The organism is Arthrobacter sp. Soil763, assembly GCF_001428365.1.
Lineage (GTDB): Bacteria > Actinomycetota > Actinomycetes > Actinomycetales > Micrococcaceae > Arthrobacter.
The window spans coordinates 1-57446 of record NZ_LMSH01000005.1 but is presented as its reverse complement, the minus strand read 5'-3'; the positions used below and the strand labels follow the sequence as shown (position 1 = coordinate 57446).

51 protein-coding genes and 1 tRNA gene are annotated in these 57446 nt (G+C 69.4%); 17 read left to right on the top strand and 35 right to left on the bottom strand.

All coding sequences use genetic code 11. The features are described 5' to 3' along the window. The first annotated feature begins 97 nt into the window (after positions 1 to 97). Together ASG71_RS15360 and ASG71_RS15355 are read left to right on the top strand one after the other, a co-directional pair. On the top strand, positions 98 to 622 hold the full coding sequence (locus tag ASG71_RS15360) for a hypothetical protein (protein WP_056740911.1): 525 nt from the start codon (positions 98 to 100) through the stop codon (positions 620 to 622). Further along, positions 619 to 1713: a polyprenyl synthetase family protein gene (locus ASG71_RS15355; protein WP_056740909.1), complete on the top strand. Its 1095-nt coding sequence runs from the start codon at positions 619 to 621 to the stop codon at positions 1711 to 1713. Before ASG71_RS15360 ends, ASG71_RS15355 begins: the two co-directional genes overlap by 4 nt. Before the next feature lie 118 nt (positions 1714 to 1831). Here ASG71_RS15355 and ASG71_RS15350 read toward each other — a convergent pair whose 3' ends face one another. Continuing rightward, the gene (locus tag ASG71_RS15350; RefSeq protein WP_056740908.1) at positions 1832 to 2185 is read right to left on the bottom strand and encodes an Rv2175c family DNA-binding protein; all 354 of its coding nucleotides are present in this window, start codon (positions 2183 to 2185) and stop codon (positions 1832 to 1834) included. A gap of 297 nt (positions 2186 to 2482) precedes the next feature. Here ASG71_RS15350 and ASG71_RS15345 point away from each other — a divergent pair, with 297 nt between their 5' ends. Together ASG71_RS15345 and ASG71_RS15340 are read left to right on the top strand one after the other, a co-directional pair. Beyond that, a complete protein-coding gene (locus ASG71_RS15345) occupies positions 2483 to 3880 on the top strand; it encodes a lytic transglycosylase domain-containing protein (protein WP_056740906.1) in 1398 nt (465 codons plus the stop codon). A gap of 100 nt (positions 3881 to 3980) precedes the next feature. Further along, entirely contained in the window at positions 3981 to 6068 is a 2088-nt protein-coding gene (locus ASG71_RS15340) for a Stk1 family PASTA domain-containing Ser/Thr kinase (RefSeq protein ID WP_056740904.1), read from the top strand. 113 nt (positions 6069 to 6181) lie between these two features. Here ASG71_RS15340 and ASG71_RS15335 read toward each other — a convergent pair whose 3' ends face one another. Both ASG71_RS15335 and ASG71_RS15330 read right to left on the bottom strand, forming a co-directional pair. Beyond that, positions 6182 to 7633, bottom strand: coding sequence for a class II 3-deoxy-7-phosphoheptulonate synthase (locus ASG71_RS15335; RefSeq protein WP_235564150.1), 1452 nt, complete (start codon positions 7631 to 7633; stop codon positions 6182 to 6184). A gap of 65 nt (positions 7634 to 7698) precedes the next feature. Then, positions 7699 to 8439: a lysophospholipid acyltransferase family protein gene (locus ASG71_RS15330; protein WP_056740901.1), complete on the bottom strand. Its 741-nt coding sequence runs from the start codon at positions 8437 to 8439 to the stop codon at positions 7699 to 7701. A gap of 110 nt (positions 8440 to 8549) precedes the next feature. Between ASG71_RS15330 and ASG71_RS15325 the strand changes: the two genes are divergently transcribed. The 3 genes from ASG71_RS15325 to ASG71_RS15315 are packed head-to-tail and all read left to right on the top strand — an operon-like array spanning position 8550 to position 10760. After that, positions 8550 to 9398: an alpha/beta hydrolase gene (locus ASG71_RS15325; protein ID WP_056740899.1), complete on the top strand. Its 849-nt coding sequence runs from the start codon at positions 8550 to 8552 to the stop codon at positions 9396 to 9398. Then, a complete protein-coding gene (locus ASG71_RS15320) occupies positions 9395 to 10198 on the top strand; it encodes an alpha/beta hydrolase (protein WP_056740898.1) in 804 nt (267 codons plus the stop codon). Before ASG71_RS15325 ends, ASG71_RS15320 begins: the two co-directional genes overlap by 4 nt. Then, on the top strand, positions 10191 to 10760 hold the full coding sequence (locus ASG71_RS15315; RefSeq protein WP_056740896.1) for a hypothetical protein: 570 nt from the start codon (positions 10191 to 10193) through the stop codon (positions 10758 to 10760). The genes ASG71_RS15320 and ASG71_RS15315 overlap by 8 nt, the downstream gene beginning before the upstream one ends. Positions 10761 to 10785: 25 nt before the next feature. Here ASG71_RS15315 and ASG71_RS15310 read toward each other — a convergent pair whose 3' ends face one another. Further along, positions 10786 to 11874 (bottom strand): ROK family glucokinase, encoded by a 1089-nt coding sequence (locus tag ASG71_RS15310; RefSeq protein WP_056740895.1) that lies wholly within the window; start codon positions 11872 to 11874, stop codon positions 10786 to 10788. Between the two features lie 212 nt (positions 11875 to 12086). Here ASG71_RS15310 and ASG71_RS15305 point away from each other — a divergent pair, with 212 nt between their 5' ends. Then, on the top strand, positions 12087 to 13907 hold the full coding sequence (locus ASG71_RS15305; RefSeq protein WP_056740893.1) for an AMP-dependent synthetase/ligase: 1821 nt from the start codon (positions 12087 to 12089) through the stop codon (positions 13905 to 13907). Between the two features lie 78 nt (positions 13908 to 13985). Here ASG71_RS15305 and ASG71_RS15300 read toward each other — a convergent pair whose 3' ends face one another. Beyond that, on the bottom strand, positions 13986 to 17384 hold the full coding sequence (locus ASG71_RS15300) for a pyruvate carboxylase (protein WP_056740891.1): 3399 nt from the start codon (positions 17382 to 17384) through the stop codon (positions 13986 to 13988). A 304-nt stretch (positions 17385 to 17688) separates the two neighbouring features. On the opposite strand from ASG71_RS15300, the gene ASG71_RS15295 reads away from it, so the two are divergent. After that, positions 17689 to 18531, top strand: coding sequence for a ParA family protein (locus ASG71_RS15295; protein ID WP_056740889.1), 843 nt, complete (start codon positions 17689 to 17691; stop codon positions 18529 to 18531). 108 nt (positions 18532 to 18639) lie between these two features. Here ASG71_RS15295 and ASG71_RS15290 read toward each other — a convergent pair whose 3' ends face one another. From ASG71_RS15290 to gcvH, 5 genes are all read right to left on the bottom strand, one after another. Then, on the bottom strand, positions 18640 to 19236 hold the full coding sequence (locus ASG71_RS15290) for a MerR family transcriptional regulator (RefSeq protein WP_056740887.1): 597 nt from the start codon (positions 19234 to 19236) through the stop codon (positions 18640 to 18642). 286 nt (positions 19237 to 19522) lie between these two features. Continuing rightward, positions 19523 to 20026, bottom strand: coding sequence for a bifunctional nuclease family protein (locus tag ASG71_RS15285; protein WP_056740885.1), 504 nt, complete (start codon positions 20024 to 20026; stop codon positions 19523 to 19525). Beyond that, complete coding sequence (locus ASG71_RS15280) at positions 20026 to 20742, bottom strand: MerR family transcriptional regulator (protein ID WP_056740884.1); 717 nt, start codon at positions 20740 to 20742, stop codon at positions 20026 to 20028. Before ASG71_RS15280 ends, ASG71_RS15285 begins: the two co-directional genes overlap by 1 nt. Positions 20743 to 20765: 23 nt before the next feature. Further along, a complete protein-coding gene (locus ASG71_RS15275) occupies positions 20766 to 21239 on the bottom strand; it encodes an FHA domain-containing protein (protein WP_056740882.1) in 474 nt (157 codons plus the stop codon). Positions 21240 to 21446: 207 nt separating this feature from the next. Then, the gene (gene gcvH / locus ASG71_RS15270; RefSeq protein WP_056740880.1) at positions 21447 to 21833 is read right to left on the bottom strand and encodes a glycine cleavage system protein GcvH; all 387 of its coding nucleotides are present in this window, start codon (positions 21831 to 21833) and stop codon (positions 21447 to 21449) included. Between the two features lie 153 nt (positions 21834 to 21986). Here gcvH and ASG71_RS15265 point away from each other — a divergent pair, with 153 nt between their 5' ends. Beyond that, on the top strand, positions 21987 to 22856 hold the full coding sequence (locus ASG71_RS15265; protein WP_056740878.1) for an Fpg/Nei family DNA glycosylase: 870 nt from the start codon (positions 21987 to 21989) through the stop codon (positions 22854 to 22856). A gap of 75 nt (positions 22857 to 22931) precedes the next feature. Here the strand turns inward: ASG71_RS15265 and ASG71_RS15260 are convergent. From ASG71_RS15260 to ASG71_RS15215, 10 genes are all read right to left on the bottom strand, one after another. Then, positions 22932 to 23008, bottom strand: a tRNA-Pro gene (locus tag ASG71_RS15260). A gap of 161 nt (positions 23009 to 23169) precedes the next feature. Then, the gene (gene der, locus ASG71_RS15255) at positions 23170 to 24720 is read right to left on the bottom strand and encodes a ribosome biogenesis GTPase Der (protein ID WP_056740876.1); all 1551 of its coding nucleotides are present in this window, start codon (positions 24718 to 24720) and stop codon (positions 23170 to 23172) included. Continuing rightward, positions 24717 to 25415 (bottom strand): lysophospholipid acyltransferase family protein, encoded by a 699-nt coding sequence (locus ASG71_RS15250; RefSeq protein ID WP_056740986.1) that lies wholly within the window; start codon positions 25413 to 25415, stop codon positions 24717 to 24719. The genes der and ASG71_RS15250 overlap by 4 nt, the downstream gene beginning before the upstream one ends. 49 nt (positions 25416 to 25464) lie before the next feature. Then, positions 25465 to 26202, bottom strand: a complete 738-nt coding sequence (gene cmk / locus ASG71_RS15245) for a (d)CMP kinase (protein ID WP_056740873.1) — start codon at positions 26200 to 26202, stop codon at positions 25465 to 25467. Beyond that, positions 26202 to 27311, bottom strand: a complete 1110-nt coding sequence (locus ASG71_RS15240; RefSeq protein ID WP_056740871.1) for a prephenate dehydrogenase — start codon at positions 27309 to 27311, stop codon at positions 26202 to 26204. The genes cmk and ASG71_RS15240 overlap by 1 nt, the downstream gene beginning before the upstream one ends. Before the next feature lie 3 nt (positions 27312 to 27314). Continuing rightward, entirely contained in the window at positions 27315 to 28499 is a 1185-nt protein-coding gene (locus ASG71_RS15235) for a pseudouridine synthase (RefSeq protein WP_056740869.1), read from the bottom strand. 49 nt (positions 28500 to 28548) lie between these two features. After that, positions 28549 to 29187 carry an SMC-Scp complex subunit ScpB gene (scpB, locus tag ASG71_RS15230; RefSeq protein WP_056740866.1) on the bottom strand — a complete coding sequence of 213 codons (639 nt, stop codon included), beginning with the start codon at positions 29185 to 29187 and terminating at the stop codon, positions 28549 to 28551. Then, complete coding sequence (locus ASG71_RS15225) at positions 29184 to 30032, bottom strand: segregation and condensation protein A (protein ID WP_056740864.1); 849 nt, start codon at positions 30030 to 30032, stop codon at positions 29184 to 29186. Before ASG71_RS15225 ends, scpB begins: the two co-directional genes overlap by 4 nt. Before the next feature lie 8 nt (positions 30033 to 30040). Further along, positions 30041 to 30940: a ParA family protein gene (locus ASG71_RS15220; RefSeq protein WP_056740860.1), complete on the bottom strand. Its 900-nt coding sequence runs from the start codon at positions 30938 to 30940 to the stop codon at positions 30041 to 30043. 340 nt (positions 30941 to 31280) lie between these two features. Then, the gene (locus ASG71_RS15215; RefSeq protein ID WP_056740858.1) at positions 31281 to 32642 is read right to left on the bottom strand and encodes a cation:dicarboxylate symporter family transporter; all 1362 of its coding nucleotides are present in this window, start codon (positions 32640 to 32642) and stop codon (positions 31281 to 31283) included. 134 nt (positions 32643 to 32776) lie between these two features. Here ASG71_RS15215 and ASG71_RS15210 point away from each other — a divergent pair, with 134 nt between their 5' ends. After that, positions 32777 to 34465, top strand: a complete 1689-nt coding sequence (locus ASG71_RS15210; RefSeq protein ID WP_056740856.1) for a sensor histidine kinase — start codon at positions 32777 to 32779, stop codon at positions 34463 to 34465. After that, positions 34462 to 35181, top strand: a complete 720-nt coding sequence (locus ASG71_RS15205) for a response regulator (protein ID WP_056740854.1) — start codon at positions 34462 to 34464, stop codon at positions 35179 to 35181. The genes ASG71_RS15210 and ASG71_RS15205 overlap by 4 nt, the downstream gene beginning before the upstream one ends. A gap of 104 nt (positions 35182 to 35285) precedes the next feature. On the opposite strand, the gene ASG71_RS15200 is transcribed toward ASG71_RS15205, so the two are convergent. Beyond that, positions 35286 to 37181, bottom strand: coding sequence for a propionyl-CoA synthetase (locus tag ASG71_RS15200; RefSeq protein ID WP_056740852.1), 1896 nt, complete (start codon positions 37179 to 37181; stop codon positions 35286 to 35288). 174 nt (positions 37182 to 37355) lie between these two features. On the opposite strand from ASG71_RS15200, the gene ASG71_RS15195 reads away from it, so the two are divergent. Genes ASG71_RS15195 through ASG71_RS15180 form a run of 4 tightly spaced genes read left to right on the top strand, consistent with a single transcriptional unit; the run spans position 37356 to position 41627 of the window. Continuing rightward, a complete protein-coding gene (locus tag ASG71_RS15195) occupies positions 37356 to 38012 on the top strand; it encodes a GntR family transcriptional regulator (RefSeq protein ID WP_056740850.1) in 657 nt (218 codons plus the stop codon). Beyond that, positions 38005 to 39525 (top strand): MmgE/PrpD family protein, encoded by a 1521-nt coding sequence (locus ASG71_RS15190; protein WP_056740848.1) that lies wholly within the window; start codon positions 38005 to 38007, stop codon positions 39523 to 39525. The genes ASG71_RS15195 and ASG71_RS15190 overlap by 8 nt, the downstream gene beginning before the upstream one ends. Then, a complete protein-coding gene (gene prpB / locus ASG71_RS15185) occupies positions 39525 to 40427 on the top strand; it encodes a methylisocitrate lyase (protein ID WP_056740846.1) in 903 nt (300 codons plus the stop codon). The genes ASG71_RS15190 and prpB overlap by 1 nt, the downstream gene beginning before the upstream one ends. 60 nt (positions 40428 to 40487) lie before the next feature. Then, positions 40488 to 41627, top strand: a complete 1140-nt coding sequence (locus ASG71_RS15180) for a bifunctional 2-methylcitrate synthase/citrate synthase (protein WP_056740843.1) — start codon at positions 40488 to 40490, stop codon at positions 41625 to 41627. A gap of 79 nt (positions 41628 to 41706) precedes the next feature. Here the strand turns inward: ASG71_RS15180 and ASG71_RS15175 are convergent, their stop codons facing one another. From ASG71_RS15175 to ASG71_RS17045, 14 genes are all read right to left on the bottom strand, one after another. Further along, positions 41707 to 42600, bottom strand: a complete 894-nt coding sequence (locus ASG71_RS15175; protein ID WP_056740841.1) for a hypothetical protein — start codon at positions 42598 to 42600, stop codon at positions 41707 to 41709. A 155-nt stretch (positions 42601 to 42755) separates the two neighbouring features. Next, complete coding sequence (locus ASG71_RS15170; RefSeq protein WP_056740839.1) at positions 42756 to 43244, bottom strand: 8-oxo-dGTP diphosphatase; 489 nt, start codon at positions 43242 to 43244, stop codon at positions 42756 to 42758. Between the two features lie 36 nt (positions 43245 to 43280). Beyond that, the gene (locus ASG71_RS15165) at positions 43281 to 44048 is read right to left on the bottom strand and encodes a hypothetical protein (protein WP_056740838.1); all 768 of its coding nucleotides are present in this window, start codon (positions 44046 to 44048) and stop codon (positions 43281 to 43283) included. A gap of 2 nt (positions 44049 to 44050) precedes the next feature. Beyond that, on the bottom strand, positions 44051 to 44554 hold the full coding sequence (locus ASG71_RS15160) for an RNA polymerase sigma factor (protein ID WP_056740984.1): 504 nt from the start codon (positions 44552 to 44554) through the stop codon (positions 44051 to 44053). 65 nt (positions 44555 to 44619) lie between these two features. Beyond that, entirely contained in the window at positions 44620 to 46392 is a 1773-nt protein-coding gene (locus tag ASG71_RS15155; RefSeq protein WP_082575234.1) for an HNH endonuclease signature motif containing protein, read from the bottom strand. A gap of 167 nt (positions 46393 to 46559) precedes the next feature. Further along, the gene (gene xerD, locus ASG71_RS15150; protein WP_056740982.1) at positions 46560 to 47486 is read right to left on the bottom strand and encodes a site-specific tyrosine recombinase XerD; all 927 of its coding nucleotides are present in this window, start codon (positions 47484 to 47486) and stop codon (positions 46560 to 46562) included. Between the two features lie 146 nt (positions 47487 to 47632). Next, positions 47633 to 48295: an NUDIX domain-containing protein gene (locus ASG71_RS15145; protein WP_056740836.1), complete on the bottom strand. Its 663-nt coding sequence runs from the start codon at positions 48293 to 48295 to the stop codon at positions 47633 to 47635. A gap of 27 nt (positions 48296 to 48322) precedes the next feature. Then, on the bottom strand, positions 48323 to 50083 hold the full coding sequence (locus tag ASG71_RS15140) for a CTP synthase (protein WP_056740834.1): 1761 nt from the start codon (positions 50081 to 50083) through the stop codon (positions 48323 to 48325). 76 nt (positions 50084 to 50159) lie between these two features. Further along, on the bottom strand, positions 50160 to 51893 hold the full coding sequence (gene recN, locus ASG71_RS15135) for a DNA repair protein RecN (protein ID WP_056740832.1): 1734 nt from the start codon (positions 51891 to 51893) through the stop codon (positions 50160 to 50162). Between the two features lie 3 nt (positions 51894 to 51896). Beyond that, complete coding sequence (locus tag ASG71_RS15130; RefSeq protein ID WP_056740830.1) at positions 51897 to 52922, bottom strand: NAD kinase; 1026 nt, start codon at positions 52920 to 52922, stop codon at positions 51897 to 51899. Positions 52923 to 52968: 46 nt separating this feature from the next. Next, positions 52969 to 53775 (bottom strand): TlyA family RNA methyltransferase, encoded by an 807-nt coding sequence (locus ASG71_RS15125; protein ID WP_056740828.1) that lies wholly within the window; start codon positions 53773 to 53775, stop codon positions 52969 to 52971. Further along, a complete protein-coding gene (locus ASG71_RS15120; RefSeq protein WP_056740826.1) occupies positions 53772 to 54014 on the bottom strand; it encodes a hypothetical protein in 243 nt (80 codons plus the stop codon). Before ASG71_RS15120 ends, ASG71_RS15125 begins: the two co-directional genes overlap by 4 nt. 10 nt (positions 54015 to 54024) lie before the next feature. Beyond that, positions 54025 to 55017, bottom strand: coding sequence for an HAD-IIA family hydrolase (locus tag ASG71_RS15115; RefSeq protein WP_056740823.1), 993 nt, complete (start codon positions 55015 to 55017; stop codon positions 54025 to 54027). Between the two features lie 5 nt (positions 55018 to 55022). Then, entirely contained in the window at positions 55023 to 55931 is a 909-nt protein-coding gene (locus tag ASG71_RS17045) for a hypothetical protein (RefSeq protein ID WP_235564147.1), read from the bottom strand. On the opposite strand from ASG71_RS17045, the gene ASG71_RS17040 reads away from it, so the two are divergent. Continuing rightward, positions 55920 to 56981 carry a hypothetical protein gene (locus tag ASG71_RS17040; protein WP_235564145.1) on the top strand — a complete coding sequence of 354 codons (1062 nt, stop codon included), beginning with the start codon at positions 55920 to 55922 and terminating at the stop codon, positions 56979 to 56981. The two genes, ASG71_RS17045 and ASG71_RS17040, sit on opposite strands and share 12 nt — an antisense overlap. The last annotated feature ends 465 nt before the right edge of the window (positions 56982 to 57446 follow it).

Genomic DNA, 57446 nt, shown 5'->3' with positions numbered 1-57446 from the left:
ACTGTCTTCACTCTCCGGCCGCACACACCAATCCTATGCGCAGCAACTGACTAAACTGGAGGCTGCATCCACCGTCGAGACCAGGAGGAACACCCCTGTGAAGGTTATTGGAGAGCGCGACCGCGCCATGGCAGTGACCGCCGCCGTCGCGCTGCTGGCGCTGGCAGCCTGCACCCCTGCCCCGGGCGCTGCGGCACCGGCGTCATCGGCGCCGGCAGCGCAGCCCACCGCCCTGGCCTCCACCACGGCTCCTCCCAGCCCCTCCGCGGAACCGGGCACGTCGGCCACGGTCGGCGCGCTTGTCGACGGTTTTCCGCAGAAGCTGCTGCCACTGATGCCGGGCGCCCGGGTCGAATCGAGCAGCTTCGATAAGACCGCGGTCCCCGCGACCATCGCGCTCGTGGGCAAGGTTTCCGCGCCGAAGGCCGGGGTGGTGGCGTTCTACAGCAAGAAGCTGGAGAGCCAGGGCTTCAAGGCGGTTCCCGGCGACAAGGTCGGCTCCGTCTCCTCCAAAGACTTCCTGCGCGGGACGAATGAGACGGTGAATCTCGCCGTCGTCGAGGCCTCCGGGGTGTCCACCTTCACGATCGGCGCCAACGTCGCCCCCGAGTCGGTCAAGTGAGCCTGGCAGAGGACCTCCGGACAGAGCAGGCAGACTTCGTCGCGGCCGTCGCGGGGAAGCTCACGGACTTCCTGACCTCCCGCGCGGCCCTGATGTCCGCCATCTCCCCGGACATTGACCCGCTTATGGGCTCGATCTCCAACCTCGTGACCGGCGGCAAGCGCCTCCGTGCGCTGATGTGCTACTGGGGCTGGCGGGGCGCCGGCGGCGCTGCCGGGGCCGGTGAGGTGGTCACGGCCGGCTCCGCCCTGGAGCTGTTCCAGGCGGCCGCGCTGATCCACGACGACATCATCGACCGGTCGGACACGCGCCGCGGCGGCCCCAGCGTGCACCGGCGCTTCAGCGAACTGCACGCCAGCCAGGGCTGGGCCCTGGACCCGGAGCGCTTCGGCCACGCCGCGGCGATCCTCACCGGCGACCTGTGCCTGTCCTTCAGCGAGGAATCCTTCACCGAGATCGGCGACAGCGCGTCGTCCGGCAGCCGGGCCCGGCTGATCTTCAACCTGATGCGGGCCGAGGTCATGGCCGGGCAGTACCTGGACATCCTCGAAGAGGTGGCCGGACCGCGCCGCGACCGGGCGGGAGCGGTCAGCCGCGCCCAGTCCATCATCCGGTTCAAGTCGGCCAAATACTCCACCGAGCATCCGCTCGCACTCGGCGGCGCGCTGGCCGGCGCCTCCGATGAGCTGCTGCGCGGCTACTCGGCCTTCGCGCTTCCCCTCGGCGAGGCCTTCCAGCTGCGGGACGACGTCCTGGGGGTCTTCGGCGACCCGGTCACCACGGGCAAACCGGCCGGCGATGACCTGCGGGAGGGCAAGCGCACGGTGCTGGTGGCATTCGCCCTGGACCTGGCCGCCCCGGAGGAATCCGCCTTCATCGACGGCCGGCTGGGCCGGCCGGACCTGGGCGAGGATGAGGTCGAGGAAATCCGGCGCATTATCGTCGACTGCGGCGCCCTTCAGGCAACCGAAGTTTTGATCGAGGAATTCGGCAAGGCGGCATTCGAGGCTTTGGAACTGCTGCCGCTGGAGGAACTGCCGAAGACGGCGCTGCGGAAGCTGGCCGAGGCCACCGTCAGCCGCACCGCCTAGCGTCAGGCCAGGGCCGGAGTTCCCGGCAAACAAGAGAGGCCGTGCCCGACGCAACGCCGGGCACGGCCTCTCTTGTATATATGGTCAACCGTCGGGCTGGTTAAGGCGGACCGCCGTGCTACCAGGCCATGGTCTGGGCGCGGCGCCGGATCTCCGTCTTGCGTCCTTCGCGGAGGGCATCGATCGGGCGGCCGCGCAGCGACTCGTCCGGAGTGAACAGCCAGGTGATGAGTTCTTCGTCCGAGTAACCGGCATCGGCGAGGACCACGATCGTGCCCTTGAGGCTTTCCACCGCGTGGCCGTCCTGGATGAACGCCGCCGGCACGGAGCGGATCCTGCGCTCACCGACCCGGACCGCCGCCAGCGCGCGCTCGTCCAGCAGCGCATGAACCTTCGTGATGGAAACGTTCAGCAGTTCTGCTACGTCGGGCAGGGGCAGCCATTCGCCTACAAGGCTTTCTACAGTACTCACGGATCAAGATTGCCATGCCGGGCCTGTATGCGCCTAGTCAGCCACGGCCTGTCCTGCGGTTCAACCCGGGCGGCCCGGAGCGCCCGCGGTGCCGCTGCCGCCGCATTCCCGGACTCTCCCGACACGCCCGGCGCGGGCCCGGGCTTGCATAATGTCAAACACTTCTTGTGCTATTTCGCAATTCATGAGAGATTCGCTTAGATCACATTTGTAACTGCAGTATCTCCAGTAACACTGTTAACAGCAGTAACACCGGCCTGAAATGCAGCGTTCGCCGCTGAGAAGAGGATTTACCGCATGACGACGACACGTTCGCCGAAGTCCACCCAGAGGTCCGGCCTCCCGCTGATTGCGGCGACGACGGCGGCGCTGCCTGCGGTCGTGCTCTCCTCGCTGGCAGTTGCACAGCCCGCTGCGGCCGAGTCCCGGCCCGCCACCATCCCGGCCACGCTCGCCGCGGCCATGAAGGCCCAGGCTCCGGCGCAGGCCGCCGTCATTCCCGCCGCTTCGGTTCCGGCCACGCTCCCCGCAACGCTGCGCCCGGGGAAGGTCGCCGTTCCCGCGCAGCACACCATCGCCCGGGGCGACACGATCAGCGCCATCGCCCACCGCTACGGCCTGAGCACGCAGTCCGTGCTCTCCCTGAACAGGTTGCGGGCCAACACTGTCATCTACCCGGGCCAGAAGATCCGGCTCACCGGAGCCGCAGCGGCGCCCGCCGCCCGCGCAGCCGCCCTCCGGCCGGTTGCCAAGGCAGCCGCCAAACCCGCCGCAAAGCCGGCGGCCGCGGCCACCGGCAGCCTCTACACGGTCAAGTCCGGCGACACCCTGAGCGGGATCGCTGCCCGCCACGGCGTCAAGCTCTCCGACCTCCTCAACCGCAACGGCCTGACCATGCGTTCGGTGATCTACCCGGGCCAGCGGATCAAGACCGGCACCGGCGCAACAGCTCCCGCCCGGCCCGCGGCACCGAAGCCCGCCGCCCCGGCGGCCAAGCCGGCCGCCCCGGCCAGCTCCGGCTCCTACACGATCAAGTCCGGCGACACGCTCTCCGGCATCGCGGCACGCCACGGGGTCAAGCTCTCCGCCATGCTCTCGGCAAACCGGCTGACCATGAGCAGCATCATCTACCCCGGCAACAAGCTCGTCATCCCGGGCGCCAGCACCATCAAGCCGGCGTCGAGCCAGAAGCCGGCCGCCGTGACCCCGCTGGTCCCGAGCTCTTTCCTGGGGTTCAGCTACCCCAAGGCCGTTGTCAGCTCCGCCAACCAGAACAAGGCGCTGCTCAACGCCTCACCGGTGCCCAGCAACGAGCAGATGAAGCAGATCGTCGCGGATACCGCGCGCCGCATGGGCGTGGCTCCCTCCCTGGCCATGGCCTTCGCCTACCAGGAGTCCGGCTTCAACCACCGCTCGGTCTCCCCCGCGAACGCCATCGGCACCATGCAGGTCATCCCGTCCTCCGGCCAGTGGGCCTCGGAGCTGGTCGGCCGCAAGCTGAACCTGCTCGACCCGTATGACAACGCCACGGCCGGCGTCGCGATCATCCGCCAGCTGGTCAGCACCAGCAAGAACCTGGACTACGCGATCGCCGGCTATTACCAGGGCCAGTACTCGGTCAACACCCGGGGCATGTACGAGGACACGAAGGCCTACGTCGCTTCGATCAAGGCACTGCAGAAGAAGTTCAGCTAACCATCACCACAGGGCGCGGCGGTCGCCGCGCCGGCACGGCAACGGGCCCGGATTGCATGTCAATCCGGGCCCGTTTCCGTGCAGAGCTTAGGATCAAAGGGTGCAGGAATACTCATCGGACGCTCTCGTCGGGACCCTGGTGGACAACCGGTACCTGATTCGGTCACGACTGGCCCGCGGCGGCATGTCGACCGTCTATCTCGCCACCGACCGCCGGCTGGAGCGGGATGTGGCGCTTAAGGTCCTGCATCCCCACATGGCCGGCGACCCCCAGTTCCTGGACCGGCTGGGCCGCGAAGCCAAGGCCGCTGCCAGGCTGTCGCACCCGCATGTGGTGGGAGTCCTGGACCAGGGCGAGGACGGGCCGCTGGCCTACCTCGTCATGGAGTACATCAAGGGCCACACGCTCCGGGACGTGATCAAGGAAAAGGGCGCCCTGACGCCGCGGCTGGCCCTGGCGCTGATCGACCCCGTCGTCGAGGGCCTGGGCGCCGCCCACGACGCCGGCTTGATCCACCGGGACGTCAAACCGGAAAACGTCCTGATCGCCGACGACGGGCGGATCAAGATCGGAGACTTCGGCCTGGCTCGGGCGGTCACGACGACGACCAGCACCGGGGCGCTGATCGGCACCGTAGCCTACCTCTCCCCCGAACTGGTGATGGGCCGCCAGGCCGACGCCCGCAGCGACCTCTATTCGCTGGGCATCATGCTCTACGAGATGCTCACCGGCCGGCAGCCGTTTGAGGGCGACGTCCCCATCCAGGTCGCCTACCAGCACGTGAATTCGACCGTGGGTCCGCCGTCGGAACTGGTTCCCGGACTGGCCGGGGAACTCGACGAACTGGTCCAGTGGTGCACCGCGAACGACCCGGAGAAGCGCCCGGTCGACGGCTACTCGCTGCTCTCGGAGCTACGCCACATCCGGACCAACCTCACCGACGCGGAACTGGACCTCCGCCCCCCGGCCGCGGCGGCAGCCGGCGCCGCGGCGTCCACACCTCCGGCGGCGTCGTCCGCGGACGCACACACGGAACTGCTCGGCGGCGCCCAGCTTCCCACCGAAGTCATCCGGCGCGGCAGCAACCCCACCACCGTCCTCTCCGGCCGGGCACGGCCGGGCGGCTACGGCCCGCTCGCCACCCCGGCTGAGCCCGAAGCCTACGGCTACCCGGACGACGACGGCGGCGAACATGCGGAGCCGGCGAGCAAGCGCGCGCTGCGCAAGCAGGACCGGGACGCGGAGAAGGCCCGGCAGCGGGCCGCCGCAACGCCCAGCCGGAGCCTGCGTCCGGGGAACCCGCGGCGCCGCGGACTGGTCTGGATCCTCGTGCTGGTGGTGGCGGCCCTGCTCGCGGCCGGCGCCGGCTGGTTCTTCGGGATGGGCCCGGGATCCCAGGGCACCATCCCGCAGCTGGCGAACAAGACCGTTGCCGAGGCGCAGCAGCTGCTGCGCACGGCCGGCTTCGACTCCACCACCCGGGACGTCTTTGACGACGACGTCGCCCCCGGGCTCGTGGTCGGCTCCGAACCGCAGGCAGGGCAGGTGGTGCGCAAATTCCAGCCGGTCTCGCTGGCCGTGTCCAAGGGCCCGCAGCTGTTCCCGCTGCCGGAGCTCACCGGCAAGCCGCTGGATGCGGCCAAGACGGCCCTGAACGGCGCCGGCATGGCGCTGGGTCCCGTCGCGGAGACCTACAACGAGGACGCCAAGGCCGGGACCGTGCTGGCCCAGAAGCCCGCCAAGGGAACTCCCGCCAAGCACGGGACGCCGGTCGCCCTCACGGTATCCAAGGGGCCGCGGCCCCTCCCGGTGCCCGACGTGCGGGGCAAGGAGCAGGGGGCGGCCGTCGCCGCCGTGGAGGCCGCCGGGCTCAAGGCCGTCGTCGCCCCGGAACCCGTCTTCGACCGGAACGTCCCCAAGGGCTCGGTTGTCGGCCAGGACCCCGCGACCGGGAACCTTACCCGCGGCGGCACGGTCACGCTGACGATTTCCAAGGGCCCGAAGCTGGTGGAGGTTCCCAGCTTCATTGGCAAGCAGGTCAGCGACGCCCGGCGGCAGCTTGAGGCGCTCGGCTTCGAAGTCCGGATCGAGAACATCTTCGGCGGCTTCTTCGGCACCGTCCGCGAACAGGACCCGAAGGACACCGAGGCGCCCGAAGGGTCCGTGGTCACCCTCAAGGTCGTTTAGCCGTCCTGAACCGGGACGACGCCCCGGCGGTACCCGCGTCACGACAAAGCTCCGCCCCGGCTGGAACCAGCCGGGGCGGAGCTTTGTGCCTGGGGGCTATTCGTCCCCGCCGGCTAGCGCTTGGCGAGGGCCCCCGCCACCAGGAAGGCCATCTCGAGGGACTGCATGTGGTTCAGCCGCGGGTCGCAGACCGACTCGTAGCGGTCCAGGAAGGCGTCCTGGTCGATCGGGTCGGCGCCGCCGAGGCATTCGGCCACGTCGTCGCCGGTCATTTCCACGTGCAGGCCGCCCGGGACGGTGCCCAGGCCGTGGTGGACCTCGAAGAATCCGCGCACCTCGTCGATGACGTCGTCGAAGTTGCGGGTCTTGTAGCCGTTCGGGGAGGTGACGGTGTTGCCGTGCATCGGGTCGGTGACCCAGAGGACCTGGGCGCCGGAGGCCGTCACCCGCTCCACGATGGGCGGCAGTTTCTCCCGGATGTTGCCGGCGCCCATGCGGGTGATGAAGGTCAGCCGGCCCGGTTCCCGGTTGGGGTCCAGCTTGTCGATCAGCCGCAGCGCGTCATCGCCCGTGGTGGAGGGGCCCAGCTTGACCCCGATCGGGTTGCGGACGCGGGAGAGGAAGTCGACGTGCGCGTGGTCCAGCTCGCGGGTGCGCTCCCCGATCCAGAGGAAGTGCGCCGATGTGTCGTAGGGCAGGCCGGTGCGCGAGTCGATGCGGGTGAGCGCCCGCTCGTAGTCGAGCAGCAGGGCCTCGTGGCTGGCGTAGAACTCCACCCGCTTGAGCGCCTCGAAGTCCGCCCCGCAGGAGGACATGAACTGGATGGCCCGGTCGATGTCGCGGGCCAGGGACTCGTAGCGGGCGTGCGCCGGGTTTTCCGTGAAGCCCTTGTTCCACTGGTGCACCAGCCGCAGGTCGGCGAACCCGCCCTGGGTGAAGGCGCGGATCAGGTTCAGGGTCGACGCCGAGGTGTGGTACGCCTTGAGCATCCGGCCGGCGTCGTGCGCCCGGGACTCCGGGGTGAAGTCGTAGCCGTTGACGATGTCGCCGCGGTAGGCCGGCAGCGTGACGCCGTCGCGCGTTTCGTCGTTGGAGGAGCGCGGCTTGGCGAACTGGCCGGCCATCCGGCCCATCTTGATCACGGGCATCGCCGCACCGTAGGTGAGGACGACAGCCATCTGCAGGATCGTCTTGACCCGCGCGCTGATCTTGTCCGCGGTGGCAGCCTCGAAGGTTTCCGCGCAGTCGCCTCCCTGCAGCAGGAACGCCTTGCCCTGGGCCGCGGCCGCGAGCCGTTCACGGAGGATGTCCACCTCGCCGGCGAAGACGAGCGGGGGCAGGACGGAGAGCTCCTTGACCGAGGCTTCGAAGACCGCCGGGTCCGACCAGCTCGGCTGCTGCGAGGCGGGCAACTCCCGCCAGTGGTCCAGGCCCGGATAGTTCGCTGCCCCGCTCTGGGCGGTGCTGGCAAACGCGGTGCTCGGGAAGGACGAGGCGCCGGCAGCGGCGGTCTTCGCGGGGGCGGAGTTATGGGTGGACGTTGAAGGCGCAGATAGCTCAGTCACCCTCTAAGGATAGTAGCCCCGGCCCTGATCGGGGGCGCCCGGCGTCATCGACGGCGGCCGCCCCGTCACACAGTTCCGGGCGTTTCCGGGCCGGGCCCGGCATCGGCGCCGGGCACCTCGGTGGCTTTTCCGGCCAGCCGCAGCTTCACGACGGCGGCGTATTCGTCGACGTATTCCTGGCCGGAGAGCCGCATGAGTTCATACATGATCTCGTCGGTCACAGAGCGCTGGATGAGCCGGTCGTCCTCCATGCCGTAGTAGCGGCTGAAATCCAGGGGTTCGCCGAAGACCATGCCGATCCGGCGGATGTTGGGCATCCGCTTGCCGATGGGCTGGACCTTGTCGGTGCCGATCATGGCCACCGGGATCACCGGGACCCTGGCCTGCAGCGCGAGCCGCGCCACCCCGACCTTGCCGCGGTAGAGCCGGGAGTCCGGGCTGCGGGTGCCTTCCGGGTAAATGCCCAGGAGCGAGCCGTTCTTCAGGACGTCCATGCCTGCCTCCAGGGACCGGGCGGACGCCGCTCCCCCGGACCGGTCCATCGGCAGCTGGTTGGTCAGGCGGAAGAAGGCGGCGGTCAACTTGCCCTTGATTCCCTTGCCGGTGAAGTACTCGGACTTGGCCAGGAACACCACGGGCCGGGGCACCATGAGGGGCATGAAGATCGAATCGGAGAACGAAAGATGGTTCGAAGCCAGGATCGCTGCGCCGCTGGCGGGGACGTTGTCCAGCCCCTTGACCCACGGCCGGAAGAGCGTCTTCAGGACCGGTCCAAGGACGAAGGTCTTCATGAACCAATAAAACACGTGGTGTACCTCTCCGGCAGGCGTCTGGCGGGTCCTTCCTCGGGCCCGGCAGGACTTCAGTGACACCCTACTCTAGTGAGTTTTGTCGCGAACAGTGACACGATGGGCTCATGAGCGAAAGCAGCACCCCCATGGCGCCTGCCGCTTTCCGCTACCCCGGCCACGGGGCCAATGCCGGCACCGGCGTGGCCATCTGCCACGGCTTCACCGGCAGCCCGCTGAGCGTCCTGCCGTGGGCCGAGCATCTTGCCTCGCTGGGCTTCGCCGTCTCGGTGCCGCTGCTGCCCGGCCACGGCACCGACTGGCGCGACCTCGCCCGGCACCGCTGGCAGGACTGGTACGGGGCGTTCGAGTCCGCCTACCTGGAGCTGGCCGCCGGGACCCGAGACTGCTTCGTGGCCGGACTGTCCATGGGCGGGACCATCGCCCTGCGCACGGCGGCCCGGCACCCGGTGGCCGGCGTCGCCGTGGTCAACCCCGGCCTCAGCTTCTATGACCGCCGGGTGCGTTACATCGGGGTGCTGAAGTACCTGCAGCGCACCACCGTCCCCCTCCGGGAGGCGGAGTCGACGGCTGCCGCCACCGAGGACGGCGACTACTCGCTGACCCCGCTGGCGGCCGTGCACGAGCTGCGCAAGCTCTTTACGGCCACGCTGCGCGAGCTGCCCGCCGTCGACGTCCCGGCCCTGGTGTTCAAGTCCGACACGGACGCGGTGGTGCCGGCGTCCTCCCTCGACCTGCTCCGGGCCCGGATCGGCTCGCGGGACCTGTCCGTCGTGCCGCTGCCGGGCAGCGGCCACGTCGCCACGCTCGATGTCGACGCCCCCCTGATCTTCTCCCGGTCCGCTGGGTTCTTCGCCCGCGCCGCAGCCCCGGCCGGTCAGCCCCTGCCGGCGCAGGAACCGGCCCCGGTGCGGCCCCCTATCCCAGTGCAGCCAGCAACGACGGAGCAGCCATGAGCACAGCGCCCGACCATTCCCCCTTCAGCAGCCCGTTCACCGGGGACGGCCCCCGGACCGGCGTCGTGGTCTCGCACGGATTCACCGGCAGCCCGCACGGGGTGCGGGCGTGGGCCGAGTCGCTGGCCGCCGCCGGCTACGCGGTCCGGATGCCGCTGCTCGCCGGCCACGGCACGAGCTGGCAGGAACTGGCCCGGACCCGGTGGCAGGACTGGCACGCCGGACTGGATGCCGCGTACCAGGAGCTGGCCGCGGAGTGTGACCACGTCGTGGTGGCCGGGCTCTCCATGGGCGGGGCCCTGGCGCTGCGGCTGGCCGCCACCCGACCGGTCGCCGGGGCGGTGCTGGTCAACCCCGGCCTGGTCATCGACGACCCCCGGGCGCCGCTGGCAGGCATCCTCAGGTTCGTGCTCAAGAGCACCCCGGCAATCGCCAACGACATTCTCAAGGCCGGCGTGGACGAGGGCGCCTATCCGCGCACCCCTGTCGCGGCGGCCCACGAACTGAACAAGATGTTCAAGGACACTCTGCGCCTGCTGCCTAAGGTCACCGCGCCGGTCCGGGTCTACCGCTCCACCGTGGACCACGTGGTCTCCGATGCCAGCCTGGCCGCCCTCCGTCGCGGCCTGGTCAACGCCCCGCTGGAAGTCATCCGGCTGGAGAACAGCTACCACGTGGCTACGATGGACAACGACGCACCCCGGATCTTCAGCGGCACGGCCGAGTTCATCAACGCCGTCGTCCACGGACAGGCTCCGGGCGCTGCCAGCACCAGCCAGAAAGAAACGGCAGATGACTAGATCCGATCCCGGCGCCCCCGAACCCGAGCTTCCCGACCACGACGCAGACCGCCCCGGTCCCGGACGCCCCGACGTCCCGCAGCCCGGTGCTGCCGGGCCCGGCAGCGACGACGCCGTCTGGCTCGACCTGGTGGCCCGGCTCGAAGGCACGGCCTCCGGGCAGCCGGACGACGGCGCGGCCGTCCCGGCTGCCGGAACCACGGCCGGCGGCGCCCCCGGCGCCCGGCCGTTCAAGGATTTCGACCCGCTGGGCCTCTCGGCCCCGGCGGCCGCGCCGCAGGTGCCGGCAGGACCGCGGGACTACGCGGTGGACGACGACGATGACGGGGCCTTCGTGCCGGAGGAGCCGCCCAGCCTGGCCGGCACGGACCCGCTGACCATGCTCGCCTGGCTCGGCGCCGTCGGCGGCCCGATCGCCCTGCTGCTCTCGGCCATGTTCTGGCGCAGCGCCCCGCTGCTGGCGGTGGTCGGGATGGTCGCGGCCTTTGCGGTCTCGGTGGTGTTCCTGATCATGAAGCTGCCGCACGAAAAAGACGAATACGACGACGGCGCCCGCCTCTAGCGGGCCCGACGCGCGCTCACCCCGGCTAGCCGGGCAGCATGCTGCCGGCCCGCGACAGGTCCGCGGCGCCGATCAGTCCGGCGCTGGGTCCCAGGGCGGCCAGCTCGATCCGGGCCGCCGGCCGGAAGCCGCGGCCCGTGAGGTTGCGGGCGAAGGCCCGCCGGGCCGGAGCCACGAGGAGTTCGCCGGCGTCGCACAGTCCGCCGCCGATCACGAAGGTGCCCGGGTCCAGGGCCGCCGCGAGGTTTGCCAGGCCCAGCCCCAGCCATTCCCCCACGTCTTCGATCAGCTCCCGGGCGGTGGGGTCGCCGGCCTTGGCGAGGTCGGTCACCACCACCCCGGTGAGCTCCTCGGCATGGCCGTTAACTGCCGCCAGCAGGGCGTGCGCGATCGGCGAGTTGGCGGCTGCCAGTTCCCGCGCCTCCCGGCCCAGCGCATTGCCGGAGGCGTACTGTTCCCAGCAGCCGCGGTTGCCGCACTCGCAGCGGTGGCCGCCGGGCATGATGATCTGGTGGCCGAATTCGCCGGCGACGCCGAAGCGGCCGCGTTCCAGCCGGCCGTCCATCACCATGGCCCCGCCGATCCCGGTGCCCAGGGTGATGCAGACCAGCCGGTTCTCGCCCCGGCCCGCGCCGAAGCGCCATTCGGCCCACGCCGCGGCGTCGGCGTCGTTGGTGAGCAGCACGGGACGGCGGAGCAGGCGCTGCAGGTTGTCCCGCAGCGGCTCGTTTCGCCAGGCCAGGTGCGGACTGAACAGCACCGTACCGCCGTCGAGGTCCATCCAGCCGGCAGCGCCGATGCCCACGGAGCGGATCCGGTGCCCTGCGCCGAGTTCCTCGACCAGATCGACGATCACCCGCTCGACGGCGCGCGGATCGGTGCCCGGGGTGGACCGCCGGGCCTGGCTGAGGATCCGGCCTTCGGCATCGACGACGCCGGCAGCGACCTTGGTCCCGCCGATGTCCACGCCGATCGCCAGGCCGCCGCCGCCGGGGCGCAGCCGGCGACGCAGGCCGCCTGATCCCGCGGCGCCGGGAAGACCCTGCGCCCTGCGCCGCCAGGCGGCCGTTCTGCGGTGCGGCCCGGGCTCCCGGCCGGCTGGTGGTGTATCCATCGGCTCCATTCTATGGCCGGGCTCCGCGGCCGGGCAGAAGACCGGGCAGAAGCCGGTCGGCAGGGGGCCGGGGGCGGCCCGCAGAGTGGCGGATCCGCGGCCTTCATCGTAAAGTTACTCGCCAGTAGGTGGTGTGGACCACATCCAGCGTGGGGCCGCGTACTACTGTTGGTCGTACCCCACGCGGGTCTATGGATATCAAAGGAGCTATCGTGCGAGAAATCAGTGTCCCGCCCCTGGTCACCGTCCCGCCGGAAACGAACGTAACGGACCTGGTCCTGCGCCAGGCCGCCAAGCCCTCGAACCCGGCCCTGTTTTCCCGGCTCGACGCCGCCGGCCAGTGGCAGGACGTGCGGGCCACCGACTTCCTCGCCGACGCCTCGGCGCTGGCCAAGGGCCTGATGGCCAGCGGCGTCGAGGCCGGCGACCGCGTCGGCATCATGTCCCGCACCCGGTATGAATGGGCGCTGATCGACTTCGCCATCTGGTTCGCCGGCGCCGTCTCCGTGCCGATCTACGAAACCTCCTCCCCCTCGCAGGTGGCCTGGAACCTCGGCGACTCGGGGGCCGTGGCAGCCTTCGGCGAATCCGCCCACCACGAGGACATCATCCGGCAGGCCGCGAACTCCGAAGGCCTGACCGCCCTGCGGCACGTCTGGCAGCTCGAGGGCGACGCACTGGACGAAGTCCGCGCCGCCGGCGCCTCCATCAGCGACGAGGACCTGGAAGCACGCCGCCGCCAGGCGGGCCTGCAGGACCTCGCCACCATCATCTACACCTCCGGCACCACCGGCCGGCCCAAGGGCTGCGAGCTGACGCACGGCAACTTCGTGGAGCTCTCGGACAACGTGCTGGCGACCTCGCTGGGCCAGATCGTCCATGAGCAGGCCCGGACCATCATGTTCCTCCCCCTGGCGCACGTCTTCGCCCGCTTCATCTCCGTGCTGGCCGTCGCCGCCGGGGTGACCGTGGCGCACACCCCGGACATCAAGAACCTGCTGCCGGACCTGCAAAGCTACAAGCCGACCTTCATCCTCGCCGTCCCCCGGGTCTTCGAGAAGGTCTACAACTCCGCCCTGACCAAGGCCGAGGACGGCGGCAAGGGCGCCATCTTCCACCGCGCCGCGGAGACGGCCATCGCCTGGTCCCGCGCCCGGCAGGCCGGCAAGGTGGGCCTGGCCCTTAAGCTCAAGCACGCCCTGTTCGACAAGCTGGTCTACGGCAAGCTGCGCGACGCCATGGGCGGGCAGGTGGCCCATGCGGTCTCCGGCGGCGGCCCGCTCGGCGAACGGCTCGGCCACTTCTTCCAGGGCATCGGGCTCCAGATCCTCGAGGGCTACGGCCTGACCGAGACCACCGCCCCGGTGACGGTCAACACGCCGTCGCTGATCAAGATCGGCACCGTCGGCGCCCCGATCCCCGGCAACGCCTTGAAGATCGCCGACGACGGCGAGATCCTCACCAAGGGCGTCAGCGTGATGCGCGGCTACTTCAACCGCGAGGACCTCACCGCCGAGGCCTTCGACGACGGCTGGTTCCGCACCGGCGACATCGGCCGGCTCGACGAGCAGGGCTTCCTGACCATCACCGGCCGGAAGAAGGAAATCATCGTCACCGCCGGCGGCAAGAACGTTGTACCGGCGCTGCTCGAAGACCAGATCCGGGCCGACGCCCTGGTCTCACAGGTCCTCGTGGTCGGCGACAACCGCCCCTTCATCGGCGCCCTGGTGACCCTCGATGAGGAGGCCCTGCCGGGCTGGCTGCAGCGCCACGGCCTGCCCGCGTCCACCACGCTGGCCGAGGCGGCCGAGCACCCGACCGTAAAGGCCGCCGTCCAGGAGCTGATCAGCCACGCGAACCAGTCCGTGTCGCAGGCCGAAGCGATCAAGTCCTTCCGGATCGTGCCCTCGGACTTCACCGAGGCGTCCGGCCACCTCACCCCGTCGATGAAGGTCAAGCGCGCCCAGGTGATGAAGGACTTCGAGACCGTGATCGAGGAAATGTACGCGGCCAAGCGCCCCACCCCCGCCTGACCCGCACCGCGCACGACAAAGGGCTCCTCCGGCCGCTGGATTCCAGCGGCCGGAGGAGCCCTTCTTGTTGCTGCGGACTTACTCCTCGATGACCAGCAGCAGGTCCCCGCCCTGGACCTGCTCGACGGCGCCGACGGCGAGCCGCGCCACGGTGCCGGCCACCGGCGTCGTGATGGACGCTTCCATCTTCATGGCCTCGATGGTGGCCACGGTGTCCCCGGCGCTGACCTTATCCCCGGCCTTGACGGTCAGGGTGACGGCCCCGGCGAAGGGCGCGGCAACCTGGCCCGGCTGCGAGGCGTCCGCCCGCTCCGCGGCCTTGACGTTGCTGACCACGGACCGGTCGCGGACCACCACAGGGCGGGACTGGCCGTTGAGCGTGCACATCACGGTGCGCATGCCCTTCTCGTCGGGTTCGGACACAGCTTCGAGCGAGGCGATCAGCCGGACGCCCTTTTCCAGTTCGATCTCGTGTTCGGCCCCGCGTTGCAGCCCGAAGAGGTAGTCGCGGGTGTCCAGCACCGAAAGGTTGCCGTAGGTCTCGACGCTCTTCTGGTAGTCCTTGGTGGGCCCGGCGAAGAGCAGCCGGTTCAGGGTTTCCTGAACGGTCTTCGAGTCTCCCTTGAGCGCGGCGCTGTCCTCGGCGCTGAGCTCGACGTCGCGGACCTTGACGCTGCGGCCCTGCAGGGCCTTGGTCCGGAACGGTTCGGGCCAGCCGCCCGGCGGGTCGCCGAGTTCGCCGGAGAGGAAGCCGATCACGGAGTCCGGGATGTCGTACTTCTGCGGGTTCTCGTTGAAGTCGGCCGGGTCCGCGTTCAAGCCCACCAGGTGCAGGGCGAGGTCGCCGACGACCTTCGAGGACGGGGTGACCTTGACCAGCCGGCCGAGGATGCGGTCCGCCGCGGTGTACATGTCCTCGATGGCCTCGAAGCGCTCACCCAGGCCCAGCGCCATGGCCTGCTGGCGCAGGTTGGAGAGCTGGCCGCCCGGGATTTCGTGCTGGTAGACCCGGCCGGTGGGGCCCGGAAGCCCGGACTCGAACGGTGCGTAGACGCGGCGCACAGCCTCCCAGTAGGGCTCCAGCGAGCACACGCTGTCCAGGTCCAGCCCCGTGTCGCGGGGAGTGTGGGCCAGGGCCGCGACGAGCGCCGACGCCGCAGGCTGGCTCGTGGTGCCAGCCAACGATGCCGAGGCGACGTCCACGGCGTCCACGCCGGCGTCCACGGCCGCGAGCAGGGTGGCCAGCTGGCCGCCCGCGGTGTCATGGGTGTGCAGGTGGACCGGCAGGTCAAACCGCTCGCGCAGCGCGGAGACAAGGCGAGCGGCGGCGGCCGGGCGGAGCAGCCCCGCCATGTCCTTGATCGCCAGGATGTGCGCGCCGGCGTCGACGATCTTCTGCGCCAGGTCCAGGTAATAGTCGAGGGTGTAGAGCTTCTCGTCCGGGTCGAGCATGTCCGAGGTGTAGCAGAGCGCCACCTCGGCAACGGCGGTGCCGGTGTCCCTGACCGCCCGGATGGCGGGCGCCATCTGGTTGACGTCGTTGAGGGCGTCGAAGATGCGGAAGATGTCGATGCCGGACTTGGCCGCCTCGTTGACGAACGCGACCGTCACCTCTTCCGGGTACGGGGTGTAGCCGACCGTGTTCCGTCCGCGCAGCAGCATCTGCAGGCAGACGTTCGGCAGGGCCTTGCGCAGCGCGGSGAGCCGGTCCCACGGGTCCTCACCGAGGAAGCGGAGGGCGACGTCGTAGGTGGCACCGCCCCAGGCCTCCACGGACAGCAGTTCGGGCAGGAGCTTGGACACGGCCGGGGCGGCCGCGACCAGGTCGCGGGTCCGGACCCGGGTCGCCAGCAGGGACTGGTGCGCGTCCCGGAACGTGGTGTCCGTGACGGCGACGGCGTCCTGGCTGCGGAGGGCGCGGGCGAACCCCTCCGGGCCCAGTTCAAGCAGCCGCTGGCGCGACCCTGCCGGGGCCTCCGCCTCGGGCAGGGCGGGCAGTTTGTCGGCCGGGTCGGTGTGTACCGTGAGCTCGCCGTTGGGCTTGTTGACGGTGACGTCCGCCAGCCAGGTCAGCAGCTTGGTGCCGCGGTCCGCGGAGACGCGGGCCTTGAGCAGCTCGGGACGCTCGTCGATGAAGGACGTGGCGACGTCCCCGGCGACGAAGTCCGGGTCGTCCAGGACCGCCTGCAGGAAGGAGATGTTGGTGGACACGCCGCGGATGCGGAACTCGGCCAGGGCCCGGCGGGCGCGGGCGACGGCGGTCGGGTAGTCGCGGCCGCGGCAGGTCAGTTTGACCAGCATGGAGTCGAAGTGCGGGCTGATCTCGGCGCCGGAGTACACGGTGCCGCCGTCGAGCCGGACGCCGGCGCCGCCGGCGGAGCGGTAGCCGGTGATCTTTCCGACGTCGGGCCGGAAGCCGTTGGCCGGGTCCTCGGTGGTGATGCGGGACTGCAGGGCGGCACCGCGCAGCCGGACGGTGTCCTGGGAGAGGCCAAGGTCCGCGAGGGTCTCGCCGGAGGCGATGCGCAGCTGGGCCTGGACCAGGTCGACGTCGGTGACCTCTTCGGTGACGGTGTGTTCGACCTGGATGCGCGGGTTCATCTCGATGAAGACGTGCTGGCCGGCGCGGTCACCGACGGTGTCGACCAGGAACTCGACGGTGCCGGCGTTGACGTAGTTCAGGGCCTTGGCGAACTTCACGGCGTCGCGGTAGAGGGCCTGGCGGATGCCCTCGTCCAGGTTGGGCGCCGGGGCGATTTCGATGACCTTCTGGTGGCGGCGCTGGATCGAGCAGTCGCGCTCGAAGAGGTGCATGACGTTGCCCTCGGCGTCGGCCAGGATCTGCACCTCGATGTGGCGGGGCCGCAGCACCGCCTGCTCCAGGAACATGGTGGGGTCCCCGAAAGCGGCGTCGGCTTCGCGCATGGCGGCCTGCAGCGCCTCGGGCAGGGCTTCGCGGGTGTCCACGCGGCGCATGCCGCGGCCGCCGCCGCCGGCGACCGCTTTGGCGAAGACGGGGAACCCGATCTCGTCCGCGGCGGCGATGAGCTCGTCAACGTCCTTGGACGGCTTGCTGGACTTCAGCACCGGGACGCCGGCCTGCCGGGCGGCTTCCAGCGCCGCGACCTTGTTGCCGGCCAGTTCCAGGACTTCCGCCGGCGGACCGACGAAGGTGATCCCGGCGTCCGCGGCGGCGCGCGCGAGGTTCGGGTTTTCGGAGAGGAAGCCGTAGCCCGGGTAAATCGCGTCGGCGCCGGCCTCCTTCGCCACCCGCACGACCTCGTCCACGTCCAGGTACGCCCGGACCGGATGGCCTTCCTCGCCGATCAGGTACGCCTCGTCGGCTTTCTGGCGGTGGATGGAGTTGCGGTCCTCGGTCGGGAACACGGCAACGGTCTTGGCTCCGAGCTCATAGCTGGCACGGAAGGCCCGGATCGCGATTTCGCCGCGGTTAGCCACCAGAATCTTCGAAAACATACTTCTCCTGCATCATCGCGGGTGGGTCGGTAAGTCGTCACAGTTTCTAAGACCTGTGCGCGCAAACACAAATCATTGTGGTAGCCGTCACATGATTATGCGTCATTTCCGCGGCGCCGGGCAGCCCGTCCCCGGCCGGCGGCGCTCCGGGGGCTTCCCGCGCCCGCCGGGCCGGAGAAGACGGGAATCGGCTGCCGGTCAACATATGATGAAGGGATGGGTGGCGCATGCTCGCCCCGGCCCCGGGAACGCAGGGGCCGGCAGGACCCCGTCCCGGCAACCGGCGTTAGGTATTGGTTTTCAAGTGCAAGTAGTGAGTATCAGCAGCCTCAAAGGCGGCGTCGGCAAGACGTCAGTGACCACCGGACTGGCTTCCGCCGCACTCGCAGCCGGGATTCCCACGCTCGTCGTCGACCTCGATCCGCACGCTGATGCCAGCACCGCCCTCGGCGTCCGGCCGGACGGCCAGCAGGACATCGGCCGGATGCTCAAGGCTCCCCGCCGGGCCCGCCTGGCCGAGAACGTCGTGCCCAGCGGCTGGGTCGAGCGCGGCACTGACACTGCCGGCCGCGCGCCCTCCGTGCTCGATGTCGCCGTCGGTTCCGCCTTCACCGGCATCTACGACCGCCCGGACCTGGGCCGCCGCGACCTGCGCCGGCTCTCCACCGTCCTGGCCGGCGCCGGGAGCTATGAACTGGTCCTCGTGGACTGCCCGCCCTCGCTGAACGGCCTGACCCGGATGGCGTGGTCGGCCAGCGACAAGGTCGCCCTGGTCGCCGAGCCGGGGCTCTTCTCGGTCGCGGGCACCGAGCGGACGCTGCGGGCCATCCAGCTGTTCCGGCAGGAGTTCGCTCCGGGCCTGTCCCCCGCCGGCATCGTGGCGAACCGGGTGCGCTCCGGTTCCTCCGAACACAGCTTCCGGCTGGCCGAGATGGAGTCGATGTTCGGCGAACTGCTGCTGACCCCGCATATCCCGGAACAGGCCAACTGGCAGCAGATCCAGGGCGCGGCGCATTCAGTCCATCACTGGCCCGGAGAATCGGCCAAGAACGCCGCCGGGCTGTTTGACCTGCTGCTGGCCAACCTGATGCGCACGGGCGGCGCACTGACCGCCGCCGGGTCGGTCCGGAGCCGCAGCCAGCGCTAGCCGGCCACGGCCGGCCCGCCACCCTTCCCGCACAGCAAAGAACGCGGGGCCACGATCGTGGCCCCGCGTTCTGCGTTAAGTATTGTGCGTGGAGGGTGTCCGTGCCGGTCAGCCGGTCTTGCGGGCCGCCCGGCGCTTGCTGAGCTCGTCGTCAGGGAACGACTGGTCCGCGGCGTGTTCGCTGGGCAGCGCGGCGAGGCTGCCCTCCACTTCGCGCCAGACCCGGCCGACGGCGATACCGAAGACGCCCTGCCCGCCCTGGACCAGGTCGATGACCTCGTCCGCGGACGTGCATTCGTAGACGCTGGCGCCGTCGCTCATGAGGGTGATCTGGGCCAGGTCCTCGACGCCCCGCTCGCGCAGGTGCTCGACCGCGGTGCGGATCTGCTGCAGCGAGACGCCGGTGTCCAGGAGCCGCTTGACGACTTTGAGGACCAGGATGTCGCGGAAACCGTAGAGCCGCTGGGAACCGGAGCCGGCGGCGCCGCGCACGGCGGGCTCGACAAGGCCGGTGCGGGCCCAGTAATCCAACTGGCGGTAGGTAATGCCGGCCGCTTTGCACGCGGTCGGGCCGCGGTAGCCGGCGCCTTCGTCCAGGACAGGAAGATCCTCGGTGAAGAGCAGGCCCTGGGCACCGCTTGCGGGTACGGCAACACCTGCTGCCGAGGCCTGCTTAAGCTCGCCGGCTTCGCCTTTCGGACTCACGTGGATCCTCCTTGTCATGAGCTCCCGCGGGAACTTGCCGCAACTCCGCGCTGCCCGTGTCCGGCGCCGGGGCGACGCGGCACGAAGAGCTTCGTGCCGGATCGGATCCGGCTGCACGTTCCAGTGTGACTTGCGCGGGTGTTGTATGCAATGGGAACTTGTATCTCCGACGTTAGGCCCGGCGGGGCCCAAGGTCAAAGACGTTGGGGCTATTGCCGGGGCGTGTCGAAACTTTCGACCACAACTTTAACGTTGGGGTCCTCCACCGGGGGTTCCGGGGACCGGTTCAGCCGGCGAAATCCTCGGGTTCGACGTCGTCGAGGAACTCGCGGAAGCGGCGCAGTTCGCCCTCCTCGTCGACGGCGGGTCCGGCCTTGGTTTCCTCGCCGTCGTCGTGCTCGGTGATCCGGACTCCGGCCTCGTCCATCACCGCGTCCGCGCACCAGATCCGGCACTGGGCCCGGAGAGCCAGGGCCAGAGCGTCCGAGGCGCGGGAGCTGACGGTGGTTCCGTCGTCGAACTGCAGCTGCCCGTAGAAGACGTTGTCCTCGACCGCGACGATGTTCACGCTGACGATCGCGTGGCCCAGCGCCTCGACGACGTCCACCAGGAGGTCGTGCGTCATGGGCCGGGGCGGCACGACACCCTGTTGGGCCAGGGCGATCGCGCTGGCCTCCGGGGTGCCGATCCAGATCGGGACGTGGCGTTCGCCGTGCATTTCCTTGAGCAGGACGAGCGGCTGGTTCGACGGCAGCTCGATCCGTACGCCTACGATTTCCACCTCAATCATCAGCTGTCCATCCTCGAGATGCGGTCCTGGACCAGAGCGCGGTGCAGCGACAGGCAGAGCTCGCTGATTTCCCGCGCCGTTTCCGCCGCCCGCGCGTGCGAGGCCGCGTCCTTGCGCGAGGTAAGTGTGGCCACCGCGCGTTCCACCAGCCCGAATTCACGGTCGGCGGCGGCCTGGAAGGGCCGCAGGTGCCGCGGCTCCAGGCCGTGCCCTTCAAGCTGGACGCAGGCGCGCGCCACCTGCAGGGCGTGTTCGTCGAAGGCGCCGTTGACGTGGTCGATCAGGCCGAAGCTCAGCAGCGATTCGAGCAGCGGCACGCTGGCGCCGGATTCGGTGCGGAGCTGTTCCTCGCTGAGCAGCCGGCCGCGGCTGTTCAGTTCGGCGGCGAGCTGGTCGGACACGGCCCGGGGCGAGACGGTGACCCCCGGCGGCAGGTTCTCCGGCCGTTCGCCGCGGTCGATCGCGTCAAGGTAGTCCTTGATCACTTTCAGCGGCAGGTACTGGTCGCGCTGGAGGGCGAGCACGAAGCGGAGCCGTTCGACGTCGCCCTCGGAGTACTGCCGGTACCCGGCCGGGGTGCGTTGCGGGTTGATCAGCCCCTTTTCCTCAAGGAACCGGATTTTCGACGCGGTCATGCCGGGGAAGTCGTCGCTCAGCTGAGCCAGGACCTCCCCGATGTTCAAAACCTGGGGTCCGCGCCGTTCGGCTTGTGCCATGGCCACAGCCAGTTACCCCGATATCAGGCGTGGCCTGCGGTGCGGGCAGGGCTGAGGTAGAAGGTGAGCCGGAATTTGCCGATCTGCACTTCGTTGCCCGACTTCAGCTCCACGCTGTCGACGCGGTCGTGGTTGACGTAGGTGCCGTTGAGGCTCCCGGTGTCGACGACCTCGAAGCTGCGCGGGGTGCGGCGGAACTCGACGTGGCGGCGGGAGACGGTCACGTCGTCGAGGAAGATGTCCGCGTCCGGGTGGCGGCCCGCCGTCGTGATGTCCGAGTCCAGCAGGAAGCGGGCGCCGGCGTTGGGGCCGCTGTGCGCAACCAGCAGGGCGGACCCGGCCGGCAGCGCCTCGATCGCGGAGCGTTCCTCGGCGGAGACTTTCGGGGTGAGGGTGGGCTCGTCGCGGATGGGCGTGAGATGGATGGAGGTGGTCTCCGAGGCTTTCACTCCACCCGTGCCGTATTCACCGGTGTCGTTCTGTCCGTGCCCAACCATTGAGTCCTCCTCATTCGTTGCAGGTGTCCGCCCTGCAAACAACGCATGCCGTCCGGAAAAGCCTGGCAGTCCCGGTAATCAGCCCCGGCCGGCCACTGTGCTGAATAACTGTGTCCAGATAACTGCTGTATCTGAATACTGCTGTATCTGAATACTGCTGTATCTGAATACTGCTGTGTCCAGCGACACGGCCCGGCGGCCTTCCCCTTAGCCTACCTGCTGTTCGTACTCCGATGCACTGAGCAGGGACTCCACGGCGTCAGCCTCGGCGAGCTTGATTTCGATCAGCCAGCCTTCGCCGTACGGATCGGAGTTAATCAGTGCCGAATCGGTGTCCAGCGCCTCGTTCCGGGCGACCACTTCACCGGTGACGGGAGCATAGATATCGCTGACGCTCTTGGTGGACTCGACCTCGCCCACGACGTCGTTGGCGGTGATGGTGGTGCCGACTTCGGGCATCTGGGCGTAGACGACGTCACCGAGGGCATCCTGGGCGAAATCGGTGATCCCCACGCGCACGACGCCGTCGGCATCCGGGGCGGAAACCCACTCGTGCTCGGCGGTGTAGGACAGCTCTTCGGGAATGTTGCTCATGGCGGGCCTTTCGTCGGGTCAATCACCAAGGTCGACGGCGGCCGGTGCAACGGGCCGCCGCAGAAAGTATAGGCACATCCGTCCGGGCCCCGGGAGGACTCTGGCATGATGGGCCCATGGCAGCAGCTGCACCCGGCCCGGAGGGGAACCCCCGTGCCTGAACTCCCGGAAGTGGCGGCCCTGGCGGACTTCCTGAACGCCCGGCTGAACGGAACCACGGTGGCGAAAATCCAGGTCGTCTCCTTCGCCGTGCTCAAGACGGCGGACCCGCCGATTTCCGCCCTGGAGGGCCTGACCGTCACGGGGGTCCGGCGGCACGGCAAGTTCGTCGACGTCGAGGCCGGCGGCCTGCACCTGGTGTTCCACCTGGCCCGGGCGGGCTGGGTGCGCGTCACCGACGCGCCGACGGGTGCGCTGCTCAAACGCGGCGGCGGGCACATCGCGGTCCGGCTGTCCTTTACCGGCGGCGCCGGCCCGCTGGACCTGGACCTCACTGAGGCGGGGACCAAGAAGAGCCTGGCGGTGTACCTGGTCCGCGATCCCGCGGAGGTCCCCGGCATCGCCGCGCTCGGGCCGGATCCCTTCGCCCCGGGCTTCGACGCCGACGCGCTGGCCGCGATCCTGGCCGCCAGTTCCCAGCAGGTCAAGGGTGTGTTGCGGAGCCAGAGCGTGGTCGCGGGCATCGGCAACGCCTACAGCGACGAAATCCTGCACGCGGCCCGGCTCTCCCCCTTCGCGATCGCCAGCTCGCTGGACCGGGACGCCGTCGAACGGCTCTACGCGGCTATCCACGAGGTGCTCGGCACCGCCGTGGCGGAGGCGCACGGAAAACCGCCCGCCGCGCTGAAGGATGCCAAACGCAGCCACCTGCGGGTGCACGGCCGCGCCGGCGAGGCCTGCCCGGTCTGCGGCGACACGGTGCGGGAGGTGTCCTTCGCGGACAGTGCGCTGCAGTATTGCCCGGGCTGCCAGACGAAAGGCAAGATCCTCGCCGACCGGCGGACCTCGCGGTTCCTGAAGTAGGTCCGGGCGTAACCGGCGGCGGAAAACAGAAAACCCCGCCAGCTCCGTTGCCGGAGATGGCGGGGTTTTTTCTGTTGGTCGGGCTGACAGGATTTGAACCTGCGACCCCTTGACCCCCAGTCAAGTGCGCTACCAAGCTGCGCTACAGCCCGCTGGTTCCGTCGTTCTCCGCCCCGTGCCTCCGCGGGAATTTCTCCCTGCGGTATTCACTGAGCAGTCCGGCCGAACCACCTTGAAAAGCTTACACGATCCCGGAGGGTGCCCGTGACATTACGCCGCCGCCACGGGCACTTTTCCCTCCGGTGTGGCCGAATTAACGCTTCCGGCTGCGCTTTTCACGCACCCGCATGCTGACCTCGATCGGCGTGCCCTCGAAACCGAAGGTCTCGCGCAGCCGGCGGGTGATGAAGCGGCGGTAGCCGGGGTCCAGGAAGCCGGTGGTGAAGAGCACGAACTTCGGCGGGCGGCTGGAGGCCTGGGTGCCGAAGAGGATGCGGGGCTGCTTGCCTCCGCGCACCGGGTGCGGGTGGGCCGCAACCAGCTCGCCGAGGAAGGCGTTGAGGCGCCCGGTGGGGATCCGCCTGTCCCAGCTCTCCAGCGCGGTGTCCAGGGCCGGGACGAGCCGGTCCTTGTGCCAGCCGGTCTTGGCGGAGATGTTCACCCGGGGGGCCCAGGCTACGTGGGCGAGGTCCCGTTCGATCTCCCGCTCCAGGTAGGTGCGGCGTTCGTCGTCGAGCAGGTCCCACTTGTTGAACGCGAGCACCAGCGCGCGGCCGGACTCGATCGCCAGCTGCAGGATGCGGACGTCCTGTTCGCTGAGCACCTCGTCCACGGCCAGGAGCACGACGGCGACCTCCGCCTTCTCGAGCGCGCTCTGGGTGCGCAGCGAGGCGTAGAAGTCGGCGCCCTGGGCCATGTGCTGGCGGCGCCGGATGCCGGCCGTATCCACGAAGCGCCAGGTGCGGCCGCCGAGTTCGATGAACTCGTCGACCGGGTCGCGGGTGGTCCCGGCGGTGTTGTCCACGACGACCCGCTCGGAGCCGGCGAGCTTGTTCAGCAGCGAGGACTTGCCGACGTTCGGCCGGCCGATCAGCGCGATCCGGCGGGGGCCGCCGCTGCGCTGGAGGCCCTCGATCGTGGAGAACTCGGGGAGGACGTCCATGACGTGGTCCAGCAGGTCGGCGACACCGCGGCCGTGCAGCGCGGACACCGGGTAGGGCTCGCCGAAGCCGAGGCCCCAGAGCGCGGCCGAGTCGGCCTCCTGGGCGAAGTCGTCGACCTTGTTGGCGACCATGATGACCGGCTTCTTGGACTTGCGGAGCATCTTCATGACGCTCTCGTCCGTGGCGGTGGCGCCGACGGCGGAGTCAACCACGAACAGCACGGCGTCGGCGAGTTCGACGGCCATCTCGGCCTGCTCGGCGACGCGGGCGTGGATGCCGCGGGCGTCGTGCTCCCAGCCGCCGGTGTCGACCACGGTGAAGTTGCGGCCGTTCCAGTGCGCCGAGTACATGACGCGGTCACGGGTGACGCCCGGGGTGTCCTCCACCACGGCCTCGCGGCGGCCCAGGATGCGGTTGACCAGGGTGGACTTGCCGACGTTCGGGCGGCCGATGATGGCCAGGACCGGGTCAAGCTTGACCGGGCCGTCGAAGTCCTCGTCCTCGAAGCGGCCGCTGAGCAGGGCCGCGTCTTCCTCGTCGAGCTCGTAGTCGTCCAGCCCGGCCCGGAGCGAGGCCGCGCGGAGGTCGGCTTCCTCGTCGTCCAGGGCGGCGAGGTTCTCCGCCACCTGGTCCGTGCCGGTGGGCGTGTATTCGTCTTCGCCGGCGCCGAAGTTGCCGGGGGTTTGAGTCGTATCGCTCATTGCACTTTCCTTAGGTGGTGATCTGCCGGCGTCCCGGCTACTGCTGTCTGGGGTGGGTTCGGGGCGTCCGCGTCGGGCAGCTGCTGCCCGCTGCTCCGGATGGTGTCCTGGACGTGCCGCGAGAGTGCGGCACGGATCTCGGTTCCCACCCTGTCCATTGAAGCACGCCCGGTCTCCCCGGGCCTGCGGCTGACGGTCAGGGCCCCGCCGAAGCTGACGTGCAGCCGCCGGCCGGGCCGGGGAACGGCGTTGAGGTGTTCGCCGCCGGTCCGGGTGCCGAGGATGGCCACCGGGATGACGGTGGCGCCCGAGTTCAGCGCGAGCCAGGCGACGCCGTTGTTGATCGAGGCCGCGTCCCCGCTCCCCCGGGTGCCTTCGGGAAGGATCCCGACGCAGTGGCCGGCGTCCAGGATGGACTTGGCCCGCTGCAGCGCGGCGCGGCCCCCGGACCGGTCGACGGCGAGCTGGCCGGAGGCGGTGAGGACCCGGCCCAGGACGCCGGTGAACATCTCCTGTTTGACCAGGATGTGCATCGGCCGCGGCGCGGCGCCGAACATGACCGGGCCGTCCAGGAAGCTGATGTGGTTGCCGGCAAAGATCACCGGACCCGCTGCCGGGACGTTGGACCGGCCGCGGACCGTGGTCCGGTACACGAGATGGTCCAGGATCCAGCCCACCGGCCGGCTCCAGGCCATGGTGCCGGCCAGGAACCAGCGGCCGGGCCGCGGCGCCGCGGCTGCGGCCTTAGTCACGGGCGGCGGGGTTGATGGCGGTGTGGCTGATGATCTTGTGCACGATCCCGAGGGCGGCGTCCACGGTCTGCTCGAAGTCCAGGTCCGAGGAGTCGAGGGTCACGACCCCGTCGGCGGCCTGGGTGAAGTTGACCACGGTGGAGTCCTTGGCGTCCCGCGCCGTGACCTGCGCCGCGAGCTGCTCGGCGTTCTGGCTGCCGCCGAGCTGGATGCCGCGCCGCCGCAGCCGGGCTTCCTCGCTGGCGGTCAGCAGCATCCGTACCTCGGCCGAGGGCGCGACGACGGTGGTGATGTCCCGGCCTTCGACCACCATGCGGCGGTGGTGCTTTTCGATCAGTTCGCGCTGCCGGCGGATCAGCTCGGTGCGCGCGCCGAGCGTCGTGGCGACGGCGCTCACCGCGGCGGAGATGGCCGGTTCACGGATCGCCTCGGTGACGTCGGTGCCGGCCACGCGGACGTAGTCCTCGCGCGGGCTGGTGCTGATCTCCAGCTCGAGGTTCTCCGCGGCGGCCTCGACCGCCGCGGCGTCGGCCAGGTCCGTGCCGTTGTGCAGGCAGGACCAGGTCAGGGCACGGTACATCGCACCGGTGTCGAGGTACGCCAGCTTCAGGCGGCGCGCCACTTCCTTGCTGACGCTGGACTTGCCGGAGCCGGAAGGCCCGTCGATGGCGACGACGAGGCTCTTGCCGGGGCGGACAACGTCCACTGTTTCAAGAAGTTCCTGGGTCATTACTGGAGTACCCGCCATCCACGGTCGTTAAGGGCTTCGATGAGCAGTTCGTGCTTGTTCGGCAGCACGGAGATTTCCACCATGCCGACGTTCTGTCCGGACGAGTGGTCCAGCCGGAGGTCCTCGAGGTTCACGCCGATTTCGCCGATCTCGGTCAGCAGCCGGGCGATCTGCCCCGGCGTGTCGTCGACCAGGACGGTCAGCCAGGAGTACGCCTGCGGCGGGCCGCCGTGCTTGCCCGGGATCCGGGACTGGCCGGCATTGCCCTCGCTGATCAGCTGGGCCAGGTCCAGGCGGGCGCCCGGCGCGGTCGGGTTCTCGAGGGTGCCGATCAGCCGGTTCAGGTCCTCGCGCACGCCGTGAAGGATGTCCACGACCTTGTCCGCGTTGGCACCGAGGATCTGTACCCACAGCGTGGGGTCGCTTGCGGCGATCCTGGTGACGTCGCGAAGTCCGTTTCCGGCCAGCGAGAGGGCGTGCAGCGGGGTTCCCTGCAGCCGGCTGGCCACGAGAGAGGACATCACCTGGGGCAGGTGCGAGACCAGCGCCACGGCTTCGTCGTGTTCCTCGGCGTCGAACTCGGAAACGACGGCGCCCAGGTCCCCGGCCAGCGCGCGCGCCGCCTGCAGGGCCTCGGGCCGGGTTTCCGGCGTCGGGCAGATCACCCAGGGCATCGAGGTGAACAGTTCGCCGCGGGCGGCGACCGGCCCGGACTTTTCCCGGCCCGCCATAGGGTGGGTGCCGACGTAACGGCCCAGGTCGGCGCCGCGGGCGCGCATCTCGGCCAGGATGCCGGCCTTGACGCTGGCGATATCGACGACGACGGCGTGTGGGTAGTCCGTGAGGGCCCGGGCGACGACGTCGGCGGTCACGTCCGGCGGTGCGGCGACCACGACGAGTTCCGGGGAGTCTCCGTCCATCCGCGCGGCCGGCAGGCCGGCGCCGATGTCCACCGCGACGGCCTGGTTGGTCGGCGACGGGTCCGAGAGGAACACGGCCACGCCGCGGCCCCGCAGCCCCAGCCCGATGCTGGTGCCCAGCAGCCCGGTCCCCAGGACGAGGACCGGACCGTTGAGGTGGCCGCGGCCGTGGGTGCGAAAAGCGGACATGCCTTACAGCCCCACGGATGCCAGCAGGTGGCCGACTTCCTGCTTGCCGAGGTTGCGGATGCTGCCCTGGCGCTGGTCACCCAGGCCAATCGGGCCGACCTTGACGCGGACCAGGCGCAGCACCGGGAAGCCGACGGCGTCGAAGAGGCGCCGGACGATCCGGTTCTTTCCCGAGTGCAGCACGACCTCGATCAGCACGTGGCCCGGGGTGGAGTCGACGAGGCGGAACGAGTCAACCGCGGCCATGCCGTCCTCAAGCTCGATGCCTGCCTTCAGCTGCGCGCCCACGCCCTGCGGGAACGGCCCGCGGACCTGGACGAGGTACGTCTTGGGCACCTCGTAGGAGGGGTGCGTCAAGCGGTTGGCGAGTTCGCCGTCGTTGGTCAGCAGCAGCAGGCCCTCCGTGGCGACGTCGAGCCGGCCGACGTGGAAGAGGCGTTCGCCGTGCTGGTGGCGGATGAAGTCGCTGATGCACGGGCGGCCGTCGGGGTCTTCCATGGTGGACACGACGCCCTTGGGCTTGTTGAAGACCAGGTAGACCATGTTCTCGTCCAGCTGGATGCGCAGGCCGTCGACGTGGATCACGGCGGTCTTGGGATCGACGCGGACACCGAGTTCGGTGACGACCTGGCCGTCGACCTCGACGCGGCCCTCGGCGATCATTTCCTCGCAGACGCGCCGTGAGGCAACGCCGGCCGAGGCCATGACCTTCTGCAGGCGGACGCCGTCGGCGTCGTGCAGCTCCGACTGGGGCACGTCCTGGCGCGGGCCGCGCTTGCGGGCCGGCTTGCGGACGGGGCCGAGGTTCTGGCCGAAGCGTTCGCTGCCGAACGCGCGGGAACCGGCGGCCTTCGCCGCTCCGGCGCCGACGCGCGGCTTGGCCTTGGGGGCTCCGGGGGTGCCGGGCACCTTGCCGGCGCCGGGCTTCCGGGCACCGGGCTTGCGCGCCGCCGGCTTGCCGCCCTTCCGCGGGTCCGGCTGCGGGGCGCCGCCGGGAGCGAGGTCCGGGTCGACGAATGCCTCTTCGCGCGGCTTGGGCCGCTTGAACGGACGGTCGCCGCCGCCCTTGGGGAAGTCGCGCTGGCCGCGGCCTGCGCCGCCCGCACCCTGGGTGCGTGCTGATTGGTGTCCGGTGCTGTTGCGTCCCGAACCGTTACGTGGTGAACCCTGGCGTCCCGCCTGTGTCATGACCCGTCCTTCGTTTGTTGGCTTTTCGTGCGCAGGCAGGGGGCACTGCCTACATTCTTCCCGCGTCGTAATACTCTGCGATGCCTTCGAGCCCGGGAAGATGGGGCGAAAGCTGCGGCAACTCAGCCACCGAGCCGATTCCCATGCGTTCGAGGAAATACGACGTCGTGCGGTACAGGATGGCCCCGGATTCAGGGTCGTGCCCCGAATCCTCGATCAGTCCGCGCTGGGTCAGCGTCCGCACCACGGAGTCGACGTTGACCCCCCGAATCGCGGAGACCCGCGCCCTGGAGACGGGTTGGCGGTAGGCGATCACGGCGAGCGTTTCGAGCGCCGCCTGCGTCAGCCTGGCCGTCTGGCCCTCCAGCACGAATTTCCCGACAATGTCGGCGAATTCGGCGCGGGAGTAGATCCGCCAGCCGCCGGCGATGTTCCGCAATTCAAAACCCCGGGGGGCGGTTTCCGCATCCGGGGCATTACCAGTATAGCCGTTATACTCCCGCTGCAGTTCGTCGAGCAGGTCCTCGACGGCGTCGACGGTCAGGTTCAGGCCGGCGGCCAGTTCCGTGGCCGTCGCCGGTTCGTCGATGACCATGAGCACGGCTTCGAGGGCGGCGCGGGGGCCGCCCGGCAGGGCGTCGAGGTCCGGGCCGGCCGTATCGGCCGTGTCGGGTGCGGTGTCGGTCACGGCTGTTCCTCGTATTCTTCGCTCAGGTTGGCGGTGGTCCAGTCGGCGCTGTCGGCAGTCCAGTGCACGGACAGTTCGCCGAGAGGCTGCAGCTGGTCGAAGCCGACCGCCTTGTCCCGGTACATCTCCAGCAGCGCCAGGAAGCGGGCGACGACGACGAGCGTGGATTCGGCGTCGGCGATCAGGGCGCGGAAGGTCAGGGCCTTGCCCAGCCTCAGCCTGAGTCCGATGATTTCGGCCTGCTCCTTGACGCTGACCGGGGACCCGTGCAGGTGCGCCAGGCCCACCTCGGCCGGCGCCGCTTCCCTGGGTTTGAGCGCAGTTTCGGCGAGGGCGGCGAACTGCTCCGGTGTGTGCTTCCAGACCAGCTCGGGCAGCAACGCGGCGAAGTGCTCCTCGAGGGCGACCTGCCGGGGGTAGCGCCGGGCCTCCAGTTCCAGGGTGGAGCCCAGAAGCCCGGCCACCTGCTTGAAGGCCTTGTACTGCAGCAGCCGGGCGAACAATAGGTCCCGGGCCTCGAGCAGGGCGATGTCCTCGTCGTCTTCGACCTCGCCGGCGGGCAGCAGGCGGGCGGCCTTGAGGTCCAGCAGGGTGGCCGCGATGACGAGGAACTCGCTGGCTTCATCCAGCGCCCAGTCCTCCCCCAGCTGCTGGAGTCCCTTGATGTACTTGATGAACTCGTCGGTGACCGTCGCCAGCGCCACCTCGGTGATGTCCAGCTGGTGCTTTGAAATCAGGCCCAGGAGCAGGTCGAAAGGCCCGGTGAAGTTGGCCAGGCGGACTTCGAAGCCCGGTTTCTTCCCGGCCGGCGACAGCTCCGCCGCCGGGGTGAGCGTCGCCGCCACGGTCCTGCCTAGGGCGCGCCGCCGCGCGAGATGAGCTCTTTGGCCAGGCGGCGGTAGGCGTCGGCACCGGCGTGGTTGCCGGCGTAGCTGGTGATCGGCTCGGCGGCGACGGTGGCGTCGGCGAACTTGATGGAGCGCTTGATGACCGTTTCGAAGACCTTGTCGCCGAACGCCTCCACCAACCGGGCGATGACCTCGCGGCCGTGCAGGGTGCGGGCGTCGTACATGGTGGCGAGCACGCCGTCGACCTGCAGGCGGGGGTTGAGCCGGTCCTGGACCTTGTCGATCGTCTCCACCAGCAGGGCCACCGCGCGCAGCGCAAAGAATTCGCAGATCAGCGGGATGATGACCCCGTGCGCCGCGGTCAGGGCGTTGACGGTGAGCAGGCCCAGGGAGGGCTGGCAGTCGATCAGGACCACGTCGTAGTCGTCCTCGACCTTCTTCAGGGCGCGGTCCAGGACCTGCTCGCGGGCCACCTCATTGACCAGCTGCACTTCGGCCGCTGAAAGGTCGATGTTGGCCGGCAGCAGGTCCACGTTCTCGACGCCGGTCTGCTGGATGGCGTCGCGGATGTCGACCTTGCGGTCCATCAGCACGTTGTAGACGGTCAGGTCCAGCTCGTGCGGGTTGGTGCCGAGCCCGGCGGAGAGGGCGCCCTGCGGGTCGAAGTCAACCAGCAGGACGCGGCGGCCGTATTCGGCCAGGGCCGCGGCCAGGTTGATCGTGGACGTCGTTTTGCCCACGCCGCCCTTCTGGTTGACCATGGCGATGACGCGGGCCGGGCCGTGGGATGACAGCGGCGCGGGCTCCGGGAAGTCGCGTTGGGGGCGTCCGGTGGGGCCCATGATGGCGTCGTCCAGGTCGAGTCCGGTGCCTTCCAGAGTGGCTGAACCCTGTTCGCTGCTCACGTATCTATCCACACTTTCGATGACGGTGATGTTCGTGCCCGATCCTGCCGGCCGTCTTATCTTGTTGAACGGCTGGTCGTGCTGACTGGCGTATCGTGCCGGCTGCCTTGCTGGCTGCCTTGCCTGCTGGCGGCCGCCCGGCGGATCGTTATTCCTCCCAAGGTTACAGCCCCCGACACGGGATTCGGCGGACCTTGACAACTGCCGGTCCGCGCGCCTTGACCCTCTGGTTGAGGTCGAAGGTTGCTGTCCGGGGGCTGGCGGCGGGACGCAAAACCGCCCGGACGCGGGGTGTGCGTCCGGGCGGTTTCATCGCGGTCTGGCCGGGGCGGCCGGATGCTCAGGCGTTGGCGGTGACGGGCTGGGGAGCCGGTTCCGCGGCCGCCGCATGGGCGCCGTGGCCGGCGATCATGGTCTGCTCGTCGAACGGTTCGGCGCCGGAGAGGACGCGCTCGACTTGTCCGCCGTCGATCTCCTTGACCCAGGTGCCGATCAGGACCGTGGCCACCGCATTGCCGGTGAAGTTGGTCAGGGCGCGGGCCTCGGACATGAAGCGGTCGATGCCGACGATCATGCCGACGCCGCCGAGCAGCTCCGGACGGTGTGCCTGCAGGCCGGCGGCCAGCGTGGCGAGGCCGGCGCCGGTGACGCCAGCGGCACCCTTGGAGGCGATGATCATGAAGATCAGCAGCGAGATCTGCGCGCCGAGGTCCAGCGGGGTGCCCATCGCGTTGGCGACGAACAGCGAGGCCATGGTCAGGTAGATGGCCGTGCCGTCGAGGTTGAAGGAGTAGCCGGTGGGGACGGTGACGCCGACGACCGGCTTGGACACGCCGAGGTGCTCCATCTTGGCGATCAGGCGGGGCAGCGCCGCCTCGGAGGAGGAGGTGGAGAAGATCAGCAGGTATTCGCGGCCCAGGTACTTCATCAGCCGGAAGATGTTCACGCCCGAGACGATCTGCAGCAGGCCGCCGAGGATGACCACGATGAACACGGCGCAGGTGATGTAGAAGGCAACCATGAGGGTGGCCATGCTGATGATGGCCTGGACGCCGGTGGCACCGACGACGGCGGCGATCGCACCGAACGCACCCACCGGGGCGAGCCACATGACCATGATCAGGATGCGGAAGACCAGCGCCTGGCCGTGGCCGATGGCGCTCAGGATCGGGGTGCCCTGCGGGCCCATCTTCTGCAGCGCGAAACCGACCAGGATGGCGGCGAGCAGGGTCGGCAGGACGGGGATGTCGCCGGGGATGATGCCGAGCAGGAAGTCGACGGTGCTGTCCGTGGCGGCCTTCTTGTTTGGGTCGTACGGGGCGAGCTTGAGGCCCTCGCCCGGGTGGATCAGGTTGCCGACGACCAGGCCGATGGCCAGCGCGAAGGTCGACATGACGATGAAGTAACCCAGGGCCAGGCCGCCGACCTTGCCGACGGTGGCGGCCTTGGCGATGGAGCCGATGCCGAGGACGATGGTGCAGAAGATGACCGGGGCGATCATCATCTTGATGAGCTTGATGAAGCCATCACCGAGCGGCTTGAGCGACTTGCCGAACTCGGGGAAGATCAGCCCGATCAGGGCGCCGAGGACGACGGCGACGATGACGGCGATGTAAAGGTAATGGGACTTGTCCAGCCCCTTGCGCTGCTTCGTAAGCGGCGCCGCGGCCTGGGCCGCCGACTCTCCTCGTTGAGAGGCCATGGTGTTCTCCTTGGATAGGCTGGACGGTGATGCGGACTGGGGCGCGCATCACGTCCGTTCTGCGTGTTCCTCCATCATTGGGGATTCAGTGACGCGCATCACCGTTGCGTTCATATTGGTCATGGAGGGTGCAGTTGATCCACCACTGGAGCATTGCCCGCCGCCTGTTCGTGGCCCACCTGCTGTTCATGCTGTCGCTGACGGCGCTGGTCGGCACGGCGACGTTCGTGGATGCCCGGGACCACGCGTACGAGGAGGCGGGCCGCCGGATGGCCGGTGTGGCCACCGCCGTCGCGGACAACCCGCTGGTGCTGCAGGCGGCGAGCGCCGCGGATCCTTCGGCGGCGCTGCAGCCCTATGCCCTCAAGGTGATGCGGGACGCCCGCGCCGATTTCATCACCATCATGGCGCCGGACCGGATTCGGTGGACGCATCCGCGCGACGAGGAGCTGGGCAAGCCGTACATCGGCTCCATCGACGCTGCGCTGCGCGGGGAGGTCTTCACCGAGATCATGGCCGGGACCCTGGGGCCGTCGGTGCGCACGATCGCCCCGGTCAAGGACGCGGACGGCAAGGTCAAGGCCCTCGTGGCGGCGGGCGTGACCGTGGGGACGGTGGATGTGGCGTTCTCCGGCCGGCTTCCCGCCCTGGTCGCCATTGCCGCCGCGCTGCTGGCGGGCGGCTCGGTGGCTTCCTGGTTGCTGGGCCGGTACCTGCGGAACGTCACGCGCGGCTGGGGCCCGGAGCAGCTGGCGCAGCTGTTCGCCTACTACGAGTCGGTGCTCCACTCGGTGCGCGAGGGCGTGATCCTCGTCGACCCCCGGGGCAAGGTGGTGATGTACAACGACCAGGCGGCCGCGCTGCTGGGCATCCCGCCGCGGGCCATCGACGGCGGCGCCTCAGGCCGCGCCCCAGGCCGCGCCGAGGGCCGTGCCCCGGGCCGCGCGCCGGAGGCGCCCTCGCTGGCGGAGCTGCCGCTGGCGCCGAGCCTCAAGGAGCTTTTCGAATCCGGCCGGAGCGCCAGCGACGAGATCCACCTGACCGGCGACCGGGTGCTGGTCGTGAACCAGGGACCGGCGGTGGGTCCGCGTTCCGCGGCGCGCCAGCGGCCGGTGTCCGGCAACCAGGTGTTCGGGACCGTCGCCACGATCCGGGACCGCACCGAAATCGAGTCGCTCGGCAGCGAGCTGGAAACGATGCGAACCCTTTCGGATGCCCTCCGCGCCCAGACCCATGAACACGCCAACCGGCTGCACACGATTGTGTCACTGCTGGAACTGGGCCGCGGCGGCGAGGCCCTGGACTTCGCCACCCGGGACCTGGAACTGAGCCAGCGGCTGACCGATGACCTGGTCGGCTCCATCGACGAGCCGGTACTCGCCGCCCTGATCATGGGCAAGGCCGCGGAAGCACACGAACGCGGCGTCGAACTCCTCCTCACCACGGAGGGCGCGACGGCGGTCACCGGGCCGGCCGTCCAGGACCTCGTGGCCATCCTCGGCAACCTGCTGGACAACGCGATCGACGCCGCCGCGGACGCCCCTCCCCCGCGGCTGGTGGAGCTGTCCGTGGCCGCCCGCGACGGCGGCCTGGAAATCACCGTGGAGGACAGCGGGCCGGGCATCGACCCGGATGCGGTCGAGGACGTGTTCCGGCACGGCTTCAGCACCAAGGCGCCGGGGCCGTTCGGCCGCGGGCTGGGCCTGGCCCTGGTCCGCCAGGCCGTTCGGCGCCTGGGCGGTAGCATGAGCATCACCAGCCCGGCCGGGGCGCTGTTCCGTGTCACATTGCCGGCGGCCGGGACAGCAGAGGAAAAGCAATGAGCGACATCCGCGTACTCGTCGTGGAGGACGAACCGATCGCCGCGGCGGCGCACGCCGCCTATGTCGGCCGGCTGGACGGTTTCACCGTGGCCGGGTCCGCGCCGGACGGGCAGTCCGCCCTGCGCCTGATGAGCGAGCTCTCCGCCGCGGGGCAGCCGGTGGAACTGGTCCTGCTGGATATGAACCTGCCGGACCTGCACGGCCTGGACATTGCCCGCCGGATGCGGGCCTCGGGGCTGTTTGCCGACATCATCGCGATCACGGCGGTGCGGGAGCTGGCCATCGTCCGCAGCGCCGTCGCGACCGGCGTCGTGCAGTACCTGATCAAGCCCTTTACCTATGCCACATTCGCGGACAAGCTCGGCAGCTACCGCCAGTTCCGGGAACAGCTGGCCTCCACCGGCCCGGGCGGGACCGGGGCCGGGGCGTCCCAGAGCGACGTCGACCAGGCGTTCGCCAGCCTGCGGGCGCCCTCGGAGCTGCCGCTGCCCAAGGGCCTGTCCGGTTCCACCCTCGACTCCGTGCAGGAGTTCATGCGGCAGCAGTCCGGGGCGGTCTCGGCCAGCGAGGTGATGGAGGCGCTCGGCATGTCCCGCGTGACGGCCCGCCGCTACCTTGAGTACCTGGCCGACGCCGGCACCGTCACCCGGACCGCCCGCTACGGCGCTCCGGGCCGGCCGGAGAACGAGTACCGCTGGAGCCGGCCCGGTTCCTAGCTGTACACATGGCCCGGCCACTCCCCCGCGGCGCGGCCCGGTCGAGGTGGCACTTCGGCGCGGGTCAGGACGGTCCCGCGCGGGTCAGGACGGTCCCGGGCAGGTCAGGACGGTCCCGGGCGGAGGACGCCCACCAGCTGGTCGATGACCCCGGCGTCCTCGATCGTCGAGGGCACCACATAGTCGTCGCCGTCGGCGATCTGCCGCATGGTCTTGCGCAGGATCTTCCCGGAGCGGGTCTTGGGCAGCGCCTCCACGACGGTGACGTGTTTGAAGTCCGCCACGGCGCCGATGTCGCGCCGGACCAGGGCGACCAGGTCCTTGACCAGGACGTCCTCCGGGACGTCGACGCCGGATTTCAGGACGACGTAGCCGCTGGGGCGTTGGCCCTTGAGCGGGTCCGCGAGGCCGATCACCGCGCATTCGGCGACCGCCGGGTGCTGGCCGATCACCTGTTCCATGGCGCCGGTGGAGAGCCGGTGGCCGGCGACGTTGATGATGTCGTCGGTGCGGCCCATGACGAAGAGGTAGCCGTCCTCGTCCCGGTAGCCGGAGTCGCCGGTGGCGTAGCAGCCCTCGAAGGCCTGCAGGTAGGAGGAGATGTACCGGTCGTCGTTGCGCCACAGCGTGGCCAGGGTGCCGGGGGGCAGCGGCAGGTCCAGGACGATGTTGCCTTCGGTGCCGGCCTCGACCTCGTCGCCTGCGCCGTCGAGGATCCGGAGCTTGAACCCGGGCATCGGCACGCTCGGCGAGCCGGCCTTGATCGGCAGCTGCTCCAGGCCGCGCGGGTTGGCGCAAATGGCCCAGCCGGTCTCGGTCTGCCACCAGTGGTCGACCACCGGGACGCCGAGGATCCGCGAGGCCCAGTGGAAGGTGTCGGTGTCGAGCCGCTCCCCGGCCGCGAAGAGGGTGCGCAGGCTGGAGATGTCGTATTTCTCGAGCAGTTTCGCCTCGGGGTCGGCTTTGCGGATGGCCCGCAGCGCCGTCGGGGCGGTGAACAGCACGTTGACCTTGTGCTCTTCGATGACGCGCCAGAACGCGCCGGCGTCGGGGGTTCCGACCGGTTTGCCCTCATAGAGCACGGTGGTGGCGCCGGCCAGCAGCGGCCCGTAGACGATGTAGGAGTGCCCCACCACCCAGCCGACGTCCGAGGCGGTCCACATCACGTCGCCGGGACGGACGTCGTAGATGTTGTCCAGCGTCCAGCGCAGGGCGACGGCGTGGCCGCCGTTGTCCCGCACCACGCCCTTGGGCGTCCCGGTGGTGCCCGAGGTGTAGAGGATGTAGAGGGGGTCGGTGGCGTTGACGTCCACCGGTGCGACCGGCTCGGTCGAGGCCAGCTCCGTGTCCCAGTCGAGCCAGCCGTCGTGGTCCGCGGCGGAGGCGGTAAATCCTTCGCGCGCCTTGACCAGCACCGGGATGTGCGGTGCGCCGGCCAGGTCGAGGGCCTCGGCGACCGCGGGAAGGTATTCGATCCGGCGGCTGGGCTCGATGCCGCCGGAGGCCGTCACCACCGCGGCGGGGGCGGCGTCCCGGATCCGGGCGGCGAGTTCCTTGGGAGCGAAGCCGCCGAAGACGACCGAGTGGATGGCCCCAAGCCGGGCCGTGGCCAGCATGGCGATCGCTGCCTCGGGGATCATGGGCATGTAGATCACCACCCGGTCCCCCTTGCCCACGCCGTGGCTGCGGAGCACGCCGGCAAAGCGGGCCACGAGGTCGGTGAGTTCGGCGTAGCTGTAGCGCTGTTTGGTCCCGAGCATGGCGGAGTCGTAGATCAGAGCGGTCTGGTCGCCGCGGCCTTCCGCGACGTGCCGGTCCAGGGCGTTGTAGCAGGTGTTGAGGACCCCGTCGGGAAACCACCCATACAGCGGGGCGCGGCTGGCGTCGAGGGCACGGCCCGGCGGCGTGCTCCAGGCGATCTTCGCGGCGGCCTCACGCCAGAAGTCCTCAGGCTGCTCCACGCTTCGCTGGTAGCTGTCCCGGTAGCTGTTGGTGAGCATCAAACCATCCCGTCCACGGCGTTGTGATGCAGCTCATGGTAGCGCCGGGGAGGACCCCACCACAAGAGCTATGTATACAGACTTAGGGTTTTCATCCAGCAAATGTCGCCCACACCTCGACTTGCGGGGATTTGTGTATACACTGAAGGAAGTCGACCAAGGAAGGAGACCGGCATGCGCGCCAGTGACAAGGCCTACGCGGCCCTGCGCGACGACATCATCGAATGGCGCCTGGCCCCCGGCACCGTCCTGACCGAGGTCGAACAGTCCGAGCGCCTCGGCATCTCCCGGACCCCGCTGCGCGAGGCGCTGGGCCGGCTGTCGGCCGAAGGCCTGACGGCGGCGGGCGGCCGCGGCGTCGTCGTGACCGACATTTCACTCGAGGACATCGATGAGCTCTTCGAACTGCGCGAAACCCTGGAGGGCAGGGCCGCCGCGCTGGCGGCCGAGCGCGGCGACGCCGCGACCTTCGAGCAGCTGCGGCGCGAGCTGCTGCACGCGCCCGAGCTGATCGGCGGCGCCGAACCGGCGCTGCAGGCCTACTACGACCTGGTGGGCCGGCTGGACGCCGCCATCGACGCCGCGATATCAAACGCCTACCTGGCCCAGGCCATGCGCAGCCTGCGGGTGCACCTGGTCCGGGTGCGCAGGCTCGCCGCGGACGACGCCGAACGCCTCACCGCAGCGGCCGCCGAACACGCCGCCATCGCCGAAGCGATCGCCGCCGGCAAGCCGCGGCTCGCCGAGGCCGCCACCACCGTGCACCTGCACCGCAGTCTTTCCCACGTCAAAGCCACCCACGTACCGCACCAGAAGGAGCACCATGGTTAAGGAACACCACGTCCGCGTCTACAAGAGCGAGGAAAACCTGGCCCGTGAGGACCAGCTCGCCTACAAGATCGCCAAGGTCGCCGCAGACCCCGTCGAGGTCTCTGCCGAGGTCACCGACATGGTGATCAACCGGGTCATCGACAACGCCTCGGTCGCCATCGCCTCGCTGAACCGCGCGCCGATCGTCGCCGCCCGCGCCCAGGCTCTCACCCACGGCCCCAGCACCGGCGGCAAGGGCTCCAAGGTCTTCGGCATCGAGGAACGGGTCGCACCCGAGTGGGCGGCCTGGGCCAACGGCGTCGCGGTCCGCGAACTGGACTACCACGACACGTTCCTGGCCGCGGACTACTCCCACCCGGGCGATAACATCCCGCCGATCCTCGCGGTCGCCCAGCACGTCGGCTCCAGCGGCAAGGACCTGATCCGCGGCATCGCCACCGGCTACGAGATCCAGGTCAACCTGGTCAAGGCCATCTGCCTGCACAAACACAAGATCGACCACGTCGCCCACCTGGGCCCGTCCGCCGCCGCCGGCATCGGCACCCTGCTGGGCCTCGACGTCGAGACCATCTTCCAGTCCGTGGGCCAGGCACTGCACACCACCACCGCCACCCGCCAGTCCCGCAAGGGCGAAATCTCCACCTGGAAGGCCCACGCCCCCGCCTTCGCCGGCAAGATGGCCGTCGAATCCGCCGACCGCGCCATGCGCGGCCAGACCTCCCCGGTGCCGATCTACGAAGGCGAAGACGGCGTCATCGCCTGGATGCTGGACGGCCCCAATGCCGAGTACACCGTGCCGCTGCCGGAGGACGGCGAAGCCAAGCGCGCCATCCTGGACACGTACACCAAGGAGCACTCCGCCGAGTACCAGGCGCAGGCGTGGATCGACCTGGCCCGCAAGCTGAACGGCGAACACCCCGAGGTCACCGACCCGGCCAACGTCGAATCCGTGCTGATCAAGACCAGCCACCACACGCACTACGTGATCGGTTCCGGCGCAAACGACCCGCAGAAGTACAGCCCCACCGCGAGCCGGGAAACCCTGGACCACTCCATCCCGTACATCTTCACCGTCGCGCTGCAGGACGGCGCCTGGCACCACGTCGATTCCTACGCGCCCGAGCGCGCCGCCCGGCCGGACACCGTGGAACTGTGGCACAAGGTCACCACGGTCGAGGACCCGGAGTGGACCCGCCGGTACCACTCCCTGGACATCGCGGAAAAGGCCTTCGGCGGCTCCGTGGAGATCACGCTCAAGGACGGCACCGTCATCACCGACCAGATCGCCGTGGCCGACGCGCACCCCCTGGGCGCCCGTCCGTTCGCCCGCGAGCAGTACGTCAACAAGTTCCGCACCCTCGCCGCCGGCCTGGTGGCCGAGGAAGAGATCGAGCGCTTCCTCGATGCCGCCGCCCGGCTGCCCGAGCTCGCCGCCGGCGAGCTCGACCAGCTCAACATCAAGGCCGCCGACGGCGTGATCGACCTCAACGCCGCACCGAAGGGACTCTTCTGATGCTGTATTCGAAGACCACGCCGGAGCAGAAGCGGATCCGCTTCCGCGAGCTGTTGTCCTCCGGGACCATCGCGCAGTTCCCGGGCGCATTCAACCCGCTCTCGGCCCGGCTGATCGAGGAGAAGGGCTTCGCCGGCGTGTACATCTCCGGCGCCGTCCTCGCCAACGACCTCGGCCTGCCGGACATCGGGCTGACCACGCTCACCGAGGTGGCCACCCGGGCCGGACAGATTGCCCGGATGACGGACCTGCCCTCGATCGTGGACGCCGACACCGGCTTCGGCGAGCCGATGAACGTGGCCCGCACGATCCAGGAACTCGAGAACGCAGGCCTCGCCGGCTGCCACATCGAGGACCAGTTCAATCCGAAGCGGTGCGGGCACCTCGACGGCAAGAACGTGGTGGACCTGGAGACGGCCACGAAGCGGATCCGCGCCGCGGCGGATGCGCGCCGGGATCCCAACTTCCTGATCATGGCCCGGACCGACATCCGGGCCACGGACGGGCTGGAGGCGGCGCAGCAGCGCGCCAAGGCCCTGGTGGAAGCCGGTGCGGACGCGATCTTCCCGGAAGCCATGAAGGACCTCGCCGAGTTCCAGGCGATCCGGGACGCCGTCGACGTGCCGATCCTGGCGAACATGACCGAGTTCGGCAAGAGCGCGCTGTTCACCGTGGACGAGCTGGCCGGCGTCGGCGTCAACATGGTCATTTACCCGGTGACGCTGCTCCGTAGTGCCATGGGCGCCGCGGAGCGTACTCTGGAATCGATCAAATCCGACGGCACCCAGGAGGCACAGGTCCCCAGCATGCTGACCCGTGCGCGGCTTTACGACCTCGTCGACTACGAGGCCTATAACCGCTTTGACACCGGGGTCTTCAATTTCCAGATCCCCGGCATCTGAGCCACCCCCGGACTGCCGGCTTTGGCCGGTCCACAGGCTTTAGGAACAAAGGAGTTCAGCATGGCTGAAAACGAGATCAAGAAGGGCCTTGCCGGCGTCGTGGTGGATTACACCGCGGTGTCCAAGGTCAACCCGGAGACCAACTCGCTGCTCTACCGCGGGTACCCCGTCCAGGAGCTGGCCGCCAAGTGCAGCTTCGAGGAAGTGGCCTACCTGCTGTGGAACGGCGAACTGCCCACCGAGGAACAGCTGGCGGAGTTCACCGCCGCCGAGCGCGCCGGCCGCGCACTGGATCCGGTGGTCAAGCAGGTCATCGATGCGCTGCCGCTCACCTCGCACCCGATGGACGTCTGCCGGACTGCGGCCTCGGTGATGGGGGCCCGGCACCCGCTGGCCGAGGACTCCTCGCGCGAGGCGAACATGGCCAAGGCCGTGGACCTCTTTGCCGCGATGCCTGCCGTGGTCGCCTACGACCAGCGCCGCCGGCACGGGCAGGACGCCGTGGAGCCCCGCGATGACCTGGGCTACTCCGCGAACTTCCTCTGGATGGCCTTCGGCGAAGAGCAGGTGCCGGAAGTCGTGGAGGCCTTCAACGTCTCGATGATCCTGTACGCCGAGCACTCCTTCAACGCCTCCACTTTTACCGCCCGGGTGATCACCTCGACGCTCTCGGACCTGCACTCGGCCGTGACCGGCGCTATTGGCGCCCTGAAGGGACCGCTGCACGGCGGCGCCAACGAGGCCGTCATGCACACCTTCGACGAGATCGGCATCCGGCAGGAGGAGTCCCTCGAGGAGGCGGCGGTCCGGGCGAAGGCCTGGATGGAAGATGCCCTGGCGAAGAAAAAGAAGGTCATGGGCTTCGGCCACCGCGTGTACAAGCACGGCGACTCGCGGGTCCCGACCATGAAGGCCGCGCTGGACAAAATGATCGCGCACTACGGCCGCCCAGAACTGCTGGGGCTCTACAACGGCCTGGAGACGGCCATGGACGAGGCGAAGGCCATCAAGCCCAACCTCGACTACCCGGCCGGACCCACCTACCACCTGATGGGCTTCGACACTCCGACCTTCACTCCCCTGTTCGTGGCCAGCCGGATCACCGGCTGGACCGCGCACATCATGGAGCAGCTGGACGCGAACTCGCTGATCCGCCCGCTGAGCGAATACAACGGCGTGGAAGAGCGCCACGTGCCGTAAGCCTTCCGGGGCAGTAAAAAGCGCGGGCCGGCCACCTTTTTTCAAGGTGGCCGGCCCGCGCTTTTTGTTACGGCCTGCCTCAGCCCTCGTTGATCTTCAGCGAGGAGATCATGCGCTTGGCGTTCAGGTACTCCGGGGTCTGCATATAGGCGCGGGCCGCGTCCATCGAGGGGAACGTCTTGACACCCTTGTGGTTCGGGGCAGCCTCCGTGCTCCCCACGGTGACCTGGAAGGCGTCGGCGAAGGAGAACAGCGGCGATTCCTCGGGGCCGGTGACGACGTTGTAGAACATGCAGGTCATGTTGTTGGTCGTGGCCAGGGTGTCCGTCAAGCCGAACGACGCCGTCACCTGGTTTGGTTCCTGGAGCGCACGGAAGGCGAACCGCGGCGTGACGGAGCCCTTGGCGGGCTGGTGCGGAAGGTCCACCTCTGCTGAGTCGAGCACGGTGTAGGGTACGGGACCCTCGCATGCGCCGCCGATGCCGCCGGACGGCCCGAAGGTCAGAGACGCGATCACCAGGCCGGATTCGTCGGCCACGTCGACATAAATCCCCTCGAAGCCTGCGCTTGCCGGCGGCCGCTGGGTAGCGCGCCACTCGGGCGGGTAGTCGAAGCTGACTTTCGCATTGGTGCTGGTGAAGGTCTGCCACGCCCCGGCGGCCGGCGCGGCGGAGGCGGCGGTCGAAGTGGACGGGGTCGCGGACGGCGACACCGTTTCCGAGGCCGCTTCGGACGGCGAGGGCGTCGTCGTAGCGGAGGCGGATTCTGTAGCGACGGGAGCCGTGGAGGCTGCAGCCGGGGCCGGGTCGGCGGGACGCATGGTGCTGGCGACGGCGACACCGCCGGCGACGACCCCCAGCGCAAGGACGACGACGGCGGCGGCGAGGGGCCAGCGCCTGCGCGCGGCAGAATCCTCTGCGGGAACCTCGTCGTAGTCCTCGCTGCCGGGAAGGTTGTTGTTCTGCGCGTCCATGCTGTTACCCCAAGTTGATCGTGTGCCGCTCGGCCGTAAGTGAGGCGGCGCCCGTTCGTCGGGCGCAGCGCTCGAGGCCAAGGCTACCGGCCAGCCGGCCGGTTTGATTGCTGCACAGCTTCGAACCACTGCAATTGTTGCCACGGCGTTATGGATCAGGCCGGGGTTGCGGGATAGCGGACGGACGCCACGGTCTCGTTGTCGTCGTTGAGCACGACGACGGCGTCGACGATTTCGCCCGCCAGAGCGGGCGGGAGCCAGTGTTCCGCGTCCTGCCACATGCGCTGCAGCGGGAGCGCCGCGGCGTCGAACCATTCGGGCGTGATCTCCGGGCTCTCGGCGGGATCGCCTTGCCAGCGGCGCGCGGTAAAGAGCCGGCAGCTCATGTTCCATTCGGGGCGGGCCGGGAAGATGAACTCGACGGCACCGGCGTGGGCCAGGTCGTCCTGGTCCACGACGACGCAGGCTTCTTCCCAGACCTCGCGGACCACGGCTTCGGCGTCGCTCTCCCCCGGCTCCACATGGCCGCCGATGCCGACGATCTTGCCGGTACCAAAACCCGTGCGCTTCAGGCCGAGCAGAACCTCGGTGCGGTCCTGGCGGTCCCGGAGCAGGAAGCAGAGGGTGACCGGTGTGTACGCCATGTGCACCAGCCTAGTAGCTGCCGTCCCGGGCTCCTGCTATTTGCTGGCCGGGCCCTCCCCTACCAACTTTGGCCGCAGCGCGACCGGAATCCCCTTCTCGGCGAACTCCTTGTCCATGGCCTGCTGCGCCGTCAGCCCCTGGTTGTTCGTCGCCTGGAATTCCCAGTCGAAGACGCTCGACCAGGCTTGCTGGTAGTCGACGAGAAAACGCCCGTTTTGCAGTTTGCCGATGTTAAACCAGGCGTTGCCCCCGTCGAGTTTCATGGCCTTCGCCCCCTCATCCGAGGTGGAGTACGCGAGCCAGCCGTCGGCGCAGCCCAGCACGGTGTAATACTGGCGCTCGTTGGGGGGCACCGGGATGATCGCCCGCACCTGGTCACTCCACTGCTGGTCAACGTAGGCCATGGTGCAGGGTACGCCACCGGTGGTCAGGGTAGCGGCGGTGGTACGTGTGGGCGTTGGGGTAGCGGCGGGGGCAGGGGTGTTCGAGGCGCTGGCCGACGGGCTGGGCGAGGGGCTGACGGAGGTGGGCGCCGTCGGGACGCCGGTCTGGGCGGGTCCGGGCGCCGGCTGGCTCGTGAGGTTGCCGCCGACCACTACCGCGGCGACGACGGCGGCCGCGGCCACCAGTGTGGCGGCCGCAGCCCGGATGGTGTTGCGTCGTGCCGGCGTGCGCCCTGCCAGCTGGACGACGTTGGGGTCCGTGGACGTCGCGATGGACCGGGCCGATTCGCGGCCGGGTACGACACCGGGTACCCCGACGCGCGGTTTGGCGTCCCTCATGAGCTCTTCGATGCGGTCCATGGCTAGTCCTTCCGTTCAGTCATGAGATGGGCGGGGGCGGCTTTCGCGAAGGCCCGGCGCGCCCGGTGCAGGCGGACCGCGGCGGCGGAAGGAGAACATCCCAGGGCCTCGCCCAGTTCGGCTCCGGTCAGGTCGTCCCAGTAGCTAAGCATGAGGACTTCACGATCCCGTTCCCTCAGTCGCGCCAGGACGTCCGCCACGGCGGACCGTTGCTCCGTGTCCGGCCCGGGGTCCTGGTTGCGTGCTTCATCCTTCAGCCGGTCGACGAGCTCCTGGCGGCGTCGACGACCTTTGTATTCGTTGCCGATGACGTTGCGCGCGGTCGCCAGCAGCCAGCCAATGCCGGGTGGCTCGGGCATCTGCTTCTCCCATGCGATCCGAAAGACATCCGCAGCGAGTTCTTCGGCCCGGTGCCTGTCGCTGATCCGGCAGGCGATATAGCCGAAGACCCGCGCGGAATGTTGCTCGTGCAGGTCGATGAACGCCTGTTCCTTGGCAGCCAACATGGTGTTTCCCCCGGACATCGGATGACGTGGTCTCGCCCCCTTAGTTTCCTGAACCCGGGCATTTCTTACACGGGGGCTCGCCGCCGTCGTCGGGAGTCGACCAGAGGCTCCCCCGTTAGAGACTGTGGAGTGGGATCCCGCCACGAGTCTGGTGGCGTGGGCCAGTCGGGTTCCGCTGATTCGCCCGGTTCGTCCGGTTCGGGGGCCGCGAAGCGGTACCAATCGGGGAAGGGGTCCGCGGGCAATTCCGGGTCTAGGTACGGTTCGGGGTCCGGTGGCGGGCAGTCGACGTCGGACAAGAATGGCCGCGTGTCCGACCAGTCGGCGTCGGACAAGAATGGCCTCGTGTCCGACCGGTCGGCGTCGGACGGTAGCGGCCAGGTGTCGGCCGAGCCGGCTTCGGGCACCACGGCATCGGGCCACTGAGGTGGTTCCCAGTCCTGCTGTTCGCTGCGGTACCGCCGGCCGGTGGGCGAGATCCAGCCCGGAGGTTTATGCCCGCTGGCCGACGTGGGAGTCCACGCGGTGGTGTGTCTGAGGCGGTGGTGTTTGCGGCAGGGCTGGCCCAGGTTGCTGATCCCGGTGGTCCCGCCGTTGGCCCAGGCCAGCAGGTGGTCGGCCTCGGTGTCCAGCGAAGAATTGTTGCAGGCAGGAAAGGTGCATTTGGCGTCCCGCAGCCGGAGCCAGTGCCGCATCGCCTTCGGAATCCGGTAGCTCGTGCGCCCGATCTCCAACGGAGCCCCGTCCCGCGGATCGGTCAGCACCCGGTAGAACGAATCCGCCCCGCCCGCCACCAGCTTCCTGGCCATCGACGGCGGGATCGGGCCATACCCATCCAGCATCGCCGGCTCGTCAGTCAATCCCAGCAGCGACAGCACCGGGACCGTGACCAAAACCCGCGCCCGCGGGACGGGCACATCAGCCACGTGGTTGCCGGCCAGCGTGGGCGATGCGGTGGCGTCCTCGCCTCCGGCAGCAATGCCGGCAGTGCCGCCGGAGCCGCCCGTAAGGAGTACGGTCGCCGCTACGTCCGCCCGTAGCTGGGCCAGGGTCAGCGCCTCGGCAGGGCGCTGCAACGCCCGCGACGCGGCTGTCAGCCTGTCGAAAATCCCCGCGGCCGTCGCCGCCGGCAGGTACGCGTTCAACCACGCCATCCCGTCCCGGTCCGGGACGAACTCCACCCGCCGGTCGGCGACGCTGCGGGTGTGCCGGACCTCCAGGCTGAGCGGATGGTGGCGCTCACGCCAGGTGCGGGCCTTCGCCCGGAACCGCCCCGGAACCAGCTCGCCTGCGAAACACCCGCGTGCCGGCGAAGGAGCATCAGGGTCAAGGAAATGGGCCTCCAGACAACCGGCCGCGGCAGGCGGGAGGCCTGCAGTCTCGTTGACCATGATGCGGGCGTGCTGCCAGGACACGCTCCCGGACCCCAGGGCGTCAAGCGTCAGGGGAAGCGACGTTGTCAGGGCCAGCGCATCGGAAATCAGCGCCGAGGCGGAGCGCTCACCGACCGTCAGCACACCCGCGACCTCCGCGACGGTGCTCATCTCCCGGGCCGTATAGTCCTGCGGCGTGGCAACGGGACCGGCAAGAACCTCGGCCAGATGAACGTACCCGGCAGTGAGATGGACCTTGAGCGCGGCGACCCGTGATTCCACCCGTGCCGCCTCGGACAAGCCGTCCAGGCAGGCGTCGGCAAGCAGCCGCACCGGGTCGGCGTTGGGGCTGGAACCCGGCGCGCTATCGGGACCACCGAGGAGAGCCTCCAACGCGGCGGCGGACTGCCTCAGGGCCGCTGCTGCCGCCCTGATCTCCGCTGTGAAAGCATCCCCGCTCTCCATGTCTTCACACTAGAAGGGACCACCGACATTATTAGTGCGAGTGGTTGTCTAGCGGCGGGACTCTGCCACAAATTGGCAGGAGACACAGTCCAGCCCGTACCGGCCAACGCCAAGCCCACCCGACGCGCCCTAGACGTCGTCCGAAGCCCGGGCTGAGCCGCGGGACCTTAGCCCAGCGCCCGGGGATGTGCCGCGGCGTAGATTTCGCGGAGGGTGTCCGCGGTGACGAGGGTATAGACCTGTGTCGTGGTCACGGAGGCGTGGCCCAGCAACTCCTGGACCACCCGGACGTCCGCGCCGCCTTCCAGCAGGTGCGTGGCAAAGGAGTGGCGCAGGGTGTGCGGCGAAACATCCTTGGTGATGTTGGCCTTCTCGGCGGCGGCCTTGAGGATGGTCCAGGCGCTCTGCCGGCTGATCCGTCCGCCCCTGGCATTGAGGAACAGCGCCGGTGTGCCTTTGCCCTTGGCTGCGAGGAGCGGGCGGCCGCGAACCAGGTAGGCGTCCAACGCGCGGGCACCGTAGGACCCCAGGGGCACGAGGCGTTCCTTGGAACCCTTGCCGAACAGCCTGACGATGGCCGGACCGCCGGCGCCGTGTGCATCGTCGCCCTGCAACGCGACGTCGTCGACGTCGAGGCCGACGGCCTCGCTGATCCGGGCCCCGGTGGAGTAGAGGAACTCCAGGAGCGCGCGGTCGCGCAGGCCGGTGGCCGTATCGGTGCCCGCCGCTTCCAGGATGCGCGTCACCTCGTCGACGGTGATGGCTTTGGGCAGCCGCTTCCCGGGCATCGGCGGATGGACATCGCTGGCGGGGTCGGCAGGCGTGACCCCTTCCAGCGCCCAGAATTTATGCAGGCCGCGGACCGCGACGACGGTCCGCGCGGCCGAGCGCACGCCAAGCGGCGACCCGCCGTCGGATCCGTCCGCGAGGGCCTGGACGAACGCGGTGACGTCGCGGCGGGTGATGTCTTCGGGACGTTGCCGTCCCGCCTGGGCCAGGTGACGGGCGTACCGTGCCAGGTCCCGCCGGTAGGCGGCCAGGGTGTTGGCGGCGAGTCCGCGCTCCACGCCCATGTGCTGGAGGTAGTCGGTCATGGCCCGCTCGACGGCGGTCGGCGGCTTCGGCGGGGCGGCAGAGGCGGCAGCCCCGGAAACAAGAGCGGCGGCCGCAACAGAAGTTCCCTGCCCAGCCGGGCCGGCCGGTTCAGCGGCCGGCGCCCCGGCCGCCAGCACCCCGGTCATCAGCGCTGGCTGGGGTGGGCGGGCCACTGCGCGTCGGCCGGCCGCAGGGTTGTGTAACCGTCGGCGCGGGCAGCGGCGGCGGCGAGGACCCCGACGACCGCCGAAGGATTATGCAGCCGCCCTTCGAGGACCGCGGTCACGGCGGCGTCGAGCGGGATCCAGTGCAGTTCGATTTCGGCTTCCTCGTCCGTGCGCACGTGGAGTTCGTGGCCAGGCACGTCGCTCAGACCGCGGGCCAGGTAGATGCGGATGGCTTCGCTGGAGGAGCCCGGCGAGTTGAAGAAGTCCGCCAGGACGTTCCATTGCGCGGCCACCAGGTCTGCTTCCTCGGCCAGCTCCCGGGCGGCACCGACGGCGAAGTCTTCGCCCTCGACGTCGAGCAGCCCGGCGGGGATCTCCCACAACGCCATGCCGACGGGGTGCCGGTACTGCTTGATCAGCAGCACCTCGCCGTCGTCGTTCATCGGCAGCACGGCCACCGCGCCGGGGTGGTCGATGTAGTCACGGACCAGGGCGTCCCCGTCGTCGCTCAGTTGGAAACTGTCGCTGACGACGTCCCAGATCCGGCCCTCGTAGACCTTCTCCGAAGACAAAAGACGGCGCGGGCTCGGCTCATCCGAAACCTGCCGTGCAGCATTGGGGGTCTCAGGTGTACCGGGCATCGCGCCGTCCTTTGATTCAGTTGGGAGTTACTTTGACTCTGCCGGAGTCGACTTCGCGGCAGCAGCCTTGCCCGCGACCGGCTGGCCTGCGCCATGCTGGTGGTCCAGGGCGGCCTTGACCAGCCCGGCGAACAGCGGGTGCGGACGGGTGGGCCGCGAGCTGAGCTCGGGGTGCGCCTGCGTCGCCACGTAGTACGGGTGGACTTCGCGGGGCAGCTCCACGTACTCGACCAGCTTGCCGTCCGGGGAGGTGCCGGAGAACACGAGGCCCTCGGCGGCGATCTGGTCACGGTACTTGTTGTTAACTTCGTACCGGTGCCGGTGGCGTTCGCTGACCGTGGTGGTGCCGTAGGTCTCGGCCACGACCGAGCCCTCGTCAAGCTTGGCTTCGTAGAGGCCCAGGCGCATGGTGCCGCCCAGGTCGCCCTTGCCCTCGACGATGTCGAGCTGCTCTTCCATGGTGGCGATGACCGGGTACTTCGAGTCCGGCTCGAACTCGGAGGAAGACGCACCTTCGAGGCCGACGACGTTGCGGGCGTATTCGATCACCATGCACTGCAGGCCAAGGCACAGGCCCAGCACCGGCAGCTTGGATTCGCGGGCGAACTTCAGCGCGCCGAGCTTGCCTTCGAGGCCGCGGATGCCGAAGCCGCCGGGAACGCAGATCGCGTCGACGCCGGCCAGGGACTTCTTCGCACCGGCTTCGGTGTCGCATTCGTCCGACGGCACCCAGCGGATCTTGACCTTGGTGTCGTTCGCGAAACCGCCGGCCCGCAGGGCCTCGGTCACGGACAGGTAAGCATCCGGCAGATCGATGTACTTGCCGACGAGGGCAATCTCCACCTCGTGCTTGGGGTTGTGCACGGCTTCGAGGAGCTTGTCCCAGCTGGTCCAGTCAACGTCCTTGAACGGCAGGTCCAGGGCGCGGACGATGTAGGAGTCCAGGCCCTGGGAGTGCAGCGTCTTGGGGATGTCGTAGATGCTGGGGGCGTCCGGGCAGCCGATGACGGCGTCGATGTCGACGTCGCACATGCGGCCGATTTTCTCGCGCATGGCCTGGGGCACGTCGCGGTCGGAGCGGATCACGATCGCCTCGGGCTGGATGCCGATGGAACGCAGCGCGGCAACCGAGTGCTGCGTCGGCTTGGTCTTGAGCTCCTGCGACGGGCCGATGTAGGGCACCAGGGAGACGTGCAGGAAGAACACGTTGTTCCGGCCGACGTCCTGGCGGACCTGGCGGGCCGATTCGAGGAACGGCTGGGACTCGATGTCGCCGACGGTGCCGCCGATTTCGGTGATGATCACGTCGGGAGCGTTCTTGCCCTCGGCGGGCAGCCGCATGCGGCGCTTGATCTCATCGGTGATGTGCGGGATGACCTGGACGGTGTCGCCGAGGTATTCGCCGCGGCGTTCCTTGGCGATGACTGTGGAGTACACCTGGCCGGTCGTGACGTTGGCCGAGCCTTCGAGGTTTTCGTCGAGGAAGCGCTCGTAGTGGCCGACGTCGAGGTCGGTCTCCGCGCCGTCGTCGGTGACGAAGACTTCGCCATGCTGGAAGGGGTTCATCGTGCCCGGATCCACGTTCAGATAGGGATCGAGCTTTTGCATAGTTACAGACAGGCCGCGCGCCCGCAGCAGGTGGCCGAGGCTCGAAGCCGTCAGCCCCTTACCGAGCGAGGACGCCACACCACCGGTTACGAAGATGTGTTTGGTCGTCTTGGACGAGCCCGGGAACCGGGAATTTACACGGGAATTTGTTCGCTGCACCACGGAGTTTGAGCCTATCATCAAATCGGGCTTCCTTGGGTCGATAAAACGCGTCTGTGATGGTCATCCCAGTCCCCCGCGGAGGGGGTTGCTGTGGCTACTGTGGCAGCAGCCGCGCGTCGTCCAGCAGTTCCTGGGCGTGGGCCTGCGCCGATTCCGAATCCTCCTGGCCCGCCAGCATCCGGGCCAGTTCACGGACCCTCTCGGCCTCGTCCAGCAGCTGCACGTCGCTGGAGGTGAAGCCCGTGGCGGTTCCGCCGTCCGCCCCGCGCACGGAGGTCTTGGTGACCCGGATGTGCTGGTTGGCGAACGCCGCGACCTGGGGCAGGTGGGTGACCACGAGGACCTGCACGTGCCGGGCCAGCATGGCGAGGCGCCGGCCGATCTCGACGGCGGCGCGGCCGCCCACACCGGCGTCGACCTCGTCGAACACGAAGGTCGGGACGGGGTCGACGGCGGCCAGCACCACCTCGATGGCGAGCATCACGCGGGACAGTTCACCGCCGGAGGCACCCTTGCCCAGGGGCCGGGCCGGCGCCCCGGAGTGCGGCTGGAGCAGGAAGGAAATCTCGTCGGCGCCAAACGGTCCCAGCTGCCCGGCCGGCTCGATGTTGATGACCAGGGTGGCGTCGGCCATGGCGAGGGCGGTGAGTTCGGCGCTGACCCGTGAAGACAGGTCCTTGGCGGCCTTTTTCCGGGCCTTGCTGATAGCGGCGGACTGCTTGCGCAGTTCCGCCTCGGCGCGCGCCACCTCGGCGTCGAGCGATTCGATCCGGGTGGAATCGTCCTGCAGTTCCTCGAACCGCGCCCGGGACTGCTCCGCCCAGACCAGCACCTCGTCGATGCTGGGCGCGTACTTGCGCACCAGCTTGGCCAGCGCGGCGCGGCGGTCCTCGATTTCGGCGAGCCGTTCGGGTCCTTCGGTGTCCAGCGAGGCCTGGTAGCTGGCAAGCTCACTGGCGATGTCGTTGAGCAGGAAACCGACCTCGGCGAGGCGGGCCGCCGCAGCGCCCAGTTCCGTATCGTGTTCGGCGACGTGCTCGAGGGTGCGTTTGGCGGCATCCACCAGCGTGGTCGCGTCGGCGTCCTCGCCGAAGTCCTCCGAGATGAGGGCCTGGTGGGCGGTGCTGGCGGCGATGCGGAGTTCTTCGACGTTTGCCAGCTTGACGGCCTCGGCCTTGAGCAGGTCGTCCTCCCCGGGCTGCGGGTCGATGGCGTCGATCTCGGCCAGCGCCGCTTCGAGGGATTCGGCCTCCCGGAGCCGCTCGCGGGCGGCGTTGCGGAGGCCGTCAAGCTCGGCCTGGCTGGCGTTCCAGTGCGCGTACAGCTCGCGGTAGGCGGCGAGGGCTCCGGCCAGCTGCTCCCCCGCAAATTTGTCCAGCGCCTCCCGCTGGGCCACCGGGCTCTTGAGCCGGATCTGGTCCGACTGGCCGTGGACAACCACCAGGGAGCCACCGATCTCGGCGAGGACACCGACCGGGGCCGCGCGTCCGCCCAGGTAGGCCCGGCTGCGGCCGTCGGCGCCGACGCTGCGGGCCAACAGCAGCTCCGCACCGCCGTCGAACTCCTCGAGATCCGCGCCGGCCTCCAGCGCGCGTTGGATCGCCGCGTGACCGGCGTCGAGCTTCAGCGCCGCCTCAGCGGAGGCGCTCTTCGCGCCGCTGCGGACGGCACCGGCGTCGGACCTGGCACCGAGCAGCAGTCCGACGGCGGTCACCACCATGGTCTTGCCGGCGCCGGTTTCGCCGGTCACCACGCTCAGGCCCGGGCCCAGCGGCAGGGTCGCGTCGGTGATGACGCCAAGGTCGCGGATTCTCAGTTCTTCAAGCATGGGTCACTTCGCAGTCGAGGGGTCGGTCGGTGCGTCCGGGCCCGCGTGGCGCGGGGCGGGCAGCGTTCGGCTTTGCCGCGGGGTGCGTACCACCGGGAGCGGCCCGGTGGGGATGGCGTCGGCCTGCGGCATGGGGCCGCGCCAGCCTTGGATGGGAAGTTCAAACTTGCGGACCAGGCGGCCGGAGAACGGGGTCTGGTGTGTGCGGGCGAGCCGGACCGGCGTCGCCGACCGGGTCACTTCCACCCGCGCCCCCGGCGGCAGGTCCACGGAGCGCCGGCCGTCGCACCACAGCACGCCCTGGGCGTCGGTGCGGTTCAGGATCTCGACGGCGAGCCGCGACCTGGGCGAGACGACCAGCGGCTTGGCGAACAGCGCATGCGCACTGATGGGCACGATCAGCAGGGCTTCCACCTCCGGCCACACCACGGGCCCGCCCGCCGAAAACGCGTAGGCGGTGGAGCCGGTGGGGGTGGCGAGGACGACGCCGTCGCAGCCGAAGGACGTCAGCGGGCGTTCATCGACCTCGGTGACGACCTCGAGCATCCGTTCCCGGTTGCCCTTCTCGATGGCGGCTTCGTTCAGCGCCCAGGTGTGCCAGATCTTCTGGCCTCGGACCCAGACCTGCACGTCGATGGTCATCCGCTCCTCCACCGTGTATTGGCGGCTGGCGATCCATTCAACGGTCTGGGCGAGGTCTGCGCGTTCGCTCTCGGCCAGGAAGCCGACGTGGCCGAGGTTGACGCCGAGCAGCGGCACGTCGACTTCACGGACGAGTTCGGCGGCGCGGAGGATGGTTCCGTCGCCGCCGAGCACCATGACGAGTTCGACGTCGGGCAGCCTGACGTGGTCGTGGAGCACCTCGACGGGCTGGTCCAGCCGGCCGTAATACCTGACCATGTCACCGAGCTCGGATTTCTGCATCACGGGCACAATGCCGGATTCGTGCAGCTGGGCGCACGCCTCCCACGCGGCCTTGAGGGACTCCTCCCGGCCGGTGTGGGCAAGGATCAGGACACGCCTGCTCATCGGGTTCCGCCTTCTAGTGCTTCTCGTGCTGCTTGTGCTTTCAGGGCTACGGCCAGATCGTTCCAAGTAGCGTGGCAACGGCCGCGTCCCGCTCCTCGATCTTAGGCAGGTCTTCGCCGTTACCGCGTGCTATCCACAGGAAGTACTCCACGTTTCCGTCCTGGCCGGGCAACGGGCTCTGCGCCAATCCCTTCAGTGCCAGTCCGGCATCGAACGCCGCGGCGGCGACCTTGCCGACCGCGAGGCGGCGCTCCCGGTCGGAGCCGACCACCCCGGTGCGTCCCAGGCGTTCCTTGCCGATCTCGAACTGCGGCTTCACCATCAGGAGCAGGTCCCCGCCGGGGTCGGTGCACGCGGCCAGTGGCCCGACCACCAGGGTCAGGGAAATAAAGGACAGGTCCGCCACGGTCAGTGCGGCCGGGCCGCCGATGTCGTCCGGGCCCATGTAGCGGACGTTGAGGCCCTCGTGGACGGAGACCCGGGGGTCGTTTCGGATCTGTGGCACCAGCTGGTCATGCCCGACGTCGACCGCGACAACGTGCCCGGCGCCCCGCCGGAGCAGGACTTCGGTGAAGCCGCCGGTGGAGGCTCCCGCGTCCAGGCAGCGCTTCCCGGCCACCGTAACGGCCGGGAAGGCGTCCAGGGCGCCAGCCAGTTTGTGGGCGGCCCGGCTGACGTAATCGTCCTGGGCGCCGGCCGCGACGTCCAGTGCGGTGTCGTCGCCGACCTGCAGGGAGGCTTTGGCGAGCACCTCGCCGCTCGAGCTGACCTTGCCCTCGGCGATCAGGCGCGCTGCGTGGGTGCGGGATCTCGCCAGCCCGCGACTGACGAGGGCCTGGTCCAGCCTGGTCATGGGCGGGTATCCCCTGCCGGCGCCCCGGCGACGTCCTCGTTCAAGGCAGCCGCCAGGTCCTCGTGCAGTCCGGCGTAGACCTCGCCATGGTCGGCGACCGGCAGATCCGGCAGGCCAGCCAGGCGGAGCAGCACGGCATCAACGGAGGCGTCGCCCGTGCCGTCGGCCGGAGCCGGCCACTCGGGGCCGGAACCGGCATGGTCCGGGTACGGGTCGGTGCTGTGGTTGGGCTCGGTCATGCTCTCCAGTCTAGTGATGCAGCCATTCGAGGCCGGGGGCCTGGGCCGTGGGCGTTTCCGGGGTCGCGGCCCACCACGCCGCGCAGGCCGCGCGCCAGGAGTCAAGGTCGGCGGGGTCGCCGGTGACCTGCACGGTGTTTCCGTGCACGACGGCGGCCGCGGCGCCGCAACGGAACTGACCGCCGGCGTCGGCCTCCACCGCCGGGTACGGCCGGTAGAGGTCGGTGAGGTCATTGATCAGGTAGGTGGGACGCTCGGCGGTCCGGGCCGCGAGGATGGATTCGCGGGTGTCGACGCCGGTCAGCACCGCGACCGTGGCGAAACCGGCGTTATTGCCGCCGAGGATGTCGGTGTCCAGACGGTCACCGACCACGAGGGGGCGGTCGGCAGCCAGCCGCTTGGCTGCCGCGTGGAACAACGGGGCTTCGGGCTTACCCGCGACCAGCGGCTGGCGGCCGGTGGCGGCGGCGACGGCGTCCACGAGGGTGCCGTTGCCGGGCGCCATGCCACGCGCCTGCGGGATGGAACGGTCCATGTTGGTAGCCACCCACAAGGCGCCGGCCGCAACCACGTAGGACGCCTCCGCGAGGTCCTTCCAGCCCAGGTCCGGGTGGAAGCCCTGCACGACGGCGACCGGATCCTCGGCCTCGGTGCGCACCGGCACCAGCCCGACCAGCTCCACCTCGCGGGCCAGCGCCGCACCGCCGGTCACGAGGACCCGGGCGCCGGCGGGAAGCAGCGACGCGAGCAGCTCGCTGGCGGCCTGCGGGGAGCTCACCACCTGGTGGTCCTCGGCCGGGGCGCCGAGGTCGCGGAGGTGTTGCGCCATCTCGGCGGGGGTCCGTGAGGCGTTGTTGGTCACGTAGCCCAGGCCGACGCCAATGCCGGCGAGCCGACTGAGGGATTCGACGGCGCCCGGGATGGCGTCCGGCCCCGCATAGACGACGCCGTCCAGATCGGACAGCAGGGCATCGAACCGCGAAATCAGCTCGGCTTCAGCCATGGGCCCTAGTCCTCGGCGCGTTCCGGCAGGCCGGACTCGTTGGTGTAGGTGTCATCGGCGTTGTCGTTTTCGTCTTCGCCGCGCTCCCCTACTTCCAGCTCGTCTGCTTCCACGGAGTCCTGGTCCGACTCCGCGTCGTCGGACTCGAAGTAGCCGGCTTCCTCGTCGTCGCCGCCTGCTGCCAGGTCGCGGTCGGCGGACTGGGCGGACCCGGTCTCCGGGAGACCGGCCACGGCGGCGGCGCTGGCCTCTCGGGGTGCCTCTTCGGCCCCGGACCGGCGTGCAGCCTGCTCTTCTAGCATCCGGCGGCGCTGCTGCTCCTCGCGGGCCTCCTCTTCCTCGTCCCAGCCGAGGTCAATGATGTCCGGTTCCTCGTCCTCGCCGAGGCCCAGGGCGTTTTCCGCCACGACGGCCTGGCGCTCCCACTTGCCGGCTTCGGCGCCGCGTCCTGCCGCCGTCAGGGCGTCGGCGTAGGCGCGGAAGAGCCGCGGGCTGTAGGAGAACGCGCGGTTGATGTCCAGCTGGGCGATCTCAAGTTCCGAGACTGCCGCGTCGAACTGACCGAGGTCGGAGCGGGCACCGGCCGCAACAATGGCCAGTTCCACCTTGCCCGGGGCGTCGAGATCCTTGGCTTCTTCCGAACGTGCCACATCGAGGGCACGGTCGGGGCGGCCGAGGCCACGCTCGCAGTCAGCCATGACGGGCAGGTGCATGTTGGATCCGCTGATCCTGCGGTAGGTCCGGAACTCACGGAGCGCCTCACCGTAGTGGCCGGCAGCGTAGGCGGTCAGGCCTACGGCTTCGCGTACCGCTGCGAGGCGTCCGCCGCGGCGGCTGGCCGCGAGGGCGTGCTGGAAGGCCAGTTCAGGCTCGTCCTCGATCAGACGGCCGGCCATGACGAGGTGGCGCGCCACCCATTCGGCACTCTTGTCCTCGAGGGTCTTGACCTGGCGCAGCGTGGTGCGGTCCAGTTCCTTACCGGTGACGTCCTCGTCGATCTGCGGCGAACGCTCACGGTCGGGGCGGTTGGCGCTGCGCAGGTCCTTGGCATTCGGCTCGCGGACGGGACGGTCCTCGGAGCGCTCAAAACGGCGCGGCCCGGAGTCGCCACGGTCGAAGCTGCGGGCGGGGCGGTCGTCGCGGCTGCCGAAGGGCTTCCGGTTGTCGCCGCCGCTGAACGGCTTACGATCACGGTCGCCGCCGAAGCTGCGCCGCTCACCACCCTCACGCGACGGACGATCACCAAACGGCTTACGGTCACGGTCACCGCCGCTGAACGGCTTACGATCACGGTCGCCGCCGAAGCTGCGCCGCTCACCACCCTCACGCGACGGACGATCACCAAACGGCTTACGATCGCGGTCACCGCCGCTGAAGGGCTTGCGATCACGGTCACCACCGAAGCTGCGCCGCTCACCACCCTCACGCGACGGACGATCACCAAACGGCTTACGGTCGCGGTCGCCACCGCTAAACGGCTTACGATCACGATCGCCACCGCTAAACGGCTTACGATCACGATCGCCACCGCTAAACGGCTTACGGTCCCGGTCACCACCGAAGCTGCGCCGCTCACCACCCTCACGCGACGGACGATCACCAAACGGCTTACGATCCCGGTCACCACCACTAAACGGCTTACGATCCCGGTCACCACCACTAAACGGCTTACGATCCCGGTCACCACCACTAAACGGCTTACGATCACGATCGCCACCGCTAAACGGCTTACGATCACGATCGCCACCGCTAAACGGCTTACGATCACGGTCACCACCGAAGCTGCGCCGTTCACCACCCTCACGGTCATCCCGAGCGCGGAAGCCGCGGGGATCGCCGCCCGAGTTGTTGGCGCCACGGAAACCGCCGCCGCCCGAATTCCGTCCTCCGCCAAAGTTGCCGCGGTCATTGCCACCGCGGTGCGGGCCGTTGTGCTCAGCCATGCTGGATTCCTCCTGTTATGAGCTGACCACTGGCGCAATCGCAGCCGCTCTGTTCCGTGTTTCGTTCCTACGCAACCCGAAATCAAGCGCTTCGAAGTCCGTAAATCTCATTCAATTCTAGGCGAGACGCCGACGCCCGGCTAACGCCGTAGCAGTCAGGAGAGCCGGCGGTGGCGCGTCTCACAGCAACGCCAGGACACCCGTATCGCGGACGAGTCGCAGAAGCTGCACGCTCCGAACACCGGGTGTGCACCGTAGAACCCCGAAGCCTCCCTACGCCTGCCTGATGCGAGGCGGCCTCCGTAAGAGGTGCCAGCGTTCCCCGTATGGGCACCCCTTCTGAGGGAGGGTCCGTCCCGTACCCTGCCGGTTCTGAGGGAGGGTCCTGGGTGGGGCTACTGGTGGTTAAAGTGGGAGAGCCTCCAACCTGGTGGTTGGAGGCTCTCGACCTGAATGATGTTCCGGCGGTGACCTACTCTCCCACAC

Coding starts and splice junctions, on each gene's coding strand:
- recN (WP_056740832.1), bottom strand. CDS start 51,893: ATGCTTGAAGAACTGAGAATCCGCGACCTTGGCGTCATCACCGACGCG.
- ASG71_RS15160 (WP_056740984.1), bottom strand. CDS start 44,554: ATGTTGGCTGCCAAGGAACAGGCGTTCATCGACCTGCACGAGCAACAT.
- ASG71_RS15275 (WP_056740882.1), bottom strand. CDS start 21,239: ATGGTTGGGCACGGACAGAACGACACCGGTGAATACGGCACGGGTGGA.
- xerD (WP_056740982.1), bottom strand. CDS start 47,486: ATGACCGACTACCTCCAGCACATGGGCGTGGAGCGCGGACTCGCCGCC.
- ASG71_RS15190 (WP_056740848.1), top strand. CDS start 38,005: ATGGTTAAGGAACACCACGTCCGCGTCTACAAGAGCGAGGAAAACCTG.
- ASG71_RS15250 (WP_056740986.1), bottom strand. CDS start 25,415: ATGGCCTGGAGCCGGCCGGTGGGCTGGATCCTGGACCATCTCGTGTAC.
- ASG71_RS15120 (WP_056740826.1), bottom strand. CDS start 54,014: ATGACCGAGCCCAACCACAGCACCGACCCGTACCCGGACCATGCCGGT.
- ASG71_RS15145 (WP_056740836.1), bottom strand. CDS start 48,295: ATGCCCGGTACACCTGAGACCCCCAATGCTGCACGGCAGGTTTCGGAT.
- ASG71_RS15325 (WP_056740899.1), top strand. CDS start 8,550: ATGAGCGAAAGCAGCACCCCCATGGCGCCTGCCGCTTTCCGCTACCCC.
- ASG71_RS15280 (WP_056740884.1), bottom strand. CDS start 20,742: ATGGCACAAGCCGAACGGCGCGGACCCCAGGTTTTGAACATCGGGGAG.
- ASG71_RS15320 (WP_056740898.1), top strand. CDS start 9,395: ATGAGCACAGCGCCCGACCATTCCCCCTTCAGCAGCCCGTTCACCGGG.
- ASG71_RS15215 (WP_056740858.1), bottom strand. CDS start 32,642: ATGGCCTCTCAACGAGGAGAGTCGGCGGCCCAGGCCGCGGCGCCGCTT.
- ASG71_RS15165 (WP_056740838.1), bottom strand. CDS start 44,048: ATGGACCGCATCGAAGAGCTCATGAGGGACGCCAAACCGCGCGTCGGG.
- ASG71_RS15235 (WP_056740869.1), bottom strand. CDS start 28,499: ATGACACAGGCGGGACGCCAGGGTTCACCACGTAACGGTTCGGGACGC.
- ASG71_RS15130 (WP_056740830.1), bottom strand. CDS start 52,922: ATGAGCAGGCGTGTCCTGATCCTTGCCCACACCGGCCGGGAGGAGTCC.
- ASG71_RS15205 (WP_056740854.1), top strand. CDS start 34,462: ATGAGCGACATCCGCGTACTCGTCGTGGAGGACGAACCGATCGCCGCG.
- ASG71_RS15195 (WP_056740850.1), top strand. CDS start 37,356: ATGCGCGCCAGTGACAAGGCCTACGCGGCCCTGCGCGACGACATCATC.
- der (WP_056740876.1), bottom strand. CDS start 24,720: ATGAGCGATACGACTCAAACCCCCGGCAACTTCGGCGCCGGCGAAGAC.
- ASG71_RS15125 (WP_056740828.1), bottom strand. CDS start 53,775: ATGACCAGGCTGGACCAGGCCCTCGTCAGTCGCGGGCTGGCGAGATCC.
- ASG71_RS15240 (WP_056740871.1), bottom strand. CDS start 27,311: ATGTCCGCTTTTCGCACCCACGGCCGCGGCCACCTCAACGGTCCGGTC.
- ASG71_RS15175 (WP_056740841.1), bottom strand. CDS start 42,600: ATGGACGCGCAGAACAACAACCTTCCCGGCAGCGAGGACTACGACGAG.
- gcvH (WP_056740880.1), bottom strand. CDS start 21,833: ATGAGCAACATTCCCGAAGAGCTGTCCTACACCGCCGAGCACGAGTGG.
- ASG71_RS15180 (WP_056740843.1), top strand. CDS start 40,488: ATGGCTGAAAACGAGATCAAGAAGGGCCTTGCCGGCGTCGTGGTGGAT.
- cmk (WP_056740873.1), bottom strand. CDS start 26,202: ATGACCCAGGAACTTCTTGAAACAGTGGACGTTGTCCGCCCCGGCAAG.
- ASG71_RS15310 (WP_056740895.1), bottom strand. CDS start 11,874: ATGGATACACCACCAGCCGGCCGGGAGCCCGGGCCGCACCGCAGAACG.
- ASG71_RS15315 (WP_056740896.1), top strand. CDS start 10,191: ATGACTAGATCCGATCCCGGCGCCCCCGAACCCGAGCTTCCCGACCAC.
- ASG71_RS15285 (WP_056740885.1), bottom strand. CDS start 20,026: ATGATTGAGGTGGAAATCGTAGGCGTACGGATCGAGCTGCCGTCGAAC.
- ASG71_RS15155 (WP_082575234.1), bottom strand. CDS start 46,392: ATGGAGAGCGGGGATGCTTTCACAGCGGAGATCAGGGCGGCAGCAGCG.
- ASG71_RS15170 (WP_056740839.1), bottom strand. CDS start 43,244: ATGGCGTACACACCGGTCACCCTCTGCTTCCTGCTCCGGGACCGCCAG.
- ASG71_RS15140 (WP_056740834.1), bottom strand. CDS start 50,083: ATGATAGGCTCAAACTCCGTGGTGCAGCGAACAAATTCCCGTGTAAAT.
- ASG71_RS15345 (WP_056740906.1), top strand. CDS start 2,483: ATGACGACGACACGTTCGCCGAAGTCCACCCAGAGGTCCGGCCTCCCG.
- prpB (WP_056740846.1), top strand. CDS start 39,525: ATGCTGTATTCGAAGACCACGCCGGAGCAGAAGCGGATCCGCTTCCGC.
- ASG71_RS15200 (WP_056740852.1), bottom strand. CDS start 37,181: ATGCTCACCAACAGCTACCGGGACAGCTACCAGCGAAGCGTGGAGCAG.
- ASG71_RS15115 (WP_056740823.1), bottom strand. CDS start 55,017: ATGGCTGAAGCCGAGCTGATTTCGCGGTTCGATGCCCTGCTGTCCGAT.